The sequence below is a fragment of the Rhizobium sp. Rhizsp82 genome, from assembly GCF_047325115.1.
Classification (GTDB): domain Bacteria; phylum Pseudomonadota; class Alphaproteobacteria; order Rhizobiales; family Rhizobiaceae; genus Rhizobium.
The window spans coordinates 1,170,993-1,226,266 of record NZ_CP168571.1 but is presented as its reverse complement, the minus strand read 5'-3'; the positions used below and the strand labels follow the sequence as shown (position 1 = coordinate 1,226,266).

The following is a 55,274-nucleotide window of genomic DNA, read 5'->3' as shown; positions in this document are numbered from 1 at the left end:
GTCAATCGCGTGCGGAAATGAAAAGGGCGGCTTGCGCCGCCCTTCCGAAATCAGGCTGCCTTGGAGACCACGCCATGCGGGTCGAGGACGAATTTCGTCGCTGCACCCTGGTCGAAGCTCTCATAGCCCTGAGCGGCGTCTTCGAGCGAGATGACCTTGGCGTTGACGATATCGGCGATCGGCAGGCGGTCGTGCAGGATCGCCTGCATGAGCTGGCGATTGTACTTCAGGACCGGCGTCTGGCCGGTATGGAAGGACTGCGCCTTTGCCCAGCCGAGGCCGAAGCGCAGCGACAGGCTGCCTTGCTTGGCGGCTGCGTCCACCGCACCCGGATCTTCGGTGACATAGAGGCCCGGAATGCCGATCGAGCCTGCGGCGCGGGTGATTTCCATCATCTGGTTCAGGACGATTGCCGGCTGCTCGCCGCCCGAGTGACCGCGGGCCTCGAAACCAACGGCGTCGATCGCGCTGTCGACTTCATTGGTGCCGACGACCTGGGCGATCATGTCGCCGAGACGGTCGCTCTTCGACAGGTCGATCGGCTCGAAGCCGACCTTGGCGGCATGGGCGAGACGATCCTTGTTGAAGTCGCCGATCATGACGACGGCAGCGCCGAGGATACGGGCCGAAGCTGCAGCGGCAAGGCCGACCGGGCCGGCACCGGCGACATAGACAGTCGAGCCGACGCCGACACCGGCGCGGACCGCGCCATGGAAGCCGGTCGGCAGGATGTCGGACAGCATCGTCAGATCGCGGATCTTGGCCATCGCCTTGTCGCGATCCGGGATCTTCAGTAGGTTGAAGTCGGCGTAGGGGATGGTGACGTAGCGTGCCTGTCCGCCTATCCAGCCGCCCATGTCGACATAGCCGTAGGCGCCGCCGGCGCGCGACGGGTTGACCGTCAGGCAGACGCCGGTGTCCTGCGATTTGCAGCAGCGGCAGCGGCCGCAGGCGACGTTGAACGGAACGGAGACGATATCGCCGATCTCGAGCATCTCGACATCGACGCCCTTTTCGATGACTTCGCCGGTGATTTCATGGCCGAGAACCAGGCCCGGCATCGCGGTCGTGCGGCCGCGGACCATGTGCTGGTCGGAGCCGCAGATATTGGTCGAGATAACCTTCAGGATGACGCCATGCTCGATGCGGCGGCCATCCGGCGCTTCCAGCTTCGGATCGTCGATGTCGCGGACTTCCACCTTGCCGGGCCGCAGATAGACCACGCCTCTGTTCTTGCTCATTTTCGTCTCCTCCGTTGAAAATGTCGCCATCCCGCGCGGCTCCTCCCGCTGCGGGCTGTGCTCACAGATTAGAGGATATGGAAACAGGCACCGTTCCGAATGCGACGGTTTGGGTCCGGAATTGGCCGCTCAATGACGCTTCGGCTGGCCGCTTTCCTTCGCCAGGCTCTTCTTCAGCGCGTCCATGATGTTGACGACATTGCCGGTCGATTTCACCGGCGGCGTCTTCTTGACCGGCGTCATCTTCTTCATCGTCTTCAGCTTGGCGCGGATGATGCTCTGCAGCCGCTTCTGCACCGGATCCTGCATCATCGCCGGGCTCCAGTCCTGCGTCTGGTCCTTCACCAGCTTCTTCATCATTGCCAGCACCTTGGCATCCGGCTTGGCGCCGATATCGACGGTGCCGACAGGCTCGCGCAGCTCGTCGCCATAATGCAGCGTCCAGAGCACGATGCCCTTGCCCTGCGGCTCCAGAAGCACAGCGCGTTCGCGGCGGTAAAGCACCAGCCGCGCGATGCCGACCACGTCGTTTGCGGCCATCGCTTCGCGGATGACGCAGAAGGCCTCGGTGCCGACCTTGTCTTCAGGTGCCAGGAAATGCGGCTTGTCGTACCAGATCCAGTCGATCGAGCCGCGCGGCACGAAGCTGTCGATATCGATCGTCCGCGTGCTCTCGAGACCGACCTCGTCGAGTTCGGCATCCTCGAGCAGCACATAGTCGTCCTCGCCACGCGGATAGCCCTTCACCTGCTCCTTGGCCGCAACCGGCCTATGGGTGACGCTGTCGACATAGCGGCTTTCGACGCGGTTCTTGGTGTTGCGGTTCAGGACGTTGAACCGAACCTTGTTGCTGTCCGTCGTCGCAGGCGTCAGCGATACCTGTGCCGTCACCAGCGAGAGCTTCAGGTAGCCTTTCCAGAATGTCTGCCGGGGCATGGCTCGTCTCCTCACGCAGCCTGATCGAGTTCGGGATAGTGGCGGAAGATGCCGTTTATGTTGAAGGCGAGGCGGCGATCCGATTTCAGGTAGGCCGCAATATTCGGCCGCTGCTCGACCATGTCATGCAGCGCCTGCAACAACGGATATTGCTTCTCGGAGCCCTTCATCGCCTTCGGGAAAGCATAGCGCAGCCCTTCGAGCACCTGAAACAGAGACAGGTCCACATAGCTAAGCTTGCTGCCCGAGATATGCGCCGTTCCCTTCGGATTGTTGGCGATGACGCGCTCGAAATAGCCGAGGAACTTCGGGATGCGTTCCTTGATGAATTCGGCCGAGCGGGCCTTCGCCTCTTCCTTCTGGTCCTCATAGTAGAGCGAGGTCGCGATGGGGTGGTGTGTGTCGTGCACCTCAGCGACGAAATCGGTGATCGTCAGCTGCAGGCCGTTGAGCACATAGCGCGCCGTATCGTGCTTCGGCGCCAGGTCGAGCTTCGCTCCGAGATAGAAGAGGATATTGGCGACATGCGAGACGATCAGATCGCCATCCTTCAGAAAGGGTGGCGCGAAGGGGATTTCGGCGCTTGCGCTACCTTCCATGATCTTCATCATCGCACCGGTGCCGCGATCGCTGCCGGATTCGCGCGTCACGTCGATATAGCTGGCGCCAGCTTCCTCGAGCGCCAGGCGCACGAACTCGCCGCGCCCCTGTATTCCGTCCCAATAGTAGAGCTCGTATGCCATGCAATTCCCCGGCTAGCGTCATCCTGTTCCACCCCTTGAAATGTGGCGGCTTGCCTATCCGTCAACGGGGCGCGGCTCGTGCGTCAATGATGCGCGTGCTGCTCATTGCGCTTCCGGGTCGCTGCGGCCTTCTTGGCAGACGCCGAACGCTCTGCCGCTGGGCGTGATGCCGATGCCTTGCCGCCGATCCGGCCGCCCTTCTCGGAGGAGACGTGGGTGTCCTTCTTGCCGCGTCCGGAGCCTGATTTGTTGCCGCCGCCTTCTTCCTTGTTGACGGTGGCCCAGGCCCTGCGTTCGGCTTCCTTATGGGAAACGCCGCGGTCTTCGTAGCCTTCTTCGATGTGTCCTGCCTTGCGCTTCTGCCTGTCGGTATAGGCCGATTTATCGCCTCTGGGCATGGCTGCCTCCTCTTGCTGCAAAGAGATTCCAACCGTTCGGAACCTGAAAGGTTCCGCTCTTTTTGCGCTGCAGAACGATTCTTACGTAAACGGAACAAAAGCCGCGTTAACCCTGTTTTTGGGGGCAAGTCCTGCAAACCTGATGACCAAACAGGAAGGAGCAGAGAGATGGATAACCACATCAGCGAAGCCGATGGAAACGGCAAGATCGATCTGAATGGCCAGCTGTCGCCTGTTGCCTACAGCCTCAAGGTAAGGAAGGGCACAGGCCGGTCCTTTGAGATCAGCGTACGGCTGCTCGCGCCACGCGATTGGCTGCTGCAGCGTGGCTTCGGCAGCGATGCCGTCCTGATCAGCGCCAGCGGTGCACGCATTCCCGTCTATCGCCCGGGCGGAGAGCTGGGCAGCGGCGATGCGCTATCCGTGGAGCTCGTCGCCCGCGACGACAGCTGCACCAGCACGGACGATATCGTCCGCAAATATCCGGAGTTCAACAACGGCAGCCATAAGCTCGATGGTTTCTGAGGTCTCAGGCAATCGGGCGCTGCAACGCGGCGGTCTTGACGGCCTTGTCGAGAGCGGTGCTGCTGAACGGCTTGGTCAAAAGCACCGAGCCGGTAAAGCGGGCCGCTTCCGGCAGGCTGCTGTTCCCGGTCGCAAAGACGATGCCGACCGAGGGAAAGGCTGCCCGCGCCTTGGCCGCGAACGCCGGGCCGGACATGCCGGGCAAGCCGACATCGGCGACGATGATATCGATCGCCGCGGCTGCCAGGATCTCCACGCCGCGCTCGCCGCTTTCCGCCTCGATCACCTCATAACCGAGATCCTGCAGGATCTCGGCGGTATCCATGCGGATGAAGGCGTCGTCCTCGACCAGGAGCAGCTTCAGCTTTTCCTGAATGATCTCGCGCGGCGGCGTACCGGGAGCGGCGGAGGCCGCTGCATGCCCCTGGCGGCGCTGCGCCTGATTGGCAAGCACATGGCGGATTTTCCGGGCGAGCGCTTCGCGCGTATAGGGCTTCGAGAGCAGTTCGAGGCCCGGATCCAGCCGTCCGCCATGGACGATCGAGTTTTCGGTATATCCTGACGTATAGAGCACGCCAATATGCGGCAGCCGCTCGCGCGCCATGCGGGCAAGCTCCGGGCTCTTAAGCGTGCCGGGCATGACGACGTCGGTGAACAGCAGATCGATGTGGACGCCGCTTTCGATGACGGTGAGCGCGCTCTGCGCATCGCGCGACTTCAGAACGTAATAGCCGAGATCGGTCAGCATCTCGACGACGGTGGCGCGGACGCCCTCATCGTCCTCGGCGACCAGGATGGTTTCGGTGCCGCCGACGGCCGGAACCGTCTCGCTGCTGGCGATCCGGTCCTCGCTCTGGAAGGAGCGCGGCAAATAGAGCTTGATCGTCGTGCCCTCTCCGACCTCGCTGTAGATCTTCACGTGGCCGCCCGATTGCTTGACGAAGCCATAGACCATCGAGAGCCCGAGGCCGGTACCCTTGCCCTCCGGCTTGGTGGAGAAGAACGGCTCGAAAGCCTGCTCGATGACATCGGCAGTCATTCCCGAACCGGTATCGGTGACCGCGAGCACGACATATTGCCCAGGCACGACCTCGGGATGGGTGCGGCTATAGGAATCGTCGAGGAAGGCATTGCCAACTTCGATCGTCAGCTTGCCGGAACCGTCCATCGCATCGCGAGCGTTGATCGCGAGGTTCAGCAGCGCATTCTCGATCTGGATCGGATCGGCAAAGGTGTTCCAGAGACCGCCGGAGACGACGGTCTCGACCTCGATCTCTTCGCCGAGCGCGCGTCGCAGCATGTCGTCCATGCCGGCGACGAAGCGGCCGACATTGATGACTTTCGGCTCCAGCGGCTGGCGGCGGCCGAAGGCGAGGAGCTGGCTCGCCAGCCGTGATCCGCGATCGACAGCGGTCAGCGCATTGGAGATACGCTCCTTGGCGCGGGTATTGCTGGAGACATCCTTGCCGAGCAGCTGCAGATTTCCTGAGATGACCTGCAGCAGATTGTTGAAGTCGTGCGCCACGCCGCCGGTGAGCTTGCCGATCGATTCCATCTTCTGGGCCTGCTGCAGGGCGGCCTCGGCCTGCTGGCGTTCGGCGATCTCGGCAGCGACGCGCACTTCGAGCGTCTCGTTGAGGCGGCGCAACTGCTCCTCGACATTGCGGCGCTGGTTGATCTCCATCTCCTGGGCGCGAACGAGCCGCGCATTGTCGATGGCAACAGCTGCCTGACCGGCGAGGCTGACAAGACTTGCCTCGGCCGCATCGTTGAACCGTCCGGGCTGGGCGTGACCGAAAAACAGGCCGCCGATCACGCTTCCGTCACGGGATTTGACCGGCACGGCGAGATAGCTGCGCACTGGCAGATGCCCCTTCGGCATTCCCTGATGCGGTGCGTTCTTGCCGTAGCGCGGATCTTGCAGGATATCGTCGGAGCGCACCACGCCCTCGCCGCTGAACGTCGGCGCGAAAACCTTGGTGTTGCGCGGCATCGGGAAGCGCTCGAAATTCTTCCGGTCGACGCCCGACAGCGCGTAGAGCATGTAGCTGCCGCCTTCGCCGTCGTCGACATTGTAGAAGAAGGCGCCGAATTCGGCCCCGGTCAGCGCCACGCCGGCATCGACGGCAGTCTGCGTCAGCCGCTCGACATTAAGCTCGGCGGTGATCGCCGCACCGGCGGCGTTGACGATCGACAATGCGTCGGACTTGATCCGCAACTCATCCAGCGCGCGCCGCTCGCGCCGCTTGGCCATCACCTGCGCCGAGACTTCCATGGTGGCACAGAGGATACCGGCTATCGAGCCGGTTTCATCGCGCAGGGGCGTGTAGGAGAAGGTGAACCAGGTATCGGCGACCTTGCCGGCGCGCCGCATCGGAACCAGCAGTTCCTCGAAAAGCTGTGCCTGGCCGCTCAGCGTCGCCTTCACGATCGGTTCGAACTGCTGCCAGATATCGCTCCAGACCTCACGGAACGGACGGCCGAGCGCCTGCGGGTGGCGCTCCGCGAAAACGGGCACATAGGCATCGTTATAGATGAAGGCGAGGTCGGGACCCCAGGCGACAAACTTCGCATGGCGGGAGTTCAGCATCGCGTCGGCGTAATAGCGCAGCGAGGCAGGCCATTGATCGACAGGCCCTATGCCCGAGGCGTGGAATGCTGGATCCCGGAGCATCTTGCCGATTTCGCCGCCACCTTTCGGCCAATCGCCTTCAGTCTGCCCCGTCATTCATTTCACTTCCGTGCCAAGCCGCGAAGACGCGGCGCGATGCTGCCCAATTGCAGCTAAAATAGAGGGTCGCACGTATAGGGAAAGGGCTTGCGGAAAATAAGCTTAACACGCGTGTATTCACTGAGGCGAATAACTGCCGGGTGGAAGAATTTTACTTGCGATTGAAGCGCTGCGCCGCAGCGATCGCCTTGGCGATATCGAAGAAGCGGCCCGATGTGGTGCGGCGTTCAGGAAAGACGAAACCGACCATGTTGTCGATCGCAAGCACCAGCCCGAGAGCCAGGATCAGATAGGCGAGAGCGGCGATCGTCAGGACCAGCATTTCCCCTCACACCGGAACGACGAACATGTAGCAGCTGGCTACAATCAGGGACACGAGGATGACGTCGAAATAGCCTTTGTTCATAGCGGTTCTCCCATTCTCGCCATAAACATTCGAGGCGATCTTTGGTTCCGCCATTCGTGGCCATTTCACGGCAATTTTTTGAAGTTGCCCCGCTGTTGACGCCATTTTCCTGGAATTATCCCCCGGGGCGCGAACCGCCCTTGAATCACACCATAAAACGCAAGTAATTCAGATATATGACATGAAACAGCGGACGCGGTTTTCATCGCGTCTGCGCGTCGCCGACTGGCATGCTGCTTCGTCTGCCTTCAGGCAGACTTGCGGCTTGCCGTCTTCTTCGGAGCGGCTGCAGCTTTGACGGCGCCATTGGTCTTGGTGCCGGTCGTTGCGGTCCGCTTTGCCTTGGTCTTTACTTCGGTGCCGTCCTTGGAGGCCGCAGAGGTTTCGAGCGTCTCACGCTCCTTCCTTGCCTGCTCCCAATGAATTGAATCGCGCCCCGTCGGATGGCCCTCTTCTTCCCAGAGAGCATATGCACGCTTCTTGATCCACTCTTCGCGAGTTTCTGCCATCGCTGATCTCCCGTCACAACATGCCGCAGTCAAACGCTAGACTAGGTGGGATGGTTCCAGAGGAATCATGCAGTTTCAAGAAGAATTTTGACACACTGCAAAACATTGTTTGCGCTGCAGCATAAATGGGCAGTGAAGCCTCTTTAATATTCAGTGGTTTGTACTTTTCTGCCCAATAAAGCGGCGTTCGCGCATCCCGCGCGAAAACGCCAACGCCGCAGGGAACAAGCGGCCGCTCCCGGCAGTTCACGACCCGTCGCATCGGATCAAGCGGGGTAGGCATGCAGAAGACGGGAAAGCGCAGAATGGCCTGGGGGCCGCAAGCAATCGACGGCGGTATGCGCTTTCGTCTGTGGGCGCCGGGAGAGGCCGAGGTCTCGCTGCGCCTCAATGGCCGCGATATGCCGATGGTGCGTTTCGAGGATGGCTGGTTCGAGGCGGCGATCGCCGACGTGAGAGCGGGCGACGCCTATGCCTTCGTCACCGGGGATGGTCGCGCAGTACCCGACCCAGCCGCCCGCCGCCAAAAGGGCGATGTCCACGGCCCATCTCTTGTCGCTTCCTCCGACTACCGCTGGCGCTCCGACAGCTGGACGGGCCGCGATTGGGAAGAGGCCGTCATCAGCGAAATCCATATCGGCACCTTCACGCAAGCAGGCACTTTCGCCGGTGCCGCCGAACAGCTCGCCGATCTCGCGGCGGCAGGGATTACCGCAATCGAGATCATGCCGGTGGCACAATTTGCGGGCCGACGCGGCTGGGGCTATGACGGCGTGCTGCATTATGCGCCGCATCCCGCCTATGGCACGCCGGATGAGTTCCGCGCCTTCATCGATGCCGCGCATGCCGAGGGCATCATGGTGCTGCTCGATGTCGTCTATAATCACTTCGGGCCGGAGGGAAATTATCTCCACGGCTACGCGCCGGAGTTCTTCCGCACCGACCGGGCGACGCCCTGGGGCGATGCCATCGATTTCAGCCAACCGGCGGTGCGCCGCTATTTCATCGACAATGCGCTCTACTGGATCGGCGATTTCCGGCTGGATGGCCTGAGACTCGACGCCGTCGAGCAGATCCACGACACGTCCGCACGCCATGTGCTCGACGAACTGGCGCAGGAGGTGCGGGCCGCGTTTCCCGATCGCAAGGTGCATTTGGTGGTCGAGGACCAGCGGAACCTGGTGAGCCTCCTCGAACGCGACACCCGCGGCGGCATCAAGGCCTTCACCGCCGAGTGGAACGACGACTTCCATCACGTCGCCCATATCATCGCGACTGGCGAGGCTGATGGCCACTACGCCGCCTTCGCCGGGGACCTCTGGCAGAAGACCCGGCTCGCCCTGCAGCACGGCTTTGTCTATCCCGACCGGGCCGATCCGCCTGTGCTGCCTGACGGCGAGCGCGTCTACCTGCCGCCGGAAGCCTTCATCAACTTCCTGCAGAACCACGACCAGATCGGCAACCGCGCCTTCGGCGAGCGTCTCGTCAGCCTCGCCCCGCAAGAGACGGTCGAGGCGCTGACCGCCATCATGATGCTGTCGCCGCAGATGCCCTTCCTGTTCATGGGCGAGGACTATGGCGAGAGCCAGCCCTTCTATTTCTTCTGCGACTATGCGGGCGAACTCGGCGAGATCGTCCGCAAGGGTCGCATGGCCGAGGCGGAAGGTTTTGGCGGATTGAAGGACGGCCGCTCGAAGGATGAGCTGCCGGACCCGAATGACCAATCGACCTTCGACGGCTCGAAGCTGCAATGGCAGCGCGCCGAAAGCCCGGAAGGCCGGCGCCGGAGAGATCTCGTGCGCGAGCTTGCCCGTCTCCGCCAGCTGCATATCGTTCCGCTGATCAAGGAGACCGGCCGGATGCATGCGAAGGCGTTGGAGACCACGGACGGCGGCCTGGCGATCGATTGGCAGATGGAGGGTGCGGTGCTGCAGCTGCGCGCCAACCTTTCGCGGGAGCCGTTGACGCTCCCCGCCGCCAGCAGCCGGCCGATTTATGGCGCGCCGCCGGATAGCAGGCTTTACGCGCCGAACATGGTTGTTTTCGCTATTGCCTGATCGCTGATGAAAAATTCGCGCAGAACGCGAAGGGCGGCGAATTGAACGCCGCCACTTTACGTCTATATTTCGAGCCGATGTTCTATCTCATATCGACTTACTGGCCGCATATTCTCTTCGTCATATCGATCGCCATGGGAGCAGCGGCGGCGATTCATGCTGCCATGACCAAGGAAGAGGTGCGCGCGGCGATCGGCTGGGTCGGCGTCATCATCCTGTCGCCGATCGTCGGCGCCGTGCTTTATGCGATCGCCGGTGTCAACCGCATCCGCCGCAAGTCGCTCAGCCTGCGGCGCGACGCGCTGCTGCCCGAGGATGAGCTCGATGAACTCGAGACCTTCGATGCCGACGCCGAGATGGTCATCGGCGGCTTCGGCTACCGTTTCGCCGCGCTGCAGACGCTCGGCGATCGCGTCGCGCGCAATCCGCTGACGACGGGCAATACGATGGACATGCTGGAGAATGGCGACGATGCCTATCGCGCCATGAAGACGGCGATCGATGGCGCCGCGCGCAGCGTGCTTCTGGAAACCTACATCTTCGATCGCGACAAGATCGGCCTCAGGATCGCCGATGCGCTGATCGCGGCCGTCAAGCGCGGCGTCGAGGTTCGCGTGCTGATCGACGCGGTCGGCGCCCGCTATTCGGTGCCGAGCATTCTCGGCTATCTCTCGGAGGGGGGCGTCACCGTCTCGGTGTTCAACGGCAATGTCATCATGGGCCTCCGGCTGCCCTATGCCAATCTGCGCACCCACCGCAAGATCGTCATCGTCGACGGCCGGATGGCGCTGACCGGCGGCATGAACATCCGCGAGGGGTTCAGCGAGGAGATATCGGGCGAGGGCTATGCCCGCGACACGCATTTCTCGGTGACCGGCCCCGCCGTCGCCGATCTCTTCGACGTGGCCGCCGAAGACTGGCGCTTTGCGACCGGCGAACTCCTGAACGGAGAGCCCTGGCGGATCGAGACACCAGAGCGCGAACCCGGCGATCCCGTTTTCATGCGCGTCGTCGCCTCCGGTCCTGACCGCAGCGTCGAAACCAATCACAAGATGCTGATGGGTGCCTTCTCGGTGGCACGCAAGTCGATCCGCATCATGTCGCCCTATTTCCTGCCCGATCGGGAGCTGATCAGCGCGCTGGTCACGGCAGCACGTCGCGGCGTCGAGGTCGATATCGTCGTGCCCGCCGTCAATAATCTGATGTTGGTCGACAGGGCGATGACGGCGCAGTTCGACCAGATCCTCAAGAATTACTGCCGCATTTGGCGGGCGACTGGCAGCTTTAGCCATTCGAAGCTGCTGACGGTGGATGGCGCCTGGGCCTATGTCGGTTCGTCGAATATCGATCCACGATCGCTGCGGCTGAATTTCGAGATCGACCTCGAAGTCTTCAACGAGGGATTTGCCGCCGAGATCGACGAGCATGTCGAGGAACTCCTGCGCACGGCAACGCCCGTCACGCTCGAGGGACTGCGGTCGAGACCTTTCTATGTGCGGCTGGTCGAAAAGGTGCTGTGGCTCGGTTCGCCCTATCTCTGATTTTCTTGACGCAAGCTATGGCCGCCCGCGGCGTGCTGCCTATAATCCCTTCCAGAGCCACTTTCGATCAACGGAGCCATGCCCACTCCGATGCATGCCAGAAAAGACAGCCTCCCCGCTAACATCCTCGCTTCGATCCGCAACAGGAAGAAGCGGCTGGAAGCTGCGCTTGCCGAGGCGCGTCCCCGCGCCGAGGGCACGCTGATTGCCTCCTACAACGTCCATAAATGCGTCGGCGTCGACCGCCGCTTCGATCCTGAGCGTACGAGCCGCGTCATCCACGAGATCGATGCCGACGTCATCGCCCTGCAGGAGGCCGACACCCGTTTCGGGGAGCGGACAGGCATTCTCGATCTCTCCCGCCTGGAGCGCGAGACCGGGCTGATCCCGGTGCCGGTCTCCGGCATGGCGAAGGCGCATGGCTGGCACGGGAATGTCGTGCTGTTCAAGAAGGGGCTTGTCCGCGACGTCCACCAGATCGTTCTGCCGGGACTGGAGCCGCGGGGCGCCCTCGTTGCCGAAATCGAACTCGAACGCGGCGGCGCCTTGCGCATCATCGCCGCCCATTTCGGGCTGCTGCGCCATTCACGCGCCCGCCAGGCGCAGATGCTGGTGGAACTGATGAACGACCGCCACGAGATGCCGACCATCCTGCTCGGCGATCTCAACGAGTGGCGGTTGGGCGACCGCTCCTCGCTCAACACCTTTCAGTCGGCCTTCGGCCCGCAACCGCCCGCCGTTCCCAGTTTCCCGGCGCGCCTGCCTGTCCTGGCGCTCGACCGGATCATGGCGAACCGAAAGGGCGTGCTGACGACGGTCGAGGCCCACGACACACCGCTCTCCCGCGTCGCCTCGGACCACCTGCCGATCAAGGCGATCGTCAATCTGCAGCAGATCGAAAAACTGACAACGGCATAGGCTTTGTCAGCGCATTTGCTCGGCGTAAATGAAGTGGTTGCCGGGCTTTGCGGCGATAACCGCATCCAGCGCGGCAGCAGCAATCGCTTCCGCCGGATTGAGATGGAATTTCTTCGGCAGAACCGGCGCCAGAAGCCGGACCAATGCCAGCGCCGCTCTTTCCGCCCGCCGCGTCTCCTTCCGTTCGCCGCCGATCAGGCTCGGCCTGCAGATCGTCAGGGATTGAAACCCGATCTTCTGAATGTCCCGTTCGACCTCGCCTTTCGTCCGCGTGTAAAAGTTGACGGATGTCGCCGAAGCGCCCATGGCGGACACGAGGGCATAGGTCTTGATACCGGCGTCAAACGCAGCCCTGCCGAAAGCAATCGGCAGTTCGTGGTCAACGTAGCGAAACGCTTCCTTCGAGCCGGCCTTGGCTTGCGTCGTGCCGAGAGCGCACAGAACCGCGTCCGGCTGGCGGGCGATGGAGACCCGGAAAAGCTCCTCCAGACGCTCTGCGACGGGGTTCAGCAACCGGTCGCGGGCGGGGAGCGGCGTTCTTGTCGGCGCAATGACCTCCGAGATTGCGGCGTTGGCAAGCGCCAACTCCAATGCCTTGTTGCCGACAAGTCCCGTCGCGCCAAGCAATAGCAGCTTCATTTTCCACTCTCACAACTTGAGATAACGACCCGTAGAGAACGCCACGCCCCGGAAACCGTCAAGCGATCGCCGGGGTATGCGATCTAGACGCCAGGGCTGCCCTGAGCAGCATTGGTGACGGTTTCCCACTGGGCCCAGTTACTCAGTCGCGCCTCGTAGGCCGATCTGAACTTCGTGATAGTTCCCGTGCCGAGCGCCAGGCGTAGTGGCGGTTTATCGGCGTCGACCGCTTGGAAGAGTGCTGCGCTGGTTGCTTCCGGGTCGCCAAAATCCTCAGGCTTGAACGAGGCGCGAATGGCTTGGCGTATTGGATTATAGACCTCGATGGCCGGCGCAGAGCGGGCCGATGAGCCGAAACCCGTGGTGAAGTGGCCGGGCTCGAGGATCGTGACGTTGATGCCGAATGCCGCGACCTCCGCAGCCAGACTTTCCGACATGGCTTCGATCGCAAATTTGGTCGCCGTATAGGTCCCGCCCGTCGGGAAGCCGATCACGCCGCCGATGCTCGATACCGCTATGATGTGACCGCTGGCCTGCGCGCGCAGGATCGGCAAGACGGCTTGCATCAGCCAGAGCGTGCCGAACAGGTTGGTGTCGAAATTGACCCTGGCCTGTTCGGGCTCGATCTCCTCGATGGCGCCGAAATAGCCGTAGCCTGCATTGCTGACCACGACGTCGAGGCGTCCGAAGTGGCTATGCGCCTTGCCGACCGCGTCGAAGACGGCGCTGCGATCTGTGACATCGAGCGGCAGGATGAGGACCGCGTCGCCATAGGTGGCCGCCAGATCGTTGAGCGATCTGGTGTCGCGTGCGGTGGCGGCGACCTTGTCACCGCGCCGCAGAGCGGCCTCGGTCCAGACAAGTCCGAATCCCCTGGCCGCGCCGCTAATGAACCAAACTTTGGGCGATGTCATCCTGCTGTTCTCCGTTAACGTAATTGCACTGAGTGCAAAATAAATATCGCACTGAGTGCAAGTTTGGCAAGTGCCTTTTTTGCGGTAAGAGTGGTCGTCATGAAAACTGCTGACACCGCCCCCATCGGCTTGCGCGAGCGCAAACGCAGGTCGACACTCGACCGCATCGCCAAGACCGGCCTGAAACTGTTCATGGAAAACGGCTATGAGGCCACGACGCTCGATGCGATCGCGGCGGCGTCGGGAATATCGCGCCGGACGTTCTTCTCGTACTTGAAGTCGAAAGAGGACGTTCTTCTCGCCCACGAAAGCGGTGACATCCCTGACATGCTGCGGCCCACATTTCTGGCGCAGTCGCCGGAACAGCCGCCGCTGGAGGCTGCTCGCAAGACATTTCTCATTCTGGCTTCGCGTTATGAGAGCAAGGAATCCATTCTCGCCGACCGGATCCTGCGATCGACGGAAACACTGCGGCTCCGCAAGGATGCGCTGCACATTCAGATGGAAGATGTGCTGGCAGACGCGATGTGCGAACTATGGCCGGACGCGGCCAGACGGCCGGGCTTGCGGCTGGCGGCGATCATCGCCATGGGAACCCTGCGCTTCGCCAAAGAGAACTGGCGGCAGGCAGACGCAGCGCATCCGCTTACGCATTACATCGATGAGGGCTTTGATCTCCTTCAGCGTCAGCCAGGCCTGACGACCGGATAGGCCGGAACGAAAAAGACCCGCCGCAAGCGGCGGGCCTTTCGGAGACCGCGGTCTCATTCCTTGGGAGGAACTATTCGGCCGCCTGCAGGGCAGGAACCTGCTCTTCAGGCATCTGGCCGGAAAGAGCGCTGGCGAGCATCTTCGTGTCCAGTTCGTTTTCCCAGCGGGCGACAACGATCGTGGCAACGGCATTGCCGACGAAGTTGGTGAGCGCGCGGCATTCGGACATGAAGCGGTCGATGCCGAGGATCAGCGCCATGCCGGCAACCGGAACCGAGGGAACGACGGAGAGCGTGGCGGCGAGCGTGATGAAGCCGGCGCCAGTGATGCCTGCGGCACCCTTGGAGCTCAGCATCGCGACGAGCAGCAGCAGGATCTGGTCGCCGAAGCTCAGCGGCGTATCCGTCGCCTGGGCGATGAAGAGGGCCGCCAGCGTCATGTAGATGTTGGTACCGTCGAGATTGAACGAGTAGCCGGTCGGGATGACGAGACCGACGACCGAGCGCTTGCAGCCGGCGCGTTCCATCTTCTGCATCAGGCCGGGAAGGGCAGCTTCCGACGAGGAGGTGCCGAGAACCAGCAGCAGCTCTTCCTTGATGTAGCGGATCAGCGCGAAAATCGAGAAACCGTTATACTTGGCAACGGCGCCGAGCACGACGATGACGAAGAGCAGCGACGTCACATAGAAGGTGCCGATCAGGAAGGCGAGATTGGCGATCGAGCCGATGCCGTATTTGCCGATGGTGAAGGCCATGGCACCGAATGCGCCGATCGGAGCGGCCTTCATCAGGATGGCGACGAGGCGGAAGATCGGGGCGGTCAGGGCGTTGAGGAAATCGAGCACCGGCTTGCCACGGTCGCCGACCATGCCGAGCGCGATACCGAAGAGGACCGAGAAGAACAGCACCTGCAGGATATCGCCCTGCGCGAAGGCACCGACGATGGTATCCGGAATGATGTTCATCAGGAAGCCGGTGATCGTCGCGTCATGCGCCTTGCTGGCGTAGCTGGAGACGGCATTGGCATCGAGCGAAGCGGCCGAGATATGCATGCCGGCGCCCGGCTGCAGAACGTTGGCGATCAGCATGCCGACGGCAAGCGCCAGCGTCGAGAACACGAGGAAGTAGATCATCGCCTTGCCGGCGACGCGGCCGACCTTCTTCAGATCCGACATGCCGGCAATGCCGGTGGCGACGGTCAGGAAGATGACGGGTGCGATGATCATCTTCACGAGCTTGATAAAGGCATCGCCGAGCGGCTTCAGCGCGGTGCCGGTATCGGGATAGAAGTGGCCGAGCAGGATGCCGGCCACGATGGCGGCGATGACCTGTACGTAGAGATGCCGGTAAAACGGCAGTGGTGCACGCGGCTGCGTGTCCTGGTGTGCAATGTCCATGTTATCCTCCATGTCGCCCAACCAGGGAATCCTGGCTCTCCCGGGCGAATTGCGTTTCATCGCTAAGGGAACAGCAATCGGCGTGCCAAACTCGAAACTGACAGGTAACATCATGTTTTTGTTACGTTGTCTGTCTGGCCATATAACGCGCGGCTAGGCATTGTGCGTAATTTCGCACGATTTGATTTGAAGAAAGTGCGGATTTATGCTCAATATCTGCGATGTCTCTTGCACTCCCACGGACTGAAGAAGCGCGCCTACGGCTCGGCATTCGCCGGACGTGGATTGCCTTCGCGCTGATCTCGGCCTTGATCGCAGCAGCCGCGCTGACTGCCGCCGCGATCTACGGCCGTTCGGCAGCGCTCGCCGCGCTGGAGCAGCAGGGGCGCACCGATGCCAACCTGAAAGTGGCGCTGCTGCAGGCCGTGCTGGAGCGGCCACGAGCGCTGCCCTTGCTCCTGTCGCGCGACCGCGATGTCGAGGATGCGCTGACGACGCCGGGGCCGGAGAAGAAGGATGCGCTGAGCCGCAAGCTCGAGGATCTGGTCAACGGCACCAACGCCGCGGTGATCTATGTCGTCGGCGCCGACGGCATCGCGGTGTCGGCGAGCAACTGGCACGAGGCGACCAGTTTCGTCGGCAACGACTATACGTTCCGCAACTATTTCACCCGCGGCATGCGCGAGGGCATGGCCGAGCATTTTGCCCTCGGCTCGGTCAGCAAGCGTCCCGGCCTCTACATTTCGCACCGGATCGGGCCGGCCTCCGCGCCGCTCGGCGTCGTCGTCGTCAAGATGGAATTCGACCAGCTGGAGAGCGACTGGAGCGATACGCAACGCCCGGCCTTCGTCGTCGATGACCATAATGTCGTGCTGATCACCAGCATTCCCTCCTGGCGGTTCATGACGACGGAGGCGCTGTCGCCCGATGGCCTCGCGGCGATCCGCGAAAGCCTGCAGTTCGGCGATGCGCCGCTCTTGCCGCTGCCGTTTCAGGTCGAGAAGGCGTTCGGCGCCGATGCCGGGCTGATCCGCGCCATTCTTCCCGGCGGCCGCGCCGCCACCTATCTCAAGATCATGACGCCGGTGCCCTCGACGAACTGGACTTTCGAGTACCTGTTGCCGGTCGAAATTCCGGTGGCCGCGGCCATCCGCGAGGCTCTGCTGGTCGCGGCGCTGGTGCTGCTGACGGCGATCGCCATCGCGGCCATCTGGCTGCGCCGCCGCGAGGCGGCATTGATGACCATCGTGCGCCAGGAAGCAGCGCGGGAGGAACTGGAGCGGCGAGTGACCGAGCGGACGCGCGATCTCAGCGAGACCCGCGACAATCTTCAGGCCGAAATCGTCAGGCATCGCGAGACCGATGCGCGTCTGCAGTCCGTGCAACAGGATCTCGTCCAGGCCAACCGGCTTGCCATTCTCGGCCAGGTCGCCGCCGGGGTTGCTCACGAGATCAACCAGCCCGTCGCAACGATCCGCGCCTATGCCGACAATTCGAAGGTCTATCTGGAGCGCCAGCAGGTGGCGCCGGTGATTGAAAATCTTGAGCTCATCGCCGGCCTCACCGAGCGGATCGGCACCATCACCGAGGATCTGAAGGCGCTCGCGCGGCGGGGCAGGGCGGTGGCCGAGCCGGTCGCTGTCGGTGAGGTGATCGAGGGTGCCTTGATGCTGCTCCGCAGCCGCTTCACCGGCAGGCTGGATATGCTCGCCGTCGCCACCGTCGCCGAAGGTCTGAAGGTGATGGGCAACCGGCTGCGGCTGGAACAGGTCTTCATCAACCTCTTCCAGAATGCGCTGGAAGCCGTGGAGGCACAGGATGGCGGGCGCGTGGATGTGGCCGTGACCGCCGCCAACGAGGATATCGCCATAGCGGTCGCCGATAACGGACCGGGCATTGCTTCCGATATTCTCGAGGCGCTGTTCGAGCCCTTCAACTCCTCGAAGGAGAAGGGCCTCGGCCTCGGTCTCGTCATCTCCAAGGATATCGTTTCGGATTACGGCGGCAGTATCGAGGTCGAGAGCGGCCCGGCCGGCACCCGTTTCATCGTCCATCTCAAGAAGGCTTCGACATGAGCAGCGCAACTCCGGTCTTCCTGATCGACGACGACAAGGATCTGCTGCGCGCGACCGGCCAGACGCTGGAACTTGCGGGCTTCGAGGTCAGCCGTTTTTCATCGGCCGCCGAGGCGCTCGGCAGGATCGAGCGGAATTTCGCTGGCGTGGTCGTCTCCGATATTAGGATGCCCGGCCTTGACGGCTTGCAGCTGTTTCAGCGCATCCGGCAGATGGATCACGAACTGCCGGTCATCCTGATGACCGGCCACGGCGATATCCCGATGGCCGTCAAGGCGATCCAGGACGGCGTCTATGATTTCATCGCCAAGCCCTTCGCGACCGAGCGTCTCGTTCAATGCGTGCGCCGGGCGGCTGAGAAGCGGGCGCTCGTTATCGAAAATCGCAGCCTTCGGGAGGCGGCGCAGCAGGCTGAGCAGGGCATGCCGCTGATCGGCCAGACGCCTGTCATGGAACGGTTGCGCCACATGCTGCGGCAGATCGCCGATACCGATGTCGACGTGCTCGTGACCGGCGAGACCGGAAGCGGCAAGGAAGTCGTCGCAAGCCTGCTGCATGGCTGGAGCCGCCGTGCCAAGGGCAATTTCGTGGCACTGAATTGCGGCGCGCTGCCGGAGCAGATCATCGAAAGCGAGCTCTTCGGCCATGAGCCGGGCGCCTTTACCGGCGCGCAGAAGAAACGCGTCGGGCGCATCGAGCATTCGAGCGGCGGCACGCTGTTTCTCGACGAGATCGAGAGCATGCCGCTTTCGACACAGGTGCAGATGCTGCGCGTCCTGGAGATGCGGCAGGTCACGCCGCTCGGCACCAATGAGGTCCGCCCGGTTGACCTGCGCGTCGTCGCCGCCGCCAAGGTCGATCTCGGCGATCCCTCGCAGCGCCAGAGCTTTCGCGAGGATCTCTATTACCGGCTGAATGTCGTGACGCTGGCAATTCCGCCGCTCCGCGAACGGCGCGACGACATCCCGCTGCTTTTCACCTATTTCGCCGAACGCGCCGCCCGCCGCTTCGAGCGCGATATTCCATCGCTGACACCAGCCATTGCCCGGCATCTGAAGGAACATGACTGGCCGGGCAATGTCCGCGAACTCTCCCATTTCGCCGAACGCACGGTGCTCGACATGCAGCCGCCGGAACCGGTGGCGGAGATCGAACCGGCTGCGGGCGCGGAGATGCCGCTCCCGGAGCGGCTGGACCGCTATGAGGCGGGCATCATCCGGGAGACGCTGACCTCCTTCGGCGGCAATGTGCAGCAGACGATTGCGGCGCTCGGCATTCCCCGCAAGACCTTCTACGACAAGCTGCAGCGCCACGGCATCGTCCGCAGCGACTATGCAGATAAGCGCTGAGGCATCACCGGGATTGCGTGATCCCGGCCACGGTGATCTCGGGGCTGCTGTCCACCACGAGATAGAGGGTGCGCAGCATGTCTGCCGCCATCAATAGTGCCCGGGCGAGTTCCGAAAGCTGGTGCCGCTCCGGCGATGACGCGATCTTCAGGAGATCGAACACGGTATCATAGCTGCTGTTGTTCGGCATGCCGACCCGCGTGCGCATGTCGCGGATCATCGTGACGGCCCTGAGGATCAGTCCTCGGGCATCGGTATGGCTCAATCTGTCGATCTGGTTTGCAGCCCGGATCAGTTCCGTAATGAAGGCGTTGGTACTGGACATATGTGCCTCCTCACGCTGCACTGCCCTGCCACGACAAAAAAGTCTTGAGCCCGCCACGCGATACGAAGGCGAGCCCGTCATCGGATTTTCGGATTGAGAGAGGCCCCCACAGCCCCTCGGCGCCGGGACATAACCACAAAGCATTTGGCCTGTCGCGTGACACTGCCGTGACGCAACTTTCGTGGCGGGCCGGGATGTGGGGGCGATCGGGTGGATGGACGGTGCGCAATTCGCGTGTTGCGCTCGGGCGCTGAGGAAGTGAGGCCCGCCGAATTCCGGTTCAACGGGCCCCGCCTTTGGTGGCGGTCATCTGTCCTGCCCACCATAGCCAGTTGGATATGCTCGCGCGGGGCTCGATCGGCAATTTGGCCGAAAGTGGTAGGCGTTCTACCCGCCAGCCTCGATGCGCCACGCCTTGCGCAGCTTCGCGCAAGAATCAGCTAATATAAACATGATGCGAGGCAGAGGGCGATCGATGCGGCTGTCGCATATATCGATGTTTGCATATCTGATCGCGGCCTGCTTCTGGCTCGCCGCTTCCGGAGCCTGCGCCCGCGATCCGGCCCCCTGGAACAGCCCCGACGCGGCACTTGTCGTCGACGCCTATGAGATGAACCCGATCGACTGGCAGGCTTTGCTCACCGACAAGCGGATCGCCGGCGTGATCTCCAAGGCATCGGACGGCCTGCCTGAAGTGTTCGATTGCAGCGGCGAGCATCGCGGCGATACGACCGCCCATTGCAAGACGATGTGGCGCAAATATGCGGTGAGTCGCGAGCTCTACCAGACGCGCAAATTCATCGCCAAGCAGAGCGGGCTGCTATGGGGCGCCTACCATCTGGCGCGGCCCGGCAATCCGATCGACCAGGCAAACCATTTCCTCGACTATGCGGAGCCCGGCCCCGACGATCTGATGGTGCTCGATCTCGAAGGGCTCGATGGCGAGCAGTATATGTCGCTGGCCGATGCGCAGATCTTCGCGGGGCATATCCGCGCCCGGACCGGCCGCTATCCGATCCTCTACACCAACCATGTGACCGCCCGCTATATCGCCGCCTACCGGCAGACCTACCGCATCCTGTCACGGCTGCCGATCTGGTATGCGCGTTACAAGCCCGGCGTCGATGGCGTCTTCCCGATGGGAAACTGGCAGCAATATTTCCTCTGGCAGTTCTCTTCGGCGGCGAACTGCTCGAAGCGGCGCTGTCCCTATCGCGTGCCGGGAACGCTGACCGATATTGACGTCAATCTCGCTCCGGTCCCGCGCGACCAGCTGAAGGCGATCTGGGCCCAGGGCGGCTTGTTGCCGCCGCAGGATCCTGATCCGCCGCTGATCCTCGCTAAGATCGAGCTTCCGGGCGTCTATATCAAACAATATGACGCTGATCTGCTGATCACCTCGGCGATCCCCGGCGACGGCCGCCGCTGACGCCGTCAGCCGATCCGCTGGCCGCTATCGGCATCGAAGACATGGATAGCACCCTTCGATAGCGACAGCTTCTGGCTGCTGCCGACCTCGAACCAAGGCCGCTCGCGCAGAACCGCCGAGACCAGCTGGCTGCCGAGCTTCAGCTCGAGGAAGGTTTCCGAACCGGTCGGCTCGATATTCTCGACGGTGGCCTCGAGCGACCCTTCCGGGCCGAGGGCGATTTCCTCGGGGCGCTTGCCGATGAGCAGCTTCTGGCAGTCTTTCACACCGGCCGGCGTGGCGAGACCGGAAGCCTGTCCGCCCTGCAGCACCAGCTGTCCGGCGGATACGGTTGCCGGGAACAGGTTCATCGCCGGCGAGCCGATGAACTGCGCGACAAAGGCGTTCGCCGGGCGGTCGTAAAGCTCCAGCGGCGTGCCGATCTGCTCGATGCGCCCGGCCTGCATGACGACGATACGGTCGGCCATGGTCATCGCCTCGACCTGGTCATGCGTCACATAGACCATCGTCGTTCCCAAACGCCGGTGCAGGCTCTTGATCTCGCCGCGCATCTGGACGCGCAGCTTGGCATCGAGATTGGAGAGCGGCTCGTCGAACAGGAAGACCTGCGGATTGCGGACGATCGAGCGGCCCATGGCGACGCGCTGGCGCTGGCCGCCGGAAAGCGCCTTCGGCTTGCGTTTCAGCAGGCTTTCGAGACCAAGGATCTCGGCGGCTTCGCGGACCTTCTTCTGCTTCTCGGCCTTGCTGGCGCCGGCGAGCGTCAGCGAGAAGGCCATGTTTTCCTCGACGGTCATATGCGGGTAGAGCGCATAGTTCTGGAAGACCATCGAGATGTCGCGGCTCTTCGGCGGCAGGGTGTTGACCACCTTTCCGCCGATCGAGATCGTGCCGCCGGAAATGTCCTCAAGCCCGGCGATCATCCGCAGCAGGGTAGACTTGCCGCAGCCCGACGGCCCGACGAGGACGACGAATTCGCCGTCGCCGATCGCCGCGTCGATGCCGTGGATGACCTCGGCGCTGCCGAAACGCTTGGCGACCTTGTCGATCGTGACGCTTGCCATGACGTCCTCCTTATGCCGCGCCGATATGGATGCGCGTGGCCGACAGGGCGCCCTCGTGGATGATCAGGCCGGCGGAGCCGCCGGCAAAGGTCTGGTCATTGGCCTCTACCACGGTATCGCCGACCTTCACCGAAAGTTTGCCGCCCTTGGCCGAGAACTTCATCGTGAAGCGCGTCTCGAACTCGACCCGGAGCGGCGTGGAGGCGAGCACGGTCTGCTTTTCGTCCTTGCGGCAGACGATCTGCAGCTGCCCCTGACGCGTCACCTGGGCCGCATAATAGCGGCGCTGGCCTTCGGCGCGGATTACCAGGCCGCCATGATCGCCGAGATGCAGCATCATGTCGGCTTCGATCGCGTAGTCCGTCCAGTCGCGCGTGCCCTGCAGAATCAAGCCCTCGCCGCGGTTCTGGCTGATGCGGAAATCCTGCGGGAAGTTCTTCGAGAAGAAGTGCACGTTGCTGACCCAGGCGCGGCGCCAGAAATCGCCACCGTCTTCCGGGCGCCGGAAGGTCACATCCGGGCAACCGTCCCAGGTGACGGTATCGACCAGCACGCGGCCGTTGGCACGGCCCTGCGGGGCGCTCAGCACAATGCCGATTTCGGCGATCGGCTGGTGGCCGGTCGATGGAACCGTCCATTCGAGCGTCGCCGAACCGCCGGGACCGAGAAGCTTGCCGGCGGGCATGTCGATATCGACGAGGTTGTCGCTGCCGTCATAGTGGCGGATGCGGAGCTTGGCCTCGACCGTGCCACTGTTTCCGGCTTCTGCCGAAAGCGTAGCGCGCAGCGTCTGACCGGCGTGGATACGCGGGCTGGCGACCAGATCATAGGTGCGCATCTTGGTGACTTCATGCGGCGTGAAGACCGGCGTGGTGGCCGCAGCCTCGCGGCCTGGCGCCAACGCCAGATAGTCGATCGCCAGAGCCGAACCGGTGCCGGTGACCTTGAGGCCGTCGAGGGCCGTCTGGCGGGCCTGCGGGCGGAAGCCCTGGACGGAGCCCGGCAGCGCGAAGTGGAATTTCGCACCGTTCTTCGGCGCCGGCTTTGCCGTCTCGCCTGCGAGCTTGCGGCCGAGATTGGCAAGCCATAGCGAGATATCGGCGGCATCTGAGATCGAGCGGCCGCCGTCGGCGGTCGACATGTAGAGGCGGTCGGCAACCGGGCCGCGCCAGTCCGGCCCGGCATCAAGGCCGTCGAGACCGAGCATGATCCCGTGCAGGCAGCCGAGGTTGCCGGCGTTGCAATCGGTATCCCATCCCGAGGTGTTGACGATCATCTGGCCGCGCTGGAAATCGTGCGGCGCATGCAGCAGCGCCATGATCATCAGCGCGTGGTTCGGCACGACATGGCAGTTGCCCGGATATTTGTCGTAGCCGTAATTGTCCTCGATCTTCTGGCGCGTCGCTTCCCAGTCCTCATTGCCGGAGGTCCAGTTGCGGATATCGCCGATCAGCTTGGCGATCAGGCTGTCCTTCGGGATATGGGCAAGGCCGGTGTCGAGCAGGTGGTTCACATCCTTGCTGACGAAGGCTTCCGCCTCCATCGCTGCCCAGAGCACTGCGGCGTTGACGGCTTCGCCGTCATGGCTGACGGAACCGGCAGCGCGCGCCAGCTTGGCGGCCTGCGCCGGGTTGCCGGGGGAAACGAGAGCCCAGCCGTCGATGAAGATCTGCGCGCCGATCTGCTCGGCGACGGTCGCGCCGTTGACCTCGATCGAGCCGGATGCCGGTGCCGGGATACCGCGCTGCAGGTTGAGCCAGGCGGTGTGTTCAGTCGAATTGCCGGCGCCACCCCACCAGAGGATCGAGCGCTCTTCGATGATGTAGTTCAGCCAGGCCTTGCCGATGTCTTCGGCCGAGAGATCCGGCGAAATGCCGTAATCGTCGAGGGCGCGCGGGAAGGTGAAGGTGCCGGCGACATCGTCGTCGGTGACGACCAGCGGATCGCCCAGGCGGTCGTGGACGTAGTAGGTGATCGGACCGAGCTTCTCCAGGATGTCCTTGTAGCGCCAGTTCTCGAAAGGGCGGCCGAGATAGACGCCGATCAGCTTGCCGAGAACGCCGGCATAGACGCGGTTGGTATAATCTGCGGGGATTGGCATGCGGAACTCCTTGTCAGCCCTTCACCGAGCCGCCGGCCATTCCTTCGATGAAGTGGCGCTGCAGCAGGACGAAGAGGATTACGATGGGAAGAATGATGATGAGGGCGGCGGCCATGATCTCACCCCAGTCGGACGAGTATTGGCCTGAGAGCAGGAAGAAGGAGACGACGGCGGTGAGCCTGTCCTGTTCCTGCAGGAAGGTCGTTGCGATCAGGAACTCGTTCCACGAATAGAGGCCGATGATCAGCGCTACTGTCAGGATGCCGGGCGAAACGATCGGCAGGAAGACGCGGCGGAAGACCTGCCAATGGGTTGCGCCGTCGATCAGCGCGGCTTCCTCGAGTTCCTTGGGGACTGCGAGGAAATAGGTGCGCAGCAGCATGATCGCGAAGGGCGAATAGACGGCCGTATAGATGAAGGCGACGGCGATCGGGTTGTTGATCAGCCCGAAACGGGCAAAGCCGAAATAGAGCGGAAAGAGGAAGAGCTGGATCGGCGCGGTGGTGCTGGCCAGTAGATAGAAGGTCAGGACCTTCCAGCGCTTGATCTTCTGGCGCGCCAGAACATAGGCCGTCAGCGAGCCCGTCGAGCAGACGAGAATGATCGTCAGCCCGGTCAGGACCGCGGAGTTGACCAGCGTCGTGCCGAAATTGGCGTCCGTCCAGGCGCGGGTGAAGTTGTCCCAGCGGATCACGGAAGGCATTGCCAGCGGGTTCTGGACGATCTCCGCGGATGGTTTCAACGCGTTGAGAACCGTCAGCGCAATCGGAAACAGCGTGATGATCAGCAGCACCGAGAGCGTGATGTAGACGATCGCGAAGGTGAGGCGGCTTTCTGAAATGTTCATTGTTCGAACTCCGTCGCTTGGGCGCGGATATAGAAGATCGTGGCGGCGAGGCCGAAGAGGCTGATGACCACGGAGATCGCTGCCGCCTTGCCGACCGCGAGGTCGTAGAAGGCCGAGCGATAGGCGAAGGTGGAGAGCACCTCGGAGGAATAGGCCGGGCCGCCCTGCGTCAGGATGTAGACGAAGTCGAAGACCAGGAACGACCAGATGACGGTCATGATCATCATCAGCGTTATCGTCGGCATGATGCCCGGCAGCAGCACGTAGCGGATCGTCTGGAAGAAGGTGGCGCCCTCGATGCGCGATGCCTCGATCTGCTCGGCCGGGACCTGGCGCAGCGCGGCAAAGAAGATCACGCAGAGGAAGCCCCACCAGTGCCAGAGGTCGACGACGGCGATGCCATAAAGCGCGCTCGACGTCTCGGTCAGCGGGTTGGCGATATCGAGGCCGAGGCGCTGCAGAAGGCCGGTGACGCCGGTGACCGGCGAATAGATCATGCCCTGCCAGACGCGGCCGGTGATCGCCGTCGCGATGATGACGGGCAGGAAATAGATGACCTGGAAGAAGTTCGAGCCGCGGCGCACGACAAGCATCATGGTTGCCGCAAGTAGGCCCATGGCGATCGGGACGGTCAGGAAGATCAGCGTCCAGACGATGTTGTTGGTCAGCGCCGTCCAGAAGACGCTGTCGTCCCAGAGGGCGCGGAAATTGTCGAGCCCGACGAAAACTGGCGTACTGATCCCGTCCCACTCAAAGAAGGCGAGAGCCACCGTCAGCAGCGCCGGAATGGCGATGATGACGACATTGATGATCAATGTCGGCAAGACGTAAAGTCGGTGCATTATCTACCTTTCGAGGCAATCGGGCCGCCGGGCGCCAGATGGCGCGAGCGGGGAGGTGAGGGCGCGCGAACCGCACCCTCACGGTCGTTGCGATCAACGGGCCGGGACGGCGGGCGCCTTTCCGGCCTTCATTTCCTTCTGGAAGGATGCGTCCATCTTGGCGAGGAAGTCGGCGGTGGTCGTCTTCTTCAACCACACTTCCTCGATGCCGTTGATGACATAGCTGTCGGTCGCCGGCGGCAGGAAGGTCCAGGTCGTGTAGCCGTATTTGCCGTCGTTGACCTCGGAGGAGAGGGTCTTCATCGTCTCGGTGAAGAGCGGCGTGACTTCGCTTGCCATCTTGACGTTGGAGATGTCCTTCAGCGGGATGTTCCACTCGCCCTGCCAGGCCGAGTTCATCGTGCCGTAGACTTCCGGCGAGAAGACGTAGTTGATCGCGGCTGCGGCGCCATCCGGATTCTTGGCCTTGGTGGCGATCGAGAAAGTCGAGCCGATGCCGAGCGGGAAGACGGGGTCGCCCGAAGCGCTCGGGAAGCCGACGAAGCCTGCTTCGCTGCCTGCCTTCTTGCCGTAGGTGTCGACGTTCTGGAACTGCCAGGTGCCTGTCGGCATCATGCCGGCCTTGCCGGATGCCATGGCATCGGCTGCCTGCTCGCCGCTGGCGATCGAGAAGTAGTTCTTGCCGAAATAGCCCTTCTGCCACCAGGAGTTCAGGCGGTCGATCGACTTGACGAAGGGTTCCGCCGTCCAGGGCATCTCGCCGCGGAGTGCCTTGTTGAGGTTCTCGGGGCCGGCGACGGAGTTGAGCGCCAGCGTCACGAACCACTCGTTTGCACCGCGCCAGTCGGCATTGCCGGCGGCAAACGGCGTGATGCCGTCCTTCAGCATGGCGTCTGCGACGGTTTCCAGCTCGTCCAGCGTCTTCGGCGGCTGCCAGTTCTTCTGGGCAAACAGCGTCTTGTTGTAGAACAGGCCGACGGTTTCGTAGGTCTTGGGCAGCGCGTAGATCTTGCCGTTATACTCGCCCATCTTCAGGAATACCGGCAGGATGCGGTCTTCCCACTTGTACTTGGCGGCATAGTCGTCGAGCGGCATCAGCTGGCCGGACTGGGCCATCGGCGCGACATAGCTCGGGCCGGCGGTATAGACGACGTCGGGGCCGTTGCCGGAGAGCATCGCGACGCGCAGCTGCTTGTCGAGCTCGTTGCCGCGATAATCGATGACGAGGCTGTAATCCGGGTTCGCCTTGGCGAAGGGCTCGACGATGTTCTGCTGGATCAGCTTCTGCTGGTCGGGCGTCGCCTGCTCGTACCACCAGGAGACCTTCTCCTGGGCGGCAGCCATCTGCGCGGTACTGGCGATCAATGCGGTGGCGGCTAAGAGCTTCAGCCTGGTCATGATATTTCCTCCCTTACTGGATGCGTTTGGTCCGGCCGCGCCGAAAACGGGGCGACCGAAGCGCGGATGATGATTTGGTATGCCATTTCCTCCGCCTCGCCCGGTGCGGAGGCATCGCCTCCCAGGCGCTCGACGAGCTTTTCGGCGGCGCGGGCGCCGATCCGGTCCTGAAATTGCGCAACGGTCGTCAGCGGCGGGGTCACGAGCGCTGCCGCCAGGATGTCGTCGAAGCCGGCAACCGAGACGTCACCGGGCACCGACAGTCCCTTCGCCGAGAGACCCTGCATAACGCCGATTGCCATCAGGTCGTTTGCGGCAATGACGGCGCTGACGGAGCGGCCGCTTTCGATCAGCCGGTCGGCGACCTCGCGCCCGGCTTCCAGGGTGAAGTGCGCGGCTTCCAGCACGATCGGCTCCGCGCCCATGGTCGCCATCGCCTCGAGATAGCCCTGCAGACGCACCTGCTGCGGCCCGCCGGGTGCTGCGATCATGGCAATCGAGCGGTGACCGAGTTCCAGAAGGTGAAGCGTCAGCGCCCGGGCCGCAGCGACATTGTCGATGAAGAGATTGTCGATCGGCAGCGGCCCGCCCGTCTTGCGGCTGACCTCGATGCGAACGACGGGAACGCCGCTTTTGCCGAGCGGCGCCAGATCGCGCGCGCTGGTCTTGAAGAAAACGCCGACAACGCCGTCGAAGCGGCCCTGTTGCGCGGCGAGAATGACCTGGCGCTCGTTGGCAAGCTCGCCCTCGGTATCGATGGTGACGACTTCGTAGCCGGCGGCGCGCGCCACCTTCTGCACGGCAACGACCAGAGAGGGGTAGAAGGGGTTGGCAAGATCGGGAACGACGCAGGCGATGACATAGGTGCGCTTGGTGCGCAGCGCCTGCGCGAAGCGGTTCGGCTGGTAGCCAAGCTCGGAGATTGCCGCCTCGATGCGTTCGGCCGTTTCGGGGGTCACCTTGTCGCGTCCGCCATTCAGGACGAGCGACACCGTGGCCTGCGCAACGCCGGCTCGTTCTGCAACTTCCTTCTGCGTAATTCGTCGCCCGCTCACGCAAGAAAACCCTAATTGATACGTAGCAACAAATTATTGCTACGTATCAATTAGTCAATAGCAATATTTGGATGATCCCCAGCGAGGCGGCTTCTGGCAGCTAGATCCGTGGCTGTGCGTCCTGCGGGAAAGGGTTGATCGGGCAGCGCAATTCTCTCCGGCGAAAGCGCGAATGAGGTGGATTTCGCTCCGCCAAGCCTTCATGATCCCGATCGAAAATGATCCGGAGGAAGAGCATGAACTGGAGTGGACGGCGCGTTCTGGTGACGGGAGCAGGCAAGGGGATCGGGCGGGCAACCGCCGTGATGCTGGCATCACGCGGGGCGCGGGTCCTGGCGCTCAGCCGCAGTGCCGATGACCTCGCTTCCCTCAAGTCGGAAACCGGTTGCGAGACAGTTTGCGCCGATCTCGGCGCCATCGATCAGATCGAGGCAGCCGTGAAGCCTGCTCTTCCCATCGACCTGCTGGTCAACTGCGCAGGCACGACGACATTGCAGAGTTTCGTCAACAGCGAACTCTCGGAGTTCAACCGGGTGCTTGGTGTCAATACCGTGGCGCCGATGGTTCTATCGCAGATCGTCGTCAGGGACTGGCTGGCGCGCGGCATCAAGGGCGCGGTCGTCAATGTGTCGAGCGACGCGGCCCGGCGCGGCGTCGTCAATCACACGGCCTATTGCGCCTCGAAGGCGGCGCTCGATGCGATGACCAGGGTGATGGCGGCGGAGCTCGGGCCATCAGGCATCCGCGTCAACAGCGTTAACCCGACCGTGACGCTGACGCCGATGGGCGAACTCGCATGGAGCGACCCGGCGAAGGCCGATCCGGTCAAGGCGCGCATCCCGCTCGGCCGTTTCCTTGACCCGGATGAGGTGGCCGAAGCGATCCTCTTCCTGCTGAGCGACGGCGCCGCGATGGTCAACGGCGTGTCGCTGCCGGTTGATGGTGGTCTTTCGGTGTCCTAGGTCGCCGACTTTGCGGTCAGCCTTGCCTGCAGGATGACGACGACGAGCAGGAAGGCGCCACGGATTACCGATTGCCAATAGGCCGAAAGCGAAATCCAACCGAGGCCGTTTTCGAAATTCAGCACGTTGAAGACCATGCCGAGCAGCAGCGCGCCCGCAAGCGTGGCGCCGACCGATCCGGAGCCGCCCGTCAGTAGCGTGCCGCCGACGACGACGGAGGCGATCGCAAAGAGCTCCCAGCCGACACCCTCCGTCGGCTGCCCCGCGCCGAACTGTGCGGCGAGGATGACGCCGGCAAGGCCCGCGAGCGCCCCTGAGAGCGCGTAGATCGCAAAGAGCGTGCGGTTGACCTTCAGGCCCATCAGCGCTGCCGTGTGTTCACCATCGCCGATCGCCAGGATATGGCGGCCGGAGGGGCGTCGCTCGAGGAAGATCCAGCCGGCGACATAGGCCGCCAGCGCGATCCAGCCAGGGATCGGGAAGCCCAGGAAATCGTCCTGGCCGATAGAGACGAAGGCGGTGTCGTAATCGACGGAAACCGATTGATTGTCGGCGAGCAGCAGTGCCGTGCCATAGGCCGCCAGCATCGCGGCGAGCGTCGCGATAAAGGGCTGGATCCGCATCTTGGAAATGACGAAGCCGTTGAGCATGCCGACGACGAGGCCCGCGCCGATGCCGGCGGCAAGCCCGGCCGCCCATCCATAGGGCGATGCCAGTGCCGAGACGACGCTTGCAAGTGCGGCAACGCCGCCGACCGAAAGATCGATGCCGCCGGTCATGATGACGAAGGCCATGCCGAGCGCGATCAGCGCGAACATCGAGTTGTAGCGCAGGAAGCTCAGGATATTGAACGGCGACAGGAAATTGTCATAGCGAAGCGCGCCGAACAGGATCAGTGCCGCGAGCGCGATGAGTACACCGAGACGCGCAAGATCGCCTGAGGGTTTGGGAGCGAAGGGTTTGATGAGAGCGGAAAGCATCTTGTTGTCCTCAGGTCTTGTCGGCGCGCTGCTGGATGAAGACGGCGACGACGATCAGGCCGGCCTTGACGACGAGGGCGGCGGCATCGGGTACGCCATTGGCAAGCAGCGTGTAGCGCACCAGCTGGATGACGAAGGCGCCGAGAAGCGTGCCGAAGATATTGGCGCGCCCGCCCGTCAGCAGCGAGCCGCCGACCGCGACCGCCGCGATCGCATCGAGCTCCATGCCCATGCCGACGAGATTGGCGTCGCTGGCGGAATTTCGGGCCACGACCACCAGCCCGGCAATGCCGGCCAGCGCGCCGCTGATCACGTAGACCAGCGTCTTCACCCGCTTCACCGGAATGCCGGTCAGGCGCGCCGCCTTCTCGTTGCCGCCAACGGCGATGATCTGACGGCCGATGACGGTGAAGCGGATCAGGCAATAGGCGAGCGCGGCAATGACGACCATCAGCAGAACCTGCGCCGGGATGCCCGCGACATTGCCCATGGCGATCCACTGGAAGGCCGGGTTCTTGAAGACCTGCAGATTGCCGTTGGTCATCACCTGGGCGATGCCGCGCCCGGCGATGAAGAGCACCAGCGTTGCGACGATCGGCTGAATCGAGAAATGCGTGACGAGAAAGCCGTTGAACCAGCCGAAGAGCATGGCGACGATCACCGGCAGCACGAAGGCGAGGCCGACGGCGAGCGCCGCATTGTCGATCGGCACAAGCGTGCCGAGAAAGATCATCGGCGCGACGGCGCCCGATATTGCCATCAGCGAGCCGACAGAGAGATCGATGCCGCCCGTCGCGATCACCAGCGTCATGCCGGTCGCGACGATGACGATTGTGGCGACCTGGGTCAGGTTGACGTTCAGCGTCTGCCACGAGAGGAAGTTCGGCGTGATCACGATGTTGACGGCGATCAGCAGCAGGAAGGCCGCGAACGTGCCGTAGCGGCTGGCGATCTGCAGGGCGGAAGGCCGGGGCGGGGCGGCGGCTTTGAGGGAAGTGTCCGTCATCGTCATATCAATCTACCTGATGCGCCATCGCGGCGAGAAGGCTCTGTTCGGAAAGCTCCCGGCGCGGAAGGACCGCCACCGATGCTCCATCGCTCAACACGGTCACACGGTCGGCCGCGGCCAGCAGCTCCTCCAGCTCCGACGAGATCATCAATACGCTGAGGCCTTCGTCCGCGAGATTGCGCAGCAGGCGCAGGATCTCTGACTTGGCGCCGATATCGATGCCGCGGGTCGGCTCATCGACGATCAGCACGCGCGGGTCGGTGCAGAGCCAGCGGGCCAGCAGCACCTTCTGCTGATTGCCGCCCGATAGCTCCTTGATCGGCTGATCTGGCGAGGCGCATTTGACGCCGAGCGACTTGATGAAGCGCGCGACGATCTCGTCCTGGCGGGCGCGGTCGACGATGCCCGCCTTCTTCAGCTTCGGCAGCAGCGCCAGCGTCATGTTCTCGCGGATGCTCATGTCGGGCACGATGCCGTCCACCTTGCGGTCCTCGGAGACGAGGCCGATGCCATCGGCGATCGCCGCGGCCGGTTCGGCATAGTTGCGTTCGGTGCCGCCGAAACGCAGGCTGCCGCGCTCCAGCTTGTCGACGCCGAAGATGATGCGCGCCGTTTCCGTGCGGCCGGAGCCGAGAAGGCCGGCAAGCCCTGAAATCTCGCCTTCGCGAATGAGGAGATCGACATCGCGCACGCGCAGCCCGGAGCCGGCACCTTCGAGTTCGAGGCGGACGGGCCGTTCGATCGCGTTGTCGGCATCGCGGCTCAGCGCCTCGAAGGCGGCAAGCTCGCGGCCGAGCATGTGGCGCACGAGTTCCATCTTCGGGATGTCCTTCATGGCGCTGACGGCAACCGTCTGCCCGTCGCGCATGATGGTGACGCGGTCACAGATGGCATAGAGCTCGTCGAGGCGGTGACCGATGAAGATCACCGCGACGCCGCTTTTCTGAAGCGTGCGGATCGTCTCGAAAAGCACGGCAACTTCGCGCTCGTCGAGCGAAGAGGTCGGTTCGTCCATGATCAGCAGCCGCGCGTTCTGGGTGACGGCACGGGCGATCGAGACCATCTGGCGCGTTGCGGCGCTGAAGCGGGAAACCGGAAGATCGACGTCGATGTCGAGATTGAAGGTGGCGAGCACCCTGCGGGCGCCTTCGCGCATGGCGCGGCGGTCTAGGAAGCCGAATTTCTTCGGCTCGCGCGACAGATAGATGTTCTCGGCGACCGAGCGCTGCGGCGCCAGATTGATTTCCTGGTAGATAGTGGCGATCCCGGCGGCCTGGCTTTCGGCCGGCGTCGAGAAGGCGACATCTTCACCATTGAAGCGGATCGATCCCTCGTCGCGCTGATAGGCGCCGGTGAGGATCTTGATCAGCGTCGATTTTCCCGCGCCGTTCTGGCCGACGAGCGCCATGATCTCGCCCTCGGCAATATCGAGGGAAGCCGAGCGGAGCGCAGCAATCCCCGCAAAGGACTTGGAGATACCCTGCATCGACAGAAGCATGTCGACCACTCCATTATCTATAGAAGAAAAGCCGGCCGGAACGGCGTTTGCCGAACCGGCCGGAGCGGTCACTTTGGGAGCTTAGTATGCGCTGGAGAGCTCGGCCTTGGCGTTGGATGCATCATAGAACTTGTCTTCGTTGATGACCCACGGCTCGATCTTTTCGCCCTTGGCGTAGCGCGCCATCGTTTCGAAAGCCTTCGGCCCGAAACGCGGGTTGCACTCTACGACAGCGCCGATCTTGCCATCTGCCACGAGGCCGACAGCTTCCTTGCCGCCGTCGATCGACAGGACGAGGATGTCCTTGCCGGGCACCTTGCCGGCTGCTTCGATGGCCGAGATGGCGCCGATCGCCATTTCGTCATTGTGCGCGTAGATGATGTCGGCATCCGGATGGGCCTGAAGCAGCGCTTCGGCAACCTGGCGGCCCTTGTCGCGGGCGAAGTCGCCGGACTGCGAAGCGACGATCTCGAAGCCGCCGGCGGCCTTGATCGCGTCATCGAAGCCCTTCTTGCGGTCGTTGGCCGGCGAGGAGCCGGTCGTGCCTTCGAGTTCGATGATCTTCTTCTTGCCGTTGGCGTTCTTCGCCAGCCATTCGGCAACGCGCTGGCCTTCCTTGATGAAGTCGGAGCCGATGAAGGTCAGGTAGTCCTTACCGGGCTTTGCGAGCTTCGGATCGACGCTGCGGTCGAGCAGGATGACGGGAATGCCGGCCTTTTCAGCGGCCTTGACGGCCGGGATCAGCGGCTTTTCTTCGCGCGGCGACAGGAAGATCAGGTCGACGCCCTGGGCGATCATCGAGTTGACGTCTGCGACCTGCTTTGCAGCAGAACCGGCAGCATCGGTATAAACCAGCTGATAGCCGAGCTTTGCAGCTTCCGCCTTCATGCTTTCGGTCTGGGCGATACGCCACGGATTGTTGGATTCGGTCTGCGCGAAGCCGACCTTGTACTTGTCCTTGTGCTTCAGCGCAGGGACTTCTGCCATGGCAACGCTGCCGGCAACGGCGACCGCGCCGAGTGCGGTTGCAGCGAGCATGAATGTGCGACGTGAGAATGCGGACATCTCAGTTTCTCCTCCCGAATTTTCCGGTATCTTCCCAACCGGCAGTGAGCAATAACTGCTTCACATGAGCTAATCTTGCAGCTAATAATATTAGCAAGTCAAGCGTCATTTTATGAGCTATTGCACAAATTTTGGTTTGCGCTGCAGCAAATCATCGGGAGGATATTTGGATGGCGAAGAAGAATGGCCGCGGCGGGGAAACAGGGCGCCGCGGTGAGGCTGGACGGCCTACAATGACCGATGTTGCCCGTATTGCGGGTGTTTCGCAGTCCAGCGTGTCGCTTGTGCTCAATGAAATGTCGGGGTCGCGCATCTCTGCGGATACCCAGGCCAAGGTTTTGGAAGCTGCTCATAAAATTGGTTATAAATTACCAAGTGTACGTCATGAAGCGCCGCCCGAGACACGAATCGAAAAAGACACGATCGCCTTCATCGTCGACGAAATCTCCACCAGCCCGCATCCTGTCGTCAGCCTCGACGGCGTGCGCGACTTTGCCTTCGAGCAGGGCTTCCTGACATCGGCGCACGCGACGCGGTCGAACCCGGATCTCGAAGATGCGGTGCTGCGCTCCGTGCTGCGCGATCCCTCGATCATCGGGGTGATCTACGCGACGATCTTCACCCGCAAGGTCAAGGTACCGAAGCTGCTGAAGGATATCCCGACCGTTCTGCTGAACTGCTATGCCGAGCCGCGCCAGCATATGGCGATCGTTCCAGGTGAAGTGGCGGGGGGCTTTGCCGCGACCGCGCATCTGACCTCGCTCGGCCACCGGCGCATCGGCTTCATCAATGGCGAGCCCTGGATGGACGCGGCGGCAGATCGCCTGAAGGGATACAAGCAGGCGCTCGCCACCGTCGATGTTGCCTTCGACGAGACGCTGGTGCGCGATGGCGACTGGTTGCCGCTGCGCGGCTATGAGGCGGGCCTCGATCTCCTGTCCATGCCGAACCCGCCGACGGCGATCTTCTGCGGCAACGATCTGATGGCGATCGGCGTGATGGAGGCGGCGGCCGAGAAGGGTTTTCGCGTGCCGGAGGACCTTTCGGTCATGGGCTACGACGACCAGGAGCTGGCGCGCTACACCCATCCGCCGCTCTCGACGCTCGTGCTGCCCAACTATGAAATGGGCCAGAAGGCGGCCGAGACGCTGATCGACATGGCCGTGCACGGAAAGTCGCTGCGGCCGATGACGATCAAGGTCGACGGTCCGCTGGTCGTTCGGACTTCGACGGCAAAGAAGAAATCGTAGGTCAGGCGACGGCGCTGACCGCAAGCGTGATCGAAAAGGCCATCAGGACGGCGGAGCCGCAACGCTGCGCCAAGAGGGGCATACCGCTGCCGTTTCCGGCAATCAGCCGCCCGAGCCCGATCCAGATTGTCGATGTGAATGTGACACAGGCGGCAAAGCTCAAGATCGCGAGCGTAAGCGGCGCCTGAACGGCGGGCACCATCGTCAGGCCGATGATGATCGCCTTGGGGTTCAGGAGCGTCGTGACGAAGAGATGCCGCGGCCCGACGGTGGTGGCGCCGGCGTCGGGATCGGCTTTCCAAAGTTTCAGCGCCAGTGACAGCACCCAGATCGCCGAGACGATGCGAACGCTCTGGGCGACGCCGGGATGCGCCTGCAGGTAGGGTCCGGCAATCCCCGAGACCGGAATGATGACGATCAGATAGGCCGCGAGCACCGCCCCAAGCAGCGACAGCAACCGGGTAGCCGTGATGCCTGCCGACGCCATGGCGAGGACCGCGTTGGTCGGGCCGGGCATGATCAGCAGCGCGAGAACGCCGAGAGAGAAGGTCAGCAAGGTCATCTTCGGCAATATCCTTCAGGCGCGCCGCCTGCGCCAGCGTCTTTATAGAGATTGCGGGAAAGCGCTTCGATCCGCTGAGGGTGGCTGGCTTTCGCGCCAGCTCCAGACGGGCTCGTCAACCGGGGTGCCCCGCCATGTCCTGACGTGCTTGGCGGTGATGGTGACCTCGCCCTTCTGGTCGGGCGCTATTTCAGGGCTCAAGGCGATCTCGCAGAAGACATCGAGGTTCTGGAGCAATCGGGCCTCGTTCGCCCGCGGCGGCGAGGCGATGCTGAGAAGCGCGCGGCGGGTGACGATAACCGTTCGTGCCTGCGCGCCGTCGTGGATCTCGATGCGTCCGGACTTTGCCCGCTCCTCGAACCGGGCGGCGATGATGGCGTATCGCATTGAACGGTCTCTCCTTCGCGCACCGGTCCGCAACGCGGCAATGCTATCGCGCGGGCCGCCACGCGCTTTGATCTGCATCAAAGTCGCAGGGCGCTCGGTATGGCGGCCGGTTCATTGATCTAGAACAAGGAGGTGCGTTCGCCGGGGCGCCATAAGGGCGGGATTGCTTGTGAAGGAAGCCACGATGTCCAACGCCCTTGTCGCCAAATATGGCGAAGCCCGCCTGCCGCGCTACACCAGCTACCCGACCGCGCCCGCCTTTTCAGCCGCTGTCGAACCAGAGGATTACGCGGCGGGACTGGCGGCGCTCAGCCCATCGGATCCCGTGTCGCTTTACCTGCACATCCCGTTCTGCCGGGCGATGTGCTGGTATTGCGGTTGCCATACGTCGGTGACCCGCCAGGACGCCCCGGTGGCTGACTATCTCGACCTCCTCGCCGAGGAGATCGAGCTGGTGTCGGAGGCGGCCGGTAACGGGCTTGGGGTCAAGAACGTTCATTTCGGTGGCGGCACACCGACGATCATCCGTCCGGATGCCTTCGCGGCGTTGATCAAGAAGCTGCGCAGCGCCTTCCGCTTCGAGGCGGGAAGCAGCGTCGCCATCGAGATCGATCCGCGGACGCTCACCGCGGAAATGGTCGCCGCGCTCGGTGAAAACGGCGTCGACCGCGCCAGCCTCGGCGTCCAAAGCTTCGATCCGGCGGTCCAGCACGCGATCAACCGCGTCCAGGCCTTCGAGCAGACCAGGGCGGCAGTCGAGGGCCTGCGTGCAAACGGGACCGAGAGCATCAATTTCGACCTGATCTACGGCCTGCCGCATCAGACGGTCGCTTCCTGTCTTGAGACGGTGAAGATGGCTGTCGAACTCCGCCCCGAGCGCCTCGCGGTATTCGGCTATGCGCATGTGCCGTCGTTCAAGAAGCATCAGCGGCTGATCGACGAGGCGGTGCTGCCGGATGCGCCGCAGCGCAACGCCCAGGCGGAAGCGATCGCCGAGGCGCTGGTTGAGGCCGGCTATGTCCAGATCGGCCTCGATCACTTCGCCCTGCCGCACGACCAATTGGCCGTCGCTGCTGCATCGGGAACGTTGCGCCGCAATTTTCAGGGTTATACGACCGACGACTGCGAGACCTTGATCGGTCTCGGCGCCTCATCGATCGGGCGGCTTCCCGGCGGCTATGTTCAGAACGAGGTGCCGCTTGGCCGCTATGGCGAGCGCATCGCTTCCGGCATCCTGCCGACCGCCAAGGGTTATCGGCTGAGCGATGAAGACAAGCTGCGCGCGAAGGTGATCGAGCGGCTGATGTGCGATTTCCAGGTCGATATCGCCGGTCTCTGCGAAACAGCCGGATACGACCGCGCCTTTCTGACCGAGCGCAACGAGCGGCTGGAGCAATTGCTCTGCGATGGCGTCGCGATCTTGTCGGACGGGCGCCTCTCCGTTTCCAGCGACGCCCGCTTCATGGTCCGCGCCTTGGCATCCGCCTTCGATGCCTATTTCGGCGCGCCCGGCCGCACGCATAGCAAGGCGGCGTAGCTAGGCCGCTTCGGCATAGACGAGATCAGGGGCGACGATCCATTCGCCCGGCTTCAAGGCCGTCACGTCGAGCCGGCCGCGGCGATCGCGGGCGGCAATGCCGACGAAACGGTAGCGCCCGCCATCCCTGTCGATGACCGCCGCAGCGATCGGCCGGCCATCGAGATGGCCGATCACGGGGCCGGTCTTCTGCGTAGGCGTCAGAACGAAATATTCGTGCGGTAGGCTGCGGCTGACCATTACGCTGGCTTCCCCTGCTTGATGTTCGATACCGGCAGGGCGGGTGCCGGCTTTGCAAGCGGGCGCTTCTTCTTGATCTCGACCGTGAACGGCCGCCGTTGCAGGCGCATCGTCATTTCCATTTTCAGTTTTGTGATCGGGTGAAGGGCGGGCCGTTCGGCGCCGCCGGACATGCTGCGCCAGAGATGGACCCAAGCACGTAAGCATTCCATTCATGGTGGGAGGCTCCGGTATCAAAATCTCATAGTGTCTGCAGGTCGCACTTGCCCTTTTGCTCTTGGGCTGCAATTTGTCCCGGTGCCGCATAGGCGGCGGAGAAGCGGGCGGCTGAGTCGTTCCGGCGGAGCAGGCATGAACTTTATCTCTTCATATGCGCATCGCGGCGAATGGCTGAACCAGCCGCTGCTGATGGTGCCCAAGAAGAAAGAGCGCAAGCCGCCACCGGAAAGGCCGAAGACGCTGCTGCAGCAGTTGGCCGCCAAGCCCGACAAGCTGTTTACCGGCGCCTTCAAGCAGCAATATGGCGCGCTCTGTTTCCGTCGCGGGGCTAACGGTATCGAAGTCCTGATCCTGACTTCGCGCGCCAGCGGCCGCTGGGTTATCCCCAAGGGCTGGCCGATGAAGAAAAAGAAGCCCTACGAGGCCGCCGCCACGGAAGCCTGGGAAGAGGCGGGCGTTCGCGGCACTGTCGGCAAGAAACCGATCGGCCGCTACACCTATCTGAAATGGCTCGACAACGGCGACGTCGCCCCCTGCATCGTCGATATCTATCCGGTCGAGGTTCTCGAACAGGTCGATGATTTCAAGGAGCGTGGCCAGCGCGTGCTTGCCTGGGTCGAGCCCGAAGAGGCCGCGCGCCGCGTGCGCGAGATCGAGCTCAAGTCGCTGCTCGTCGACTTCAAGGGGAAGTAATCCCGCCCAACAAATCCTTGCTTGTTGATCTCTCTCAAGGAAAGGTCTCGCATCTGCGTCTATCGCCGAGGGCAGGCCGCGGCATTGCCCGGCCGTTCTGAACGGGGGTAGCGATGACTGATGTGATGCCGGGCGGGCTTGCGGAACTGGAGGCGTGCCATACGAAACTCCTCTCCTGGTGCGATTTTCTGGAGGCGATCGCCGATTTCCTGCCGTGCCATGTGGACAATGCGCTCTGCGCGACGATGGCCCGCGAACTCGGGCCGCTGCTGGCAGAAACCCATCGGCTGGAAGAGCGGCTGATCTGCTCCGCGCTGCCCTTGATCGCCAAGGCAGCCGAAATCGCAAACCTCCGGGAATTGCGCGCCGCCTGCCGCGCGGCCGAGCTCGATGCGGCACAGCAGGCGATCGCGGCGTTGACGGGACTTGCGGCGGGACGCAGCCAGCTTTCACCCGGTGCCGTAGGGCAGGCGCTGCGGCTGTTTTCCGGGCCGATGCGCAGGCAGATCAAGCTCGAACGGCAGATGCTCTGCGATATCCGTATGGCTGCGGCGAAGGCGGAGCAACGGCCGGTCCGGCACCGGGAACTCGAGGCCGACGGCGTCTGACCTGTTTCAGCCGATCGTCATGCGGCGCAGCGCGTTCGTCCGCCAATAAAAGTGCTGGGCGAAGGCGCCGAGCACATGCAGCGTGATCAGCACCCAGAGCAGCATCTTGACCGGGCCGCCATGCAGCGAGCCGAGGCTGTCGATCCCGAAGTAATAGGCGGCAATGCCGGACAGCGGCATGGCGAAGAGCAGCAGATAGAGCGCGGCATGGGTTGCCCGGGCCAGGAGATGCAGCACGGCCGGTGACCCCTCGGCTTCCGCCGGGGCGCCGGAGAGCGCCCGCACGATCAGGCGAAGTGCTGCGAGCACCAGGATCAGGATGCCGATAAAGGCGTGGATATTGGCGCCGGCGATATCGTCGGGCGAGATCGGCTGGCCGCTCCTATGCAAATGGTGCCAGCGGTTCATGCCGTCAGGGAACAGCAGATTGAAGAAGATCAGCAGCGCCATGCTCCAATGAAGCACGCGCTGGGTGAGGGAATAGCTTGTCTTCGGCATGAACGGCTCCCGGCTGTTGGCTCTCCTCCGTGCCTGACGAAGCTGACACGAACGTGAATGCCGCGCACCGGTTGATCTAGGTCAAGGCAGGCGGCGGGCGCCGGGGGGAGGATGCCGTCAGTGAGAACCGGAGGCTGCTGCGATGTTCGTCAATGAAATCATCCCGATCGGTGACGACGCCCTCTCGGTCGCCGTCCGCAACCGACTGCAGCTGGAACTCGGCCTGAGCCACGAGGCAGTGAGGGCGACGGTCGCGAGCGGCGTCGTCACGCTCAAGGGCCGGTTGGGCAGCTCCGGCACGCGGGAGGCGGCGGGTGCGACTGCGGCCAGCGTGCGCGGCGTTCGCCGGGTGGTCAACGATATCTCGACGGCGCGTACTTTGGGTCGGTTTTTCTAGGGGGCTCCGGGCGAAGACATTCCCTCTCAAACCCACGTCTTCCGCTCACTCGCCTTCTGCCGCAATGCCTCCAGCACACCTTTGGCCTGAGGCGACAACTCCTTGCCCTTCAGCTGCACCAGACCGAAACCCGGTATGTCGATCCGGGCGTTCAGCGGCAGCGCCTTCAGCAGATGATGCTGATCGAGCATTTCCGCCACCGTCGTCGCGAACATGCCGACCCGGCTGCCGCTTCTGACGAGCAGGATGGTCATCAGCACCGATGAGGTGGAAATCACGCTGCGGGGCACGATGACATGCGTGCGGTGGTAGTCGTCGATCACGTCCCTCAGATAGGAGCCCTCGGGCTGCAGCACCCAGTCGAGGCCTTCGAGATCTGTTTCCTCGACCGCCGATTTCTTCGCCAGCGGATGGTTCGCCGCCACGACGATCCGAAAGGTTTCCTCGCCGATCGGCTCATAATCGAACATCGCCCGGTTGGCGTTTTCGGGCAGGCGGCAGATCGCGAAGTCGAGGCTGCCGGCATTGAGCTGCGCCAGTAGGGCATCGCTGCTGCCATGCGAGATGTTGATGTCGAGATCCTGATACTCCGCTTGCGCATCGTTCAGCGCCGGGACGATGACATCCGAGGCCGGGGTCATCACCGTGCCGATGCTGACGCTGCCGCGCTTGCCCGAAGCGATGACCTTCATGTCGTATTCGGCGCGCGCCGCTTCCGACAGCAGCGTCCGGGCATAGCGCGCCAGCACCTTGCCCTCGGCGGTCAGCGTCGTGCCACGATTGTGCCGGTCGAACAGCCGGTATCCGGCAAGCGATTCGAGCTCGAACAGCGTGCGCGACAATGATGGCTGCGACAGACCGAACATCGCCGCGACAGTGCCCACCTTGCCGTGCTCTTCGAGCGCGACGAGCATGCGCAAATGCTTTAGTTTGAAGGCATCGAGACGTGTCATCATGGCCTCTGATATTCGCTTTTCCTAAGTCAGAATAGGAGAACGGCATTATACAATCTCTCTGCCTTAGGATATTTGCATGTCAATAAACAACGTGGATAGTGCGATGACCCAACAAGACAGCAAGCCCCGCCTTCGTTCCCGCGCCTGGTTCGACAATCCTGACAATGCCGACATGACGGCGCTCTATCTCGAACGCTACATGAATTTCGGCCTCAGCCAGGAAGAGCTGCAGTCGGACAAGCCGATCATCGGCATTGCCCAGACGGGATCGGACCTCTCCCCCTGCAACCGCCACCATCTCGAGCTCGCCAATCGCCTCCGCGAGGGCATCCGCGAAGCCGGTGGCATCGCCATCGAATTCCCGGTTCATCCGATCCAGGAAACCGGCAAGCGCCCGACGGCCGGCCTCGACCGCAACCTTGCCTATCTCGGCCTCGTCGAAGTGCTCTACGGCTATCCGCTCGATGGCGTGGTGCTGACGATCGGCTGCGACAAGACCACGCCGGCCTGTCTGATGGCGGCGGCCACCGTCAACATTCCGGCCATCGCGCTCTCCGTCGGCCCGATGCTGAACGGCTGGTTCCGCGGCGAACGCACCGGCTCCGGCACCATCGTCTGGAAGGCCCGCGAGCTGCTCGCCAAGGGCGAGATCGACTATCAGGGCTTCGTCAAGTTGGTCGCCTCCTCGGCGCCCTCCACCGGCTATTGCAACACGATGGGCACGGCGACGACAATGAACTCGCTTGCCGAGGCGCTCGGCATGCAGCTGCCGGGTTCGGCCGCCATTCCGGCGCCTTATCGCGACCGCCAGGAAATTTCCTATCGCACTGGCCTGCGCATCGTCGACATGGTCCGAGAAGACCTGAAGCCGTCGGATATCCTCACCAAGGATGCCTTCATCAACGCCATCCGCGTCAACTCGGCAATCGGCGGCTCGACCAATGCGCCGATCCATCTCAACGCCCTGGCACGTCACATCGGCGTCGAGCTGACCGTCGATGACTGGCAGACCTATGGCGAAGAAGTCCCGCTGCTCGTCAACCTGCAGCCGGCCGGCGAATATCTCGGCGAAGACTATTATCACGCCGGCGGCGTGCCTGCCGTGGTCAACGAGCTCATGGGGCAGGGCCTGATCCAGGAAGAGGCGCTGACGGTCAACGGCAAGTCGATCGGCGAGAACTGTCGCGGGCAGTCGATCCAGGACGAGAAGGTCATCCGTCGCTTCGACGCACCGCTGAAGCCGCGCGCCGGTTTCCGCGTGCTGCGCGGCAACCTGTTCTCCTCGGCGATCATGAAGACCAGCGTCATCTCGCCGGAGTTCCGCGACCGCTATCTCTCGAACCCGAGCGATCCGGAAGCCTTCGAAGGCCGCGCCGTGGTTTTCGATGGTCCGGAGGATTACCACAAGCGCATCGACGATCCGTCGCTTTCGATCGATGCGCACACGATCCTCTTCATGCGCGGCGCCGGTCCGATCGGCTATCCGGGTGCGGCCGAGGTCGTCAACATGCGCGCGCCGGATTATCTGCTGAAGCAGGGCGTCTCGTCGCTGCCCTGCATCGGTGATGGTCGCCAGTCCGGCACATCGGGCAGCCCGTCGATCCTCAACGCTTCGCCGGAAGCCGCCGCAGGCGGCGGTCTCGCAGTTCTGAAGACCGGCGACAAGGTGCGAATCGACGTCGGCCGCGGACGCGCCGATATCCTGATTTCCGAGAGCGAACTGGCCGAGCGCCACGCCGCGCTGAAGGCGGATGGCGGCTACCGCTATCCGGATCATCAGACGCCGTGGCAGGAAATCCAGCGCTCCGTCGTCGGCCAGCTGGAAACTGGCGCGGTTCTCGAACCCGCGGTCAAGTACCAGCGCATCGCCCAGACCAAGGGTGTGCCGCGCGACAATCACTGAGCGGGAACTTTTTTCGCAGATCTGGATGGCACGGAGAAATCCGTGCCATTTTCGTTTTCGGTGGTGCTTAGAACGGCAAAGGCGCGCTTGTCAGCGAGATGATCATCGATGTCAGCGCCACGAGGAAAGCTATGCCGAACGAAATGTGCAGCTTGGTCACGTCTGGCCCCTCCATATGCTGAAAGACCCGCCGTATCCGGCGGGTCTCTTGAACAGGGACTTCGCTACTGGAACACCGGCGAAGCCCTTGAAATGAGCGGCCCCCAGCCCCTCGAAAAGAAGCTAACCACAACGCCTCGCAGCCGTCGCGTGACATCGGCGTGACATGGATCCAGCGGTGGATAATTGCGGGGGTTTGTGCGGCTGGCGGACGTGTCGGCATTGGTCACGCCAATATGTGGCTTGCCTCAAATCGTCAGTGCTACTGAGCCAGTCTGGCCAGCTCGCCATCGAGACGCTTGCGCGCGAGATTCGGAACCTTGGCGGCCTTGATAGCGTCGAGATTGGCCGGGTTGTCGCCGACCTGAATCAGCGCCACCATGCCCATCGCAAAGTGTGGCGTGCACTTGACGACATAGGCGCCGGGGATGTCGAACTTTACCTGGAACTGCTCGCTCGGCTTCGACTTGAATTCCGCCGCGCCATCCGGGATCAGGCCCTTGAAGGTCTCGACGTTGTGGCTCTTGTCGGTCGGAACGAAGGTCACGGTGTCGCCGGGCGCGATCTTGATGAAATCGGGCTCGAAGACCATTGCGCCGTCGGTGCCCTTGTTGAGCATCTGGACCTGGTGATCGGCCGCCATCAGCGGCGCAGCCGATGCGAGCATGGCGCATGTTGCCGCGATCAGACCGTATTTCAAATTCATCTGACGTCTCCTGTTTGCGCGGCCATCCGGCCGCGGAAACAGTTCTAGGACGAGGGAGGGCGATGCTCTTTGATGCCGGTCAAACTGGAGGGATCGCGCGCCGTTTAATCGGCGTCGAGCAGCTCACGAATCTGGGCCGCGAGTTCGCGCGCCGTGTAGGGCTTGCGCAGCCACCGGGCACCGGAAATCGTGTCGTTGGCGGCAAGCGCCGGTTCGGAATAGCCCGACGTGAATAGTACCGCGATATCGGGGCGCAGTTCCCGCGCCTCACGCGCCACTTCGTCGCCGGTCATGCCGCCCGGCATGACGATGTCGGTGAAGAGCAGGGCGACTTCCGGGCTTTCCCTCAGGATTTCCAGAGCCTGCCTGCCGTTGTCGGCTTCAAGCACGCGGTATCCCATGGTGGCCAGTCGCGCGACGGCGACGCGGCGGACGCGGATATCGTCCTCGACGACGAGGATCTGCTCGTCGCCGCCGGGAAGCGGGCTTTCGCTGGCCGCGCCTTCCTGCTCCAGAGCGCTCGGCTTCGGGCCGGTGAGCGCCGGGAGATAGATGCGGATCGTCGTGCCGCGGTCTGCCTCGCTGTAGATCTGCAGGTGGCCGCCCGATTGCTTGACGAAGCCATAAACCATGCTGAGGCCGAGGCCGGTCCCGGAGCCAACTTCCTTGGTGGTGAAGAACGGTTCGATCGCTCGCTTCTTCACCTCGTCGGTCATGCCCGACCCGGTATCGGTCATCGTGATCAGCACGAAATTGCCGCTTCGGACCTCGGGAAACATCTTGGCGTAATCGGCATCGAGATGCACGCGCGAGATCTCGGTCGTCAGGCTGCCGCCCTTCGGCATGGCGTCGCGGGCATTGAGCGCGATGTTGAGGACCGCATTCTGCAGCTGTGAACTATCGACCAGCACATTGAAATCCGAGCCCGAGAGCACGGTCGAGAGCTTGATGTCCTCGCCGAGCGTGCGGCGCAGCAGATCCGAAAAGCCGGAGAGCAGCTGGCCGAGATCGGCATGTTTCGGGTTCAGCGGCTGGCGCCGGCCGAAGGCGAGCAGCTGGCCGGTGAGCTTGGCGCCATCAGTCGCCGCATCCTGGGCCTCGCGCAGCATGTCGCGCAGCGGACCCGGCTGCAGCTTGTCCTCGATCATTTCGAGATTGCCGCTGATAACGGTCAGGAGATTGTTGAAATCATGGGCGAGGCCGCCGGTGAGCTGGCCCACGGCTTCCATCTTCTGGGCCTGGCGCAGGTCCTCCTCGATGCGGAAGCGGCTCGTCAGATCACGCACGAAACCGGTGAAGATGCGCTCGCCATTGGCTGTGGCTTCGCCGACATGCAGCTCCATCGGAAATTGCGAGCCGTCGGCGCGCTGGCCGGTGACGACACGGCCGTAGCCGATGATGCGTTTTTCGCCGGTTTCCAGATAGCGGCCGATATAGCCGTCATGGGCGCTGCGATAGGGAGAGGGCATGAGATCGCTGACATTTCTGCCGCAGATCTTGTCGGAGGTCATCCCGAACAGCTGCTCGGCCGCCTTGCTGAAGGAGAGCACGCTGCCCTTCTGGTCGATGACGACCATAGCATCGGGCACGGTGTCGAGGATCGAGCTCAGATGTGCCTCGCGCGAACGCACGGCCTCCTCGGCCTTCTTCAGCGCGCTGATGTCGCTATTGGCCTGAATGACGGCCGGGTCGCCGTCCGAGAGGTTGACGAGAACGCAGCGCGTCGCGACGTGAATGTCGTGGCCGCTCTTGTGGCGGTGGATGATCTCGCCCTGCCAGAAACCGCGGGATTTCAGATGGGCGCGAATGGTCTCGACCGGTTCGGGATATTGCGTCGCGAGCAGCGCATCGACCATCTCGCCGACGGCTTCCTCGCGCGCCCAGCCATACATGTTCTCGCAGCCGATCGACCAATGGGTGATCGTGCCCTCGAGCCGGTGAACGATGATATCGGCTCCATCGAGCACATGCACAAGCGCGTCCAGCTCCTGTGGCGATGCGGTTCTGGGCGAAATGAGCCGGTGAGGCATGGGCGCTCCTGCGCGATCAGTGAACACTGACCCTATGGCAGCTTTTGTCCGTAAAATCATCAGCATTACCCGAAAGCTGAACAAGCTTGCCCATGCTGACGATCCGCAGGTCGTGGCGCCCTTCCGGGGCGATGACACCGCGCGAGGAAAGCTTGGTGATGGTGCGCGATACGGTCTCGATCGTCAGGCCGAGATAGTCGGCGATATCCTGGCGGTTCATCGGCACGCGCAGCAGTCCCTGGCGCGGCTGGCCGCCCGGCCGGCGCGCCAGCTCGACGATAAAGCTGCAGAGCCGCTCCTCGGCATTCTTCTTCGACAGGAGCACCATCTGCTCGTGGGCGGCCGCCGTCTCATGACAGAGAAGCGCGATATATTCCGGGCGCAGCGCGTCACATTTCGCAACATTCTCCTGGAAGGTCTTGCGGGCGACGCGGCGAATCTTGCAATCGGTGACGGCTTCCGCCGTGAACAGGAAATCGCCCTGCAGGAAGGCGCCGATCAGGTCGCCGGCAAAGTGGAAGGCGGTGATGACGCGGCGGCCTTCGCCGATGATGCGCTGCAGGCGGACCACACCTTCGACCACCTGAAAGAGATGCTTTGCCGCATCGCCTTCCCAGCAGAGGGCCTTGCCCGCCGGCACGGTCTCGATCGGCGAAAGATCGAAGAGCAAAGCGAGCGAATGTCCGAGCTTCGCTGCATTGGTCGCCGTCTCGGCATGCTCAAAGGCCTGTTGGTTCTGCATCAGCATTGCGAAGTCCCCTCGTTCTGCAATGGGGACAATAGAAAGGCGCTCAGTCACACAGCGATGAGCGCAGCGTTTCAAATGGTGAGACTGTGTAACAGTTGGTAACAGCCGATCCGCCGGATCGTCGCTGCCTGGGCTCATTGACGTAGATCAAGGAGCGGCTCACGTCGCCGTGACAGTCCTTCCCTGAAAGTACGAGAGAGTCGGCCCTGATGCGGCCGGCTGCGCACTGGGGACGACATCATGAACTATTCAACCGAGACCGTGCTGGTCGCGGTCGCAGCCTTCCTGGCCTTGCTGGGAGCCGCCTTCGCCCACGACCACCTCTTCGCCGTCCATATGGGCATCCTGTGTCTCTGCCTCTTTGCCGGGACCGTCATCCTGCTGCGGCGCGTCGATTTCTCGCCGGCGGGCCGGGCGCCCAAGGTTGAGCCTTCAGGCTATTTCGACGAGGTCATCCGCTACGGCCTGATCGCCACCGTTTTCTGGGGCGTCGTTGGCTTTCTCGTCGGCGTCATCATCGCCGCGCAGCTCGCCTGTCCCGATCTCAATCTGGCGCCCTACCTGAATTTCGGCCGGCTGCGCCCGGTTCACACCTCGGCTGTCGTCTTCGCCTTCGGCGGCAATGCGCTGATCATGACGTCCTTCTATGTCGTGCAGCGCACCTGCCATGCCCGTCTCTTCGGCGGTAGTCTCGCCTGGTTCGTGTTCTGGGGTTACCAGCTCTTCATCGTCATGGCGGCGACGGGCTACGTTCTCGGCATTACCCAGGCGCGCGAATATGCGGAGCCGGAATGGTATGTCGACGTCTGGCTGACGATCGTCTGGGTCGCCTATCTCGCCGTCTTCCTGGGCACGATCCTGAGGCGCAAGGAACCGCACATCTATGTGGCCAACTGGTTCTATCTCGGCTTCATCGTCACCATCGCCATGCTGCATGTCGTCAACAATCTGGCGGTGCCGGTCTCGTTCCTGGGTTCGAAGAGCTATTCGGTCTTCTCGGGCGTGCAGGATGCGCTGACGCAGTGGTGGTACGGGCATAATGCCGTCGGTTTCTTCCTGACGGCCGGCTTCCTGGGGATGATGTACTATTTCGTTCCGAAGCAGGCCAACCGCCCTGTTTATTCCTACCGCCTGTCGATCATTCACTTCTGGGCCCTGATCTTCATGTATATCTGGGCCGGTCCGCATCACCTTCATTATACGGCGCTGCCCGACTGGGCGCAGACGCTCGGCATGGTCTTCTCGATCATGCTCTGGATGCCCTCGTGGGGCGGCATGATCAACGGCCTGATGACGCTTTCGGGCGCCTGGGACAAGATCCGCACCGATCCGATCATCCGCATGATGATCGTCGCCATCGCATTCTACGGCATGTCGACCTTCGAGGGACCGATGATGTCGGTCAAGACGGTCAATTCGCTCAGCCACTATACGGAATGGACCATCGGCCACGTGCATTCGGGCGCGCTCGGCTGGGTCGGCATGATCACCTTCGGTGCCATCTATTACCTGACGCCGAAGCTCTGGGGCCGCGAACGTCTCTACAGCCTCAGAATGGTCAACTGGCACTTCTGGCTCGCCACGCTCGGCATCGTCGTCTACGCCGCTGTTCTGTGGGTCGCCGGCATCCAGCAGGGTCTGATGTGGCGCGAATACAATTCGCAGGGCTTCCTCGTTTACTCCTTCGCAGAAACCGTCTCGGCGATGTTCCCCTACTACGTGCTGCGCACGCTGGGTGGCGTGCTCTACCTGGCCGGTGGCCTGGTGATGGCCTGGAACGTCTTCATGACCATCCGTGGACGCCTGCGCGACGAAGCCGCAATTCCGACCGCTTACGTGCCCCAGGCACAGCCTGCCGAGTGAGGTGAGACATGGCATCGATACTGGACAAACATAAGATCCTCGAAAAGAACGCGACCCTGCTTCTCGTCGGCTCGCTGCTCGTCGTCTCGATCGGCGGCATCGTGGAAATCGCGCCGCTCTTCTACCTGCAGAATACGATCGAGAAGGTGGAGGGCATGCGTCCCTACACGCCGCTCGAGCTTGCGGGGCGCAACATCTATATCCGCGAGGGCTGCTATCTCTGCCACAGCCAGATGATCCGGCCGTTCCGCGACGAGGTGGAGCGCTATGGCCATTACTCGCTGGCGGCGGAATCCATGTACGACCACCCGTTCCAATGGGGCTCGAAGCGCACCGGGCCGGACCTGGCGCGCGTCGGCGGCCGCTATTCGAACGAGTGGCACGTCCAGCACCTCTCCGACCCGAGAGCCGTGGTGCCGGAATCGATCATGCCGAAATACGCCTTCCTCAAGGAGGAGCCGGTGACGGTCAAGGATATCGGCATGGACCTCAAGGCCAACGAGGATGTCGGCGTTCCCTATAGCGACGACATGATCGCCAATGCCGAAGCTGACATGAAGGCCCAGGCCGATCCGAACGCCGACACCTCGGCGCTGCTGCAGCGCTATCCGAAGGCCAAGGTCGGCGATTTCGACGGCGACCCGCAGAAGCTCTCCGAAATGGACGCTCTCGTCGCCTATCTGCAGATGCTCGGTACGCTGGTCGATTTCTCGACCTACGACGATGCGACCGGCTACCGGTGAGGTGATCCCATGGAAACATACACGGCAATGCGGCACTTCGCCGACAGTTGGGGGCTCCTGGCGATGGCGGCGTTCTTCGTTGGCGCCGTCGTCTACACGCTCCGCCCCGGCAGCAAAAAGACGGCCAGGGAGGCCGCTGACATTCCCCTGAAGGATGATTGAGATGTCGGAAAAACATATTGATGAAATCAGCGGCGTCGAAACCACAGGACACGAATGGGACGGCATCCGCGAACTGAACAATCCGATGCCGCGATGGTGGGTCTTGACCTTCTACGTGACGATCCTCTGGGCGATCGGCTACGTCGTCGTCTATCCGGCGATCCCGATGATCACCTCGGCGACGAAGGGTTATTTCGGCTATTCCAGCCGCGCCGAGCTGCAGCAGGATCTCGATCAGGCCAAGGCCGGCCAGGCGAAGTTCCACGAGATGATCGCGGCAAAGAGCGTCGAGGAGATCGATGCCGATCCGGCGTTGCGCGAATTTGCGATCGCCGGCGGCGCCTCGGCCTTCAAGGTCAATTGCGCCCCCTGTCACGGATCGGGCGCCAGCGGCGGTCCGGGTTTTCCGAACCTGAACGACGACGACTGGCTCTGGGGCGGTGATCTGCAATCGATCCAGACGACGATCGCCCACGGGATCCGCTTCGAGGAAGATCCCGATACGCATGTTTCGGAAATGCCGGCCTTCGGCGATATCCTCAACAAGGACCAGACGAAGGAGGTTGCGGCCTATGTCTGGGGTCTGACGAATACGCCTTCGGATCCGGCGCTGGCTCAGGCCGGCAAGCAGATCTTCCTCGACAATTGCGCCGCTTGCCATGGCGAAGATGCCAAGGGCAAGGCCGAGATGGGAGCACCCGATCTCGCCGATGCGATCTGGCTGAAGGGCCGTGGCGAGGAGGCGATCATCCGCCAGGTCACCGCACCGAAGCACGGCGTCATGCCGGCATGGTCGGCGCGCCTCGGCGATACCACGGTCAAGGAACTGACGGTCTTCGTTCACGCACTCGGCGGCGGTCAGTAGGAGAGGGACATGACGGCGCACGGGCACAATCCGCTTCTCGGGCTTTACGGCATGCCGCGCTCGGTCGTGCATTCCCGTGTTTCCGTGCGCGCCAAATCCCTGCCGCCCGGCTGCAAGGGCGACGAGCCGGAAAAGATCGGCAGCGCGATCGTCAGTTTGACCTCCCTCAAGGATGACGAGCCGTCGAGCCGCTAGAAAAAAGGAGAGGACACCCCAAGCGGCGTTTTCTCCCCCGCAGTTCCTCCGGGCCGCGCCTTCGCCTCGAAGCGCGGCCTGTCCTTTTGCGGCTGCCGACCGCTCGCGCTTGTTGATCTTTATCAAGGACGCTTGGCGCTTCGAGGAGGAGAACAGGCGTATCGAACGCGAAAGACATTACTTATGAAACTTTTCACCGCACCCGATCCCAAGAGCGTGGAGCGGCTCGATGTCGAGCCCGTGAATGCGCGGCGCAACCGTCAGCCGCTCTATGCGGCGCGCAAGAAGATTTTCCCGAAGCGTGCCGAGGGGCAGTTCCGCCGGTTCAAATGGATCGTGATGCTGTTCACCCTCGGCATCTATTATCTGGCACCCTGGATCCGCTGGGATCGCGGACCTTATGCCCCCGATCAGGCAATCCTTGTCGATCTCGCCTCGCGCCGCTTCTATTTCTTCTTCATCGAGATCTGGCCGCAGGAATTCTATTACGTCGCCGGGCTTCTCGTCATGGCTGGGTTCGGGCTGTTCCTGGTGACTTCGGCGGTCGGCCGCGCCTGGTGTGGTTATGCCTGCCCGCAGACCGTCTGGGTCGATCTCTTCCTCGTCGTCGAGCGCGCCATCGAAGGCGACCGCAACGCCCGGATCAAGCTCGATGCCGCTCACTGGAGTTTCGGCAAGCTCCGCAAGCGTGTCTTGAAACACTCGATCTGGCTGGTGATCGGCGTCGCTACCGGCGGCGCCTGGATCTTCTATTTCGCCGATGCGCCGTCTCTGGCCGTCGCGCTGGCAACCGGTGCTGCACCTGCGGTCGCCTACGCCACAGTCGCCATCCTGACCTCCACCACCTATGTCTTCGGCGGCTTGCTGCGTGAGCAGGTCTGCACTTACATGTGTCCCTGGCCGCGTATCCAGGGCGCCATGCTGGACGAGAATTCGCTGGTCGTGACCTATAACGACTGGCGCGGCGAGCAGCGCTCGCGCCACAGCAAGAAGGCGCAGGCCGATGGCCTCGCGGTCGGCGATTGCGTCGATTGCAATGCCTGCGTCGCCGTCTGTCCCATGGGAATCGACATCCGCGACGGCCAGCAGATGGAGTGCATTACCTGCGCCCTCTGTATCGACGCCTGCGATGGGGTGATGGACAAGATCGGCAAACCGCGCGGCCTGATCGCCTATGCGACGCTCAGTGAATATTCCGCCAACATGGCGATCGCCACCGATGGCGGCCGCACCGCGGTGCAGCCGGCCAAGGTGCGCAATGCCGACGGCTCCTTCATCGATGGCATCCGGCATTTCGACTGGCGCATCATCTTCCGCCCCCGCGTCGTCTTCTACGCCGCGGTCTGGGCGGCGATCGGCATCGGCATGCTGGTCCATCTGTCGATGCGCGGGCGTCTGGAGCTCAATGTCGTTCACGACCGCAATCCGCAATTCGTCATGGAAAGCGACGGCTCGATCCGCAACGGCTACACGATCCGCATCCTCAACATGGTGCCGCAGCCGCGGCGGATCGCGCTGACGCTGTCGGGTCTCGACGGCGCCACGATGCGCATCCCCGAAATCGGCAGGGACGATGCCCGCAGCTTCACGCTCGACGCGGCACCCGACGCGGCGACGACGGTCAAGGTCTTCATCACCCGCAGGCCGACGGCGGCCGCCGTCGACGAGTTCCTCTTCACCATCGAGGAGCCCGGCGGCACCGACCGGGCGGCCTATCGCGCAGCATTCAACGCCCCTGGAGACCCGCAATGACCACCCGTGTCCAAGGCTTCACCGGCCGCCACATGCTGCTCGTCATCACCTCGTTCTTCGCCGTGGTCATCAGCGTCAATTTCACCATGGCCTGGTTCGCGTCGTCGAGCTGGAGCGGGCTCGTGGTCGAGAACACCTATGTTGCCAGCCAGGAGTTCAATCAGCGCGCCGCAGAGATGAAAGCGATGACCGCCTCGGGCATTGCAGGGCATATCTCGCTCAGGGATGACCGCTTCATCTACCGGATCGCCAATCCGGATGGATCGCCGGCCGCCGTCGATACCGTCACGGCCAATTTCAAGCGGCCGGTCGGCGACCACGAGGACTTTTCAGTTGCGCTGGACAATCGCGGCGAGGGCGCCTTCGAGACCGATCGCCATGTCCCGGCGGGTGATTGGATCGTCGAGTTCATTTCGAAGAAGGGCGGCAGCCTCGTCATGCATGAGGCGATCCGCTTCGATACCGCGGAGTTTGTGCGATGACCTGCTGCGCGATCGATGCCGACGGGGTGATGGCGATGAGCAGCACGGCCTTCAGCGCCGAGGAGATCGCGCTCGCCAGCCATCCGCTCGGCGGCGGGCTGCACCAGCTCGATCTCAGCGTGCCCGATGTCCACTGCGGCGCCTGCATTTCGACGATCGAGAAAGCGCTGGCGGCGCTGCCCTTCGTCAGCAAGGCGCGCGTCAACCTGACCGCGCGCCGCGTCACCTGCGTCTATGCCGAGAAGGCCGGGAACAGGGCTGTCGACCCCACACAAATCATCGCGGCGGTCGCAGGCGCGGGATACCGCGCGCATCTCTACGCGCCGCTTGCCGCCGAAAGCGACAAGACCCGCAACCAGCTGCTGCTTGCCGTCGGCGTCGCGGGCTTTGCGGCAACCAATATCATGCTGCTCTCGGTATCCGTCTGGTCGGGCGCCGACGCGGCAACACGCGACATGTTCCACTGGATTTCGGCGATGATTGCCGCCCCGGCGTTGATCTATTCGGGCCGCTTCTTCTTCCAGTCGGCCTGGAACGCCCTGAAACACGGGCGCACCAATATGGATGTGCCGATCTCGCTGGCGGTGACGCTCTCCTATTTCGTCTCGCTCTGGGAGACCATGCATCATGGCGAACATGCCTGGTTCGACGCCACGGTCTCGCTCTTGTTCTTCCTGCTGATCGGCCGGACGCTCGATCACGTCATGCGCGAGAAGGCGCGGGCTGCGATCAACGGTCTGGCGCGGATCGCGCCGCGCGGCGCGTTGCTGATCCAGCCGGATGGATCGCACCGCTATGTGGCGGTCGAGGAAATCTCGGTGGGCGACGAGATCGCCGTTGCGGCAGGCGACCGTATCCCTGTCGACGGTGTTGTCGTGTCCGGTCAAAGCGATCTCGACCTGTCGATCGTGACGGGCGAGAGCAGCCCGGTCGCGGTTCGGACCGGCGAGCCGGTCAGTTCCGGCTCGATGAACCTCACCGGCTCGCTGGCGGTCCGCGCCACGCGCCTTGCGCGGGATTCACTGCTCGCCGAAATCATCGGCTTGATGGAAGCGGCCGAAGGCGGCCGCGCCCGCTACCGGCGGATCGCCGACCGCGCGGCCGCGCTCTATTCGCCGGTCGTCCACCTCCTGGCGCTCGCGTCCTTCCTTGGTTGGGGCCTCATCGGCGGCGACTGGAAACAGGCGATGCTGGTTGCCGTCGCGGTGCTGATCATCACCTGTCCCTGCGCGCTCGGTCTCGCCGTTCCCGTCGTCCAGGTCGTGGCCGCCGGCGAACTCTTCCGCCGCGGCATCATGGTGAAGGATGGGTCGGCGCTTGAGCGTCTGGCCGAGATCGACACCATCGCTTTCGACAAGACGGGCACGCTGACGATCGGCAGGCCGCGGCTTGTTGCCGCCAATGCCGCTGATACGGCCGATATCGTAAGGGCGGCGGCTTTGGCGAGCCATTCACGCCACCCGCTGTCGCAGGCCTTGGCACGCACCGGCGCTTCTGATGCCGCAGCCTTCGAGCAGATCACGGAAATCCCGGGCGGTGGCCTCGAAGCGCGCCATGCGGGTGCGCTCTACAGGCTCGGCAGCGAGGCCTTCGCTTGCGGTGGTGCCGAGGCATCGTTCACCAACGAAGGTCCCTATTCCGAGGTGGTCTTCGCCAGGGATGGCCAGGCGATTGCCCGCTTCTTCTTCGACGACACGCTGCGGCCGGGCGCAGCCGAAGCCGTCGCTGAGCTCCGCAAGGCGGGGTTCGCGACCGCAATCCTCTCCGGCGACCGGCAGAGCGTCGTCGACAATACGGCGCGTGCGCTCGGTATCGGACACGCGCTTGGAGGGCTGACGCCGGGAGAAAAGCTCGGGGAATGCCAGGCGCTGAATGGCAACAGCCACCGCGTCTTCATGATCGGCGATGGCATCAACGACGCGCCGGCGCTTGCCGCGGCCCATGTCTCGATGGCCCCGGCCACCGCTTCCGATATCGGCCGGCAGGCGGCGGATCTGGTGTTCTTCAACGACCGGCTGGATGCCGTGCCGGTGGCGATCGCCGTCGCCCGCCGGTCGGCGGCGCTGATCCGCCAGAATTTCGCGTTGGCGATCGGCTATAACGTGCTGGCCGTGCCGATCGCGCTTGCGGGTCTGGCGACACCGCTGATCGCCGCGGTGGCGATGTCGACCTCGTCGATCATCGTCGTCTCCAATGCGCTGCGGCTCAACGCATTCGGAAAGGGCGCTGCCGCAAACGAGCGGCACGCGCGTGCCGCTAAACAGGCGGAGGCCCAAACCGCATGAACATGCTGATCTATCTGATCCCGATCGCGCTCTTCATGGGCGGCATCGGACTTGCGGCTTTTCTCTGGTCGCTGAAGAGCGGCCAGTATGAGGATCTCGAAGGGGCCGCCTGGCGGGCGATTGCCGATGACGATGCCAATCCGCCGGCCTAAGCAACCTTTTCTGTCCATGGTCGCAATCGCTGTCGCGCGCATGGTAGCGCCGCCGCTAAACCTGCGTTATCTCTGATGGAAAGCATGGAAGCGGGACGAACGGGTGACATGGAAGCAGATCGCATTCTGGTAGTCGATGACGACGCCCGGATCAGGCAGATGCTCGTTCGGTATTTCGAGGATAACGGATACAGGGTCAGCGCCGTCGGCAACGGTGC

At 63.1% G+C, this 55,274-nt stretch carries 55 protein-coding genes (1 of these 55 only partly in view); 25 read left to right on the top strand and 30 right to left on the bottom strand.

Annotated elements, in window-relative coordinates:
- Positions 1-50 precede the first annotated feature (50 nt).
- The 4 genes from fdhA to ACEN84_RS29850 form a co-directional block, all read right to left on the bottom strand.
- Positions 51-1,241, bottom strand: a complete 1,191-nt coding sequence (gene fdhA / locus ACEN84_RS29865; protein WP_130283607.1) for a formaldehyde dehydrogenase, glutathione-independent — start codon at positions 1,239-1,241, stop codon at positions 51-53.
- Between the two features lie 129 nt (positions 1,242-1,370).
- On the bottom strand, positions 1,371-2,177 hold the full coding sequence (locus ACEN84_RS29860; RefSeq protein WP_413711585.1) for a Ku protein: 807 nt from the start codon (positions 2,175-2,177) through the stop codon (positions 1,371-1,373).
- Between the two features lie 11 nt (positions 2,178-2,188).
- Positions 2,189-2,920 carry a glutathione S-transferase gene (locus ACEN84_RS29855; RefSeq protein WP_413711584.1) on the bottom strand — a complete coding sequence of 244 codons (732 nt, stop codon included), beginning with the start codon at positions 2,918-2,920 and terminating at the stop codon, positions 2,189-2,191.
- Positions 2,921-3,003: 83 nt separating this feature from the next.
- Positions 3,004-3,318 carry a plasmid stabilization protein gene (locus ACEN84_RS29850; RefSeq protein ID WP_413711583.1) on the bottom strand — a complete coding sequence of 105 codons (315 nt, stop codon included), beginning with the start codon at positions 3,316-3,318 and terminating at the stop codon, positions 3,004-3,006.
- Between the two features lie 168 nt (positions 3,319-3,486).
- Between ACEN84_RS29850 and ACEN84_RS29845 the strand changes: the two genes are divergently transcribed.
- On the top strand, positions 3,487-3,843 hold the full coding sequence (locus ACEN84_RS29845; RefSeq protein WP_413711582.1) for a hypothetical protein: 357 nt from the start codon (positions 3,487-3,489) through the stop codon (positions 3,841-3,843).
- 4 nt (positions 3,844-3,847) lie between these two features.
- Here ACEN84_RS29845 and ACEN84_RS29840 read toward each other — a convergent pair whose 3' ends face one another.
- The 3 genes from ACEN84_RS29840 to ACEN84_RS29830 form a co-directional block, all read right to left on the bottom strand.
- The gene (locus ACEN84_RS29840; RefSeq protein WP_413711581.1) at positions 3,848-6,571 is read right to left on the bottom strand and encodes a response regulator; all 2,724 of its coding nucleotides are present in this window, start codon (positions 6,569-6,571) and stop codon (positions 3,848-3,850) included.
- A gap of 154 nt (positions 6,572-6,725) precedes the next feature.
- Positions 6,726-6,896: a hypothetical protein gene (locus ACEN84_RS29835; protein ID WP_165402756.1), complete on the bottom strand. Its 171-nt coding sequence runs from the start codon at positions 6,894-6,896 to the stop codon at positions 6,726-6,728.
- Positions 6,897-7,228: 332 nt separating this feature from the next.
- Positions 7,229-7,489, bottom strand: coding sequence for a DUF2934 domain-containing protein (locus tag ACEN84_RS29830; protein WP_112712227.1), 261 nt, complete (start codon positions 7,487-7,489; stop codon positions 7,229-7,231).
- 281 nt (positions 7,490-7,770) lie between these two features.
- Here ACEN84_RS29830 and treZ point away from each other — a divergent pair, with 281 nt between their 5' ends.
- From treZ to ACEN84_RS29815, 3 genes are all read left to right on the top strand, one after another.
- Positions 7,771-9,546 (top strand): malto-oligosyltrehalose trehalohydrolase, encoded by a 1,776-nt coding sequence (gene treZ, locus ACEN84_RS29825; protein ID WP_413711580.1) that lies wholly within the window; start codon positions 7,771-7,773, stop codon positions 9,544-9,546.
- 77 nt (positions 9,547-9,623) lie between these two features.
- Positions 9,624-11,087 (top strand): phospholipase D-like domain-containing protein, encoded by a 1,464-nt coding sequence (locus tag ACEN84_RS29820; protein WP_413711579.1) that lies wholly within the window; start codon positions 9,624-9,626, stop codon positions 11,085-11,087.
- A gap of 90 nt (positions 11,088-11,177) precedes the next feature.
- Positions 11,178-12,005: an endonuclease/exonuclease/phosphatase family protein gene (locus ACEN84_RS29815; protein WP_203431045.1), complete on the top strand. Its 828-nt coding sequence runs from the start codon at positions 11,178-11,180 to the stop codon at positions 12,003-12,005.
- 6 nt (positions 12,006-12,011) lie between these two features.
- On the opposite strand, the gene ACEN84_RS29810 is transcribed toward ACEN84_RS29815, so the two are convergent.
- Together ACEN84_RS29810 and ACEN84_RS29805 are read right to left on the bottom strand one after the other, a co-directional pair.
- Positions 12,012-12,644, bottom strand: coding sequence for an NAD-dependent dehydratase (locus ACEN84_RS29810; RefSeq protein ID WP_413711578.1), 633 nt, complete (start codon positions 12,642-12,644; stop codon positions 12,012-12,014).
- An 83-nt stretch (positions 12,645-12,727) separates the two neighbouring features.
- The gene (locus ACEN84_RS29805) at positions 12,728-13,558 is read right to left on the bottom strand and encodes an SDR family NAD(P)-dependent oxidoreductase (protein ID WP_413711577.1); all 831 of its coding nucleotides are present in this window, start codon (positions 13,556-13,558) and stop codon (positions 12,728-12,730) included.
- Positions 13,559-13,657: 99 nt separating this feature from the next.
- Here ACEN84_RS29805 and ACEN84_RS29800 point away from each other — a divergent pair, with 99 nt between their 5' ends.
- Complete coding sequence (locus tag ACEN84_RS29800; protein ID WP_413711576.1) at positions 13,658-14,269, top strand: TetR/AcrR family transcriptional regulator; 612 nt, start codon at positions 13,658-13,660, stop codon at positions 14,267-14,269.
- 70 nt (positions 14,270-14,339) lie between these two features.
- Here the strand turns inward: ACEN84_RS29800 and ACEN84_RS29795 are convergent, their stop codons facing one another.
- Positions 14,340-15,665 carry a dicarboxylate/amino acid:cation symporter gene (locus tag ACEN84_RS29795; RefSeq protein ID WP_130283629.1) on the bottom strand — a complete coding sequence of 442 codons (1,326 nt, stop codon included), beginning with the start codon at positions 15,663-15,665 and terminating at the stop codon, positions 14,340-14,342.
- Between the two features lie 221 nt (positions 15,666-15,886).
- Between ACEN84_RS29795 and ACEN84_RS29790 the strand changes: the two genes are divergently transcribed.
- Together ACEN84_RS29790 and ACEN84_RS29785 are read left to right on the top strand one after the other, a co-directional pair.
- Positions 15,887-17,740, top strand: coding sequence for a sensor histidine kinase (locus tag ACEN84_RS29790; RefSeq protein ID WP_413711575.1), 1,854 nt, complete (start codon positions 15,887-15,889; stop codon positions 17,738-17,740).
- A complete protein-coding gene (locus ACEN84_RS29785) occupies positions 17,737-19,089 on the top strand; it encodes a sigma-54-dependent transcriptional regulator (protein ID WP_413711574.1) in 1,353 nt (450 codons plus the stop codon). The genes ACEN84_RS29790 and ACEN84_RS29785 overlap by 4 nt, the downstream gene beginning before the upstream one ends.
- Positions 19,090-19,093: 4 nt before the next feature.
- Here ACEN84_RS29785 and ACEN84_RS29780 read toward each other — a convergent pair whose 3' ends face one another.
- Positions 19,094-19,414: a hypothetical protein gene (locus ACEN84_RS29780; protein ID WP_112712207.1), complete on the bottom strand. Its 321-nt coding sequence runs from the start codon at positions 19,412-19,414 to the stop codon at positions 19,094-19,096.
- A gap of 454 nt (positions 19,415-19,868) precedes the next feature.
- Here ACEN84_RS29780 and ACEN84_RS29775 point away from each other — a divergent pair, with 454 nt between their 5' ends.
- Positions 19,869-20,843, top strand: coding sequence for a glycoside hydrolase family 25 protein (locus ACEN84_RS29775; RefSeq protein ID WP_413712518.1), 975 nt, complete (start codon positions 19,869-19,871; stop codon positions 20,841-20,843).
- A 5-nt stretch (positions 20,844-20,848) separates the two neighbouring features.
- On the opposite strand, the gene ACEN84_RS29770 is transcribed toward ACEN84_RS29775, so the two are convergent.
- The 6 genes from ACEN84_RS29770 to ACEN84_RS29745 all read right to left on the bottom strand — a co-directional run bounded on the left by ACEN84_RS29770 (position 20,849) and on the right by ACEN84_RS29745 (position 28,150).
- The gene (locus ACEN84_RS29770) at positions 20,849-21,907 is read right to left on the bottom strand and encodes an ABC transporter ATP-binding protein (protein WP_413711573.1); all 1,059 of its coding nucleotides are present in this window, start codon (positions 21,905-21,907) and stop codon (positions 20,849-20,851) included.
- A 10-nt stretch (positions 21,908-21,917) separates the two neighbouring features.
- The gene (locus ACEN84_RS29765; RefSeq protein WP_413711572.1) at positions 21,918-24,008 is read right to left on the bottom strand and encodes an ADP-ribosylglycohydrolase family protein; all 2,091 of its coding nucleotides are present in this window, start codon (positions 24,006-24,008) and stop codon (positions 21,918-21,920) included.
- Positions 24,009-24,021: 13 nt separating this feature from the next.
- Positions 24,022-24,855, bottom strand: coding sequence for a carbohydrate ABC transporter permease (locus ACEN84_RS29760; protein ID WP_130283643.1), 834 nt, complete (start codon positions 24,853-24,855; stop codon positions 24,022-24,024).
- Positions 24,852-25,697, bottom strand: coding sequence for a carbohydrate ABC transporter permease (locus ACEN84_RS29755; RefSeq protein ID WP_076845981.1), 846 nt, complete (start codon positions 25,695-25,697; stop codon positions 24,852-24,854). Before ACEN84_RS29755 ends, ACEN84_RS29760 begins: the two co-directional genes overlap by 4 nt.
- A gap of 93 nt (positions 25,698-25,790) precedes the next feature.
- Positions 25,791-27,095, bottom strand: a complete 1,305-nt coding sequence (locus tag ACEN84_RS29750; protein ID WP_112712199.1) for an ABC transporter substrate-binding protein — start codon at positions 27,093-27,095, stop codon at positions 25,791-25,793.
- Positions 27,092-28,150 (bottom strand): LacI family DNA-binding transcriptional regulator, encoded by a 1,059-nt coding sequence (locus ACEN84_RS29745; protein WP_413711571.1) that lies wholly within the window; start codon positions 28,148-28,150, stop codon positions 27,092-27,094. The genes ACEN84_RS29750 and ACEN84_RS29745 overlap by 4 nt, the downstream gene beginning before the upstream one ends.
- 236 nt (positions 28,151-28,386) lie before the next feature.
- Between ACEN84_RS29745 and ACEN84_RS29740 the strand changes: the two genes are divergently transcribed.
- Positions 28,387-29,112 carry an SDR family oxidoreductase gene (locus ACEN84_RS29740; protein ID WP_413711570.1) on the top strand — a complete coding sequence of 242 codons (726 nt, stop codon included), beginning with the start codon at positions 28,387-28,389 and terminating at the stop codon, positions 29,110-29,112.
- Here the strand turns inward: ACEN84_RS29740 and ACEN84_RS29735 are convergent.
- The 4 genes from ACEN84_RS29735 to ACEN84_RS29720 all read right to left on the bottom strand — a co-directional run bounded on the left by ACEN84_RS29735 (position 29,109) and on the right by ACEN84_RS29720 (position 33,664).
- The gene (locus ACEN84_RS29735; protein ID WP_413711569.1) at positions 29,109-30,092 is read right to left on the bottom strand and encodes an ABC transporter permease; all 984 of its coding nucleotides are present in this window, start codon (positions 30,090-30,092) and stop codon (positions 29,109-29,111) included. The two genes, ACEN84_RS29740 and ACEN84_RS29735, sit on opposite strands and share 4 nt — an antisense overlap.
- Before the next feature lie 10 nt (positions 30,093-30,102).
- Entirely contained in the window at positions 30,103-31,098 is a 996-nt protein-coding gene (locus ACEN84_RS29730) for an ABC transporter permease (RefSeq protein WP_413711568.1), read from the bottom strand.
- Positions 31,099-31,105: 7 nt separating this feature from the next.
- Positions 31,106-32,599 carry a sugar ABC transporter ATP-binding protein gene (locus ACEN84_RS29725; protein WP_112712191.1) on the bottom strand — a complete coding sequence of 498 codons (1,494 nt, stop codon included), beginning with the start codon at positions 32,597-32,599 and terminating at the stop codon, positions 31,106-31,108.
- 81 nt (positions 32,600-32,680) lie between these two features.
- On the bottom strand, positions 32,681-33,664 hold the full coding sequence (locus ACEN84_RS29720) for an ABC transporter substrate-binding protein (RefSeq protein ID WP_199625364.1): 984 nt from the start codon (positions 33,662-33,664) through the stop codon (positions 32,681-32,683).
- Between the two features lie 170 nt (positions 33,665-33,834).
- Between ACEN84_RS29720 and ACEN84_RS29715 the strand changes: the two genes are divergently transcribed.
- Positions 33,835-34,914, top strand: coding sequence for a LacI family DNA-binding transcriptional regulator (locus ACEN84_RS29715; RefSeq protein WP_413711567.1), 1,080 nt, complete (start codon positions 33,835-33,837; stop codon positions 34,912-34,914).
- Position 34,915: 1 nt separating this feature from the next.
- On the opposite strand, the gene ACEN84_RS29710 is transcribed toward ACEN84_RS29715, so the two are convergent.
- Both ACEN84_RS29710 and ACEN84_RS29705 read right to left on the bottom strand, forming a co-directional pair.
- Positions 34,916-35,476, bottom strand: a complete 561-nt coding sequence (locus ACEN84_RS29710; protein ID WP_413711566.1) for a threonine transporter RhtB — start codon at positions 35,474-35,476, stop codon at positions 34,916-34,918.
- Between the two features lie 42 nt (positions 35,477-35,518).
- On the bottom strand, positions 35,519-35,863 hold the full coding sequence (locus tag ACEN84_RS29705; protein ID WP_199625361.1) for a hypothetical protein: 345 nt from the start codon (positions 35,861-35,863) through the stop codon (positions 35,519-35,521).
- A gap of 184 nt (positions 35,864-36,047) precedes the next feature.
- Between ACEN84_RS29705 and hemN the strand changes: the two genes are divergently transcribed.
- A complete protein-coding gene (gene hemN / locus ACEN84_RS29700) occupies positions 36,048-37,400 on the top strand; it encodes an oxygen-independent coproporphyrinogen III oxidase (RefSeq protein ID WP_413711565.1) in 1,353 nt (450 codons plus the stop codon).
- On the opposite strand, the gene ACEN84_RS29695 is transcribed toward hemN, so the two are convergent.
- Positions 37,401-37,640, bottom strand: coding sequence for a hypothetical protein (locus ACEN84_RS29695; RefSeq protein ID WP_413711564.1), 240 nt, complete (start codon positions 37,638-37,640; stop codon positions 37,401-37,403). It lies immediately after the preceding gene.
- Positions 37,640-37,813, bottom strand: a complete 174-nt coding sequence (locus tag ACEN84_RS29690; protein WP_413711563.1) for a hypothetical protein — start codon at positions 37,811-37,813, stop codon at positions 37,640-37,642. Before ACEN84_RS29690 ends, ACEN84_RS29695 begins: the two co-directional genes overlap by 1 nt.
- A gap of 235 nt (positions 37,814-38,048) precedes the next feature.
- On the opposite strand from ACEN84_RS29690, the gene ACEN84_RS29685 reads away from it, so the two are divergent.
- Entirely contained in the window at positions 38,049-38,552 is a 504-nt protein-coding gene (locus ACEN84_RS29685) for an NUDIX hydrolase (protein ID WP_413712517.1), read from the top strand.
- 113 nt (positions 38,553-38,665) lie between these two features.
- Positions 38,666-39,160: a hypothetical protein gene (locus ACEN84_RS29680; RefSeq protein ID WP_413711562.1), complete on the top strand. Its 495-nt coding sequence runs from the start codon at positions 38,666-38,668 to the stop codon at positions 39,158-39,160.
- A gap of 6 nt (positions 39,161-39,166) precedes the next feature.
- Here the strand turns inward: ACEN84_RS29680 and ACEN84_RS29675 are convergent, their stop codons facing one another.
- The gene (locus tag ACEN84_RS29675; RefSeq protein WP_413711561.1) at positions 39,167-39,658 is read right to left on the bottom strand and encodes a cytochrome b; all 492 of its coding nucleotides are present in this window, start codon (positions 39,656-39,658) and stop codon (positions 39,167-39,169) included.
- Positions 39,659-39,800: 142 nt separating this feature from the next.
- Here ACEN84_RS29675 and ACEN84_RS29670 point away from each other — a divergent pair, with 142 nt between their 5' ends.
- A complete protein-coding gene (locus ACEN84_RS29670; protein ID WP_413711560.1) occupies positions 39,801-40,055 on the top strand; it encodes a BON domain-containing protein in 255 nt (84 codons plus the stop codon).
- Positions 40,056-40,081: 26 nt separating this feature from the next.
- Here the strand turns inward: ACEN84_RS29670 and ACEN84_RS29665 are convergent, their stop codons facing one another.
- Positions 40,082-41,008 carry a LysR family transcriptional regulator gene (locus tag ACEN84_RS29665; protein ID WP_413711559.1) on the bottom strand — a complete coding sequence of 309 codons (927 nt, stop codon included), beginning with the start codon at positions 41,006-41,008 and terminating at the stop codon, positions 40,082-40,084.
- Between the two features lie 106 nt (positions 41,009-41,114).
- Here ACEN84_RS29665 and ACEN84_RS29660 point away from each other — a divergent pair, with 106 nt between their 5' ends.
- On the top strand, positions 41,115-42,914 hold the full coding sequence (locus tag ACEN84_RS29660) for an IlvD/Edd family dehydratase (protein ID WP_413711558.1): 1,800 nt from the start codon (positions 41,115-41,117) through the stop codon (positions 42,912-42,914).
- Between the two features lie 421 nt (positions 42,915-43,335).
- On the opposite strand, the gene ACEN84_RS29655 is transcribed toward ACEN84_RS29660, so the two are convergent.
- From ACEN84_RS29655 to ACEN84_RS29645, 3 genes are all read right to left on the bottom strand, one after another.
- Positions 43,336-43,779, bottom strand: coding sequence for a pseudoazurin (locus ACEN84_RS29655; protein ID WP_413711557.1), 444 nt, complete (start codon positions 43,777-43,779; stop codon positions 43,336-43,338).
- Positions 43,780-43,883: 104 nt separating this feature from the next.
- Positions 43,884-45,809, bottom strand: coding sequence for a PAS domain-containing sensor histidine kinase (locus ACEN84_RS29650; protein ID WP_203431022.1), 1,926 nt, complete (start codon positions 45,807-45,809; stop codon positions 43,884-43,886).
- 16 nt (positions 45,810-45,825) lie between these two features.
- Positions 45,826-46,557: a Crp/Fnr family transcriptional regulator gene (locus tag ACEN84_RS29645; protein ID WP_413711556.1), complete on the bottom strand. Its 732-nt coding sequence runs from the start codon at positions 46,555-46,557 to the stop codon at positions 45,826-45,828.
- 240 nt (positions 46,558-46,797) lie between these two features.
- On the opposite strand from ACEN84_RS29645, the gene ccoN reads away from it, so the two are divergent.
- The 10 genes from ccoN to ACEN84_RS29595 all read left to right on the top strand — a co-directional run.
- Positions 46,798-48,420 (top strand): cytochrome-c oxidase, cbb3-type subunit I, encoded by a 1,623-nt coding sequence (gene ccoN, locus ACEN84_RS29640; protein WP_413711555.1) that lies wholly within the window; start codon positions 46,798-46,800, stop codon positions 48,418-48,420.
- Between the two features lie 8 nt (positions 48,421-48,428).
- The gene (gene ccoO, locus ACEN84_RS29635; protein ID WP_130283685.1) at positions 48,429-49,163 is read left to right on the top strand and encodes a cytochrome-c oxidase, cbb3-type subunit II; all 735 of its coding nucleotides are present in this window, start codon (positions 48,429-48,431) and stop codon (positions 49,161-49,163) included.
- Between the two features lie 9 nt (positions 49,164-49,172).
- On the top strand, positions 49,173-49,325 hold the full coding sequence (locus ACEN84_RS29630) for a cbb3-type cytochrome c oxidase subunit 3 (protein WP_112712153.1): 153 nt from the start codon (positions 49,173-49,175) through the stop codon (positions 49,323-49,325).
- Position 49,326: 1 nt separating this feature from the next.
- Positions 49,327-50,190, top strand: coding sequence for a cytochrome-c oxidase, cbb3-type subunit III (gene ccoP, locus ACEN84_RS29625; protein WP_112712151.1), 864 nt, complete (start codon positions 49,327-49,329; stop codon positions 50,188-50,190).
- 9 nt (positions 50,191-50,199) lie between these two features.
- A complete protein-coding gene (locus ACEN84_RS29620) occupies positions 50,200-50,385 on the top strand; it encodes a hypothetical protein (RefSeq protein ID WP_203431017.1) in 186 nt (61 codons plus the stop codon).
- A gap of 183 nt (positions 50,386-50,568) precedes the next feature.
- Complete coding sequence (ccoG, locus tag ACEN84_RS29615; RefSeq protein WP_413711554.1) at positions 50,569-52,137, top strand: cytochrome c oxidase accessory protein CcoG; 1,569 nt, start codon at positions 50,569-50,571, stop codon at positions 52,135-52,137.
- Positions 52,134-52,619 (top strand): FixH family protein, encoded by a 486-nt coding sequence (locus ACEN84_RS29610; RefSeq protein WP_413711553.1) that lies wholly within the window; start codon positions 52,134-52,136, stop codon positions 52,617-52,619. Before ccoG ends, ACEN84_RS29610 begins: the two co-directional genes overlap by 4 nt.
- Positions 52,616-54,904, top strand: coding sequence for a cation-translocating P-type ATPase (locus tag ACEN84_RS29605; protein WP_413711552.1), 2,289 nt, complete (start codon positions 52,616-52,618; stop codon positions 54,902-54,904). Before ACEN84_RS29610 ends, ACEN84_RS29605 begins: the two co-directional genes overlap by 4 nt.
- Positions 54,901-55,056 carry a cbb3-type cytochrome oxidase assembly protein CcoS gene (gene ccoS, locus ACEN84_RS29600; protein WP_112712143.1) on the top strand — a complete coding sequence of 52 codons (156 nt, stop codon included), beginning with the start codon at positions 54,901-54,903 and terminating at the stop codon, positions 55,054-55,056. Before ACEN84_RS29605 ends, ccoS begins: the two co-directional genes overlap by 4 nt.
- A gap of 108 nt (positions 55,057-55,164) precedes the next feature.
- A protein-coding gene (locus ACEN84_RS29595) for a response regulator (protein WP_112712141.1) crosses the window boundary here: on the top strand, positions 55,165-55,274 show its start. Its footprint extends 610 nt past the window's final position; 110 of the gene's 720 nt are visible here — the first part of the coding sequence; the start codon lies at positions 55,165-55,167; its stop codon lies off the right edge, out of view.

Bases quoted from the DNA above. Each gene is read 5' to 3' on its own strand.
- fdhA (WP_130283607.1), bottom strand. From the start codon at position 1,241: ATGAGCAAGAACAGAGGCGTGGTCTATCTGCGGCCCGGCAAGGTGGAA.
- ACEN84_RS29860 (WP_413711585.1), bottom strand. From the start codon at position 2,177: ATGCCCCGGCAGACATTCTGGAAAGGCTACCTGAAGCTCTCGCTGGTG.
- ACEN84_RS29855 (WP_413711584.1), bottom strand. From the start codon at position 2,920: ATGGCATACGAGCTCTACTATTGGGACGGAATACAGGGGCGCGGCGAG.
- ACEN84_RS29850 (WP_413711583.1), bottom strand. From the start codon at position 3,318: ATGCCCAGAGGCGATAAATCGGCCTATACCGACAGGCAGAAGCGCAAG.
- ACEN84_RS29845 (WP_413711582.1), top strand. From the start codon at position 3,487: ATGGATAACCACATCAGCGAAGCCGATGGAAACGGCAAGATCGATCTG.
- ACEN84_RS29840 (WP_413711581.1), bottom strand. From the start codon at position 6,571: ATGACGGGGCAGACTGAAGGCGATTGGCCGAAAGGTGGCGGCGAAATC.
- ACEN84_RS29835 (WP_165402756.1), bottom strand. From the start codon at position 6,896: ATGCTGGTCCTGACGATCGCCGCTCTCGCCTATCTGATCCTGGCTCTC.
- ACEN84_RS29830 (WP_112712227.1), bottom strand. From the start codon at position 7,489: ATGGCAGAAACTCGCGAAGAGTGGATCAAGAAGCGTGCATATGCTCTC.
- treZ (WP_413711580.1), top strand. From the start codon at position 7,771: ATGCAGAAGACGGGAAAGCGCAGAATGGCCTGGGGGCCGCAAGCAATC.
- ACEN84_RS29820 (WP_413711579.1), top strand. From the start codon at position 9,624: ATGTTCTATCTCATATCGACTTACTGGCCGCATATTCTCTTCGTCATA.
- ACEN84_RS29815 (WP_203431045.1), top strand. From the start codon at position 11,178: ATGCATGCCAGAAAAGACAGCCTCCCCGCTAACATCCTCGCTTCGATC.
- ACEN84_RS29810 (WP_413711578.1), bottom strand. From the start codon at position 12,644: ATGAAGCTGCTATTGCTTGGCGCGACGGGACTTGTCGGCAACAAGGCA.
- ACEN84_RS29805 (WP_413711577.1), bottom strand. From the start codon at position 13,558: ATGACATCGCCCAAAGTTTGGTTCATTAGCGGCGCGGCCAGGGGATTC.
- ACEN84_RS29800 (WP_413711576.1), top strand. From the start codon at position 13,658: ATGAAAACTGCTGACACCGCCCCCATCGGCTTGCGCGAGCGCAAACGC.
- ACEN84_RS29795 (WP_130283629.1), bottom strand. From the start codon at position 15,665: ATGGACATTGCACACCAGGACACGCAGCCGCGTGCACCACTGCCGTTT.
- ACEN84_RS29790 (WP_413711575.1), top strand. From the start codon at position 15,887: ATGTCTCTTGCACTCCCACGGACTGAAGAAGCGCGCCTACGGCTCGGC.
- ACEN84_RS29785 (WP_413711574.1), top strand. From the start codon at position 17,737: ATGAGCAGCGCAACTCCGGTCTTCCTGATCGACGACGACAAGGATCTG.
- ACEN84_RS29780 (WP_112712207.1), bottom strand. From the start codon at position 19,414: ATGTCCAGTACCAACGCCTTCATTACGGAACTGATCCGGGCTGCAAAC.
- ACEN84_RS29775 (WP_413712518.1), top strand. From the start codon at position 19,869: ATGCGAGGCAGAGGGCGATCGATGCGGCTGTCGCATATATCGATGTTT.
- ACEN84_RS29770 (WP_413711573.1), bottom strand. From the start codon at position 21,907: ATGGCAAGCGTCACGATCGACAAGGTCGCCAAGCGTTTCGGCAGCGCC.
- ACEN84_RS29765 (WP_413711572.1), bottom strand. From the start codon at position 24,008: ATGCCAATCCCCGCAGATTATACCAACCGCGTCTATGCCGGCGTTCTC.
- ACEN84_RS29760 (WP_130283643.1), bottom strand. From the start codon at position 24,855: ATGAACATTTCAGAAAGCCGCCTCACCTTCGCGATCGTCTACATCACG.
- ACEN84_RS29755 (WP_076845981.1), bottom strand. From the start codon at position 25,697: ATGCACCGACTTTACGTCTTGCCGACATTGATCATCAATGTCGTCATC.
- ACEN84_RS29750 (WP_112712199.1), bottom strand. From the start codon at position 27,095: ATGACCAGGCTGAAGCTCTTAGCCGCCACCGCATTGATCGCCAGTACC.
- ACEN84_RS29740 (WP_413711570.1), top strand. From the start codon at position 28,387: ATGAACTGGAGTGGACGGCGCGTTCTGGTGACGGGAGCAGGCAAGGGG.
- ACEN84_RS29735 (WP_413711569.1), bottom strand. From the start codon at position 30,092: ATGCTTTCCGCTCTCATCAAACCCTTCGCTCCCAAACCCTCAGGCGAT.
- ACEN84_RS29730 (WP_413711568.1), bottom strand. From the start codon at position 31,098: ATGACGGACACTTCCCTCAAAGCCGCCGCCCCGCCCCGGCCTTCCGCC.
- ACEN84_RS29725 (WP_112712191.1), bottom strand. From the start codon at position 32,599: ATGCTTCTGTCGATGCAGGGTATCTCCAAGTCCTTTGCGGGGATTGCT.
- ACEN84_RS29720 (WP_199625364.1), bottom strand. From the start codon at position 33,664: ATGTCCGCATTCTCACGTCGCACATTCATGCTCGCTGCAACCGCACTC.
- ACEN84_RS29715 (WP_413711567.1), top strand. From the start codon at position 33,835: ATGGCGAAGAAGAATGGCCGCGGCGGGGAAACAGGGCGCCGCGGTGAG.
- ACEN84_RS29710 (WP_413711566.1), bottom strand. From the start codon at position 35,476: ATGACCTTGCTGACCTTCTCTCTCGGCGTTCTCGCGCTGCTGATCATG.
- ACEN84_RS29705 (WP_199625361.1), bottom strand. From the start codon at position 35,863: ATGCGATACGCCATCATCGCCGCCCGGTTCGAGGAGCGGGCAAAGTCC.
- hemN (WP_413711565.1), top strand. From the start codon at position 36,048: ATGTCCAACGCCCTTGTCGCCAAATATGGCGAAGCCCGCCTGCCGCGC.
- ACEN84_RS29695 (WP_413711564.1), bottom strand. From the start codon at position 37,640: ATGGTCAGCCGCAGCCTACCGCACGAATATTTCGTTCTGACGCCTACG.
- ACEN84_RS29690 (WP_413711563.1), bottom strand. From the start codon at position 37,813: ATGTCCGGCGGCGCCGAACGGCCCGCCCTTCACCCGATCACAAAACTG.
- ACEN84_RS29685 (WP_413712517.1), top strand. From the start codon at position 38,049: ATGGTGCCCAAGAAGAAAGAGCGCAAGCCGCCACCGGAAAGGCCGAAG.
- ACEN84_RS29680 (WP_413711562.1), top strand. From the start codon at position 38,666: ATGACTGATGTGATGCCGGGCGGGCTTGCGGAACTGGAGGCGTGCCAT.
- ACEN84_RS29675 (WP_413711561.1), bottom strand. From the start codon at position 39,658: ATGCCGAAGACAAGCTATTCCCTCACCCAGCGCGTGCTTCATTGGAGC.
- ACEN84_RS29670 (WP_413711560.1), top strand. From the start codon at position 39,801: ATGTTCGTCAATGAAATCATCCCGATCGGTGACGACGCCCTCTCGGTC.
- ACEN84_RS29665 (WP_413711559.1), bottom strand. From the start codon at position 41,008: ATGACACGTCTCGATGCCTTCAAACTAAAGCATTTGCGCATGCTCGTC.
- ACEN84_RS29660 (WP_413711558.1), top strand. From the start codon at position 41,115: ATGACCCAACAAGACAGCAAGCCCCGCCTTCGTTCCCGCGCCTGGTTC.
- ACEN84_RS29655 (WP_413711557.1), bottom strand. From the start codon at position 43,779: ATGAATTTGAAATACGGTCTGATCGCGGCAACATGCGCCATGCTCGCA.
- ACEN84_RS29650 (WP_203431022.1), bottom strand. From the start codon at position 45,809: ATGCCTCACCGGCTCATTTCGCCCAGAACCGCATCGCCACAGGAGCTG.
- ACEN84_RS29645 (WP_413711556.1), bottom strand. From the start codon at position 46,557: ATGCTGATGCAGAACCAACAGGCCTTTGAGCATGCCGAGACGGCGACC.
- ccoN (WP_413711555.1), top strand. From the start codon at position 46,798: ATGAACTATTCAACCGAGACCGTGCTGGTCGCGGTCGCAGCCTTCCTG.
- ccoO (WP_130283685.1), top strand. From the start codon at position 48,429: ATGGCATCGATACTGGACAAACATAAGATCCTCGAAAAGAACGCGACC.
- ACEN84_RS29630 (WP_112712153.1), top strand. From the start codon at position 49,173: ATGGAAACATACACGGCAATGCGGCACTTCGCCGACAGTTGGGGGCTC.
- ccoP (WP_112712151.1), top strand. From the start codon at position 49,327: ATGTCGGAAAAACATATTGATGAAATCAGCGGCGTCGAAACCACAGGA.
- ACEN84_RS29620 (WP_203431017.1), top strand. From the start codon at position 50,200: ATGACGGCGCACGGGCACAATCCGCTTCTCGGGCTTTACGGCATGCCG.
- ccoG (WP_413711554.1), top strand. From the start codon at position 50,569: ATGAAACTTTTCACCGCACCCGATCCCAAGAGCGTGGAGCGGCTCGAT.
- ACEN84_RS29610 (WP_413711553.1), top strand. From the start codon at position 52,134: ATGACCACCCGTGTCCAAGGCTTCACCGGCCGCCACATGCTGCTCGTC.
- ACEN84_RS29605 (WP_413711552.1), top strand. From the start codon at position 52,616: ATGACCTGCTGCGCGATCGATGCCGACGGGGTGATGGCGATGAGCAGC.
- ccoS (WP_112712143.1), top strand. From the start codon at position 54,901: ATGAACATGCTGATCTATCTGATCCCGATCGCGCTCTTCATGGGCGGC.